Below are 57,671 nucleotides of genomic sequence, written 5' to 3'. Positions count from 1 at the left end.
AGTCGGTCAGATTGCCGTCCTGATCCAGACGCATCAGGCAGGAGAACGCCAGGCGCAGCTCCTTCTCGTTCAGGGAGCAGATGCCGTTGGAAAGGCTCTTGGGCAGCATGGGCACGACCTGATCCGCATAGTAGACCGAAGTGGCGCGGTTGAAGGCTTCCTCGTTCAGCTCACTGCCGGGCTTGACGTAGTGGGAGACATCGGCAATGTGAACACCCAGCTCATAGCCGCCACCGGGGAGCCGGGTCAGGCTGACGGCATCGTCGATATCCTTGGTCTCGGCGCTGTCGATGGTGAAGATGGGCAGAGCGCGCAGATCCATGCGGCCCTTGCAGTCCTCCTCAGACACGGTCATGTCCTCGAACTTCTTAGCCTCGTCCCGCACCTTCTCGGGGAAACGGGTGTGGATGTCCTTGGCATAGAGCAGGGCCTTGGCGCAGCGCTTGGCTTCCTCGCAGCTGCCAAAGCGCATGGAAACGCCCACGCGGTGATCCTCCTGCCGGGTCCCGCGCTGCAGGATCTCCACAGCCACCTTGTCGCCGTCCTTCGCGCCGCCCTCGCAGTCGCGCTGGATGGTCATGGAGATGGCCGGGCAGTCATCGGGCACGAACTTCAGGCGGCCCTCGATGCGGCGGACAGTGCCCACCATGTCGTTCTTCTGCTCGAGCACGGCAAGGATCTCGCCCTCATCGCTGCCTTCCACCCGGGGGTGGGCAAACTTTTCCACCAGAACGGAATCGCCGGGCATGGCACCGCGGGTAAAGCGGCCCGGGATGAAGATATCGCCGGATTCATCCTCCAGCATCACAAAGGCAAAATTCTTGCCCAGCTTGACCACCTTGCAGGGCAGGGCCTTTTCGGCACGGCCGGAGCGGGCAGTGAAGAACACGCCGGACTTCTGGCAGACCACAGCATCGTGCACCAGCTCGTCCAGAGCCTCCATCACCTTGCGGTCCGCGGCACGGTCGCCGCCAAACTTTGCCTTGAGGTCCTTGACCATGCAGGGCTGGTTCTGGATGGCATGTTCAATTTTATCGCGTAATGACATATTTTTCTCCTTAACACTTTTCCGGCATTCTCCAATGGAACCCGGACAACTTCTTTCCCACGAGAGGTTTAGACAGAAAAACAGCCCCGCCTTACACGGGGCTGTACACGAGTGCTCAGGCCAGACGGCTGGCGAACACACAGGCCAGGATAGCCACCACAAAGAACACGATGCCTGCAATGCGGGTCACCTTGGCCAGCATCTGATCCGCAGGGGTCAGGCGTGCATTGTTGGCACCGCCCACACCACCGTTGATGGCACCGGCCAGACCCTGACCGTGGGTGTGCTGCATCAGGGTGAGGAGGATGATGACGGCCGAGACGACCAGCAGGATGGCACCGCCGACGATTTCAATGACAGACATGGATGGAACGCTCCTTTTATCTTTAGTTTCATAGAGACTGCATACAAATACAAGTGTATGATAGCACAAAAACCCGGGAAATGCAAGAAAAACCGTGGGCTACGGGGCCAGAATTTCCAGCCCTGCCGCCACCCGGGCAAAGATGGCCGCGCTGGAAAAGGCAGGCTCGGCCTGCGTGTCCTGCAGCACCACGATGGTATAGCGGGGCTGCTCTGCCGGGACAAAACCCGCAAACCAGTAATTTTTCAGCTCTGTACCGCCGGAAAACTGACCGGTCTGGGCCGTGCCGGTCTTGCCTGCCGCAGTCTGGCCGGGCAGGGCGGCCTCATGGCCGGTACCCCCGGCCACTACACCCGCCAATAGGGCCTGCAGAGCGGCGGCGGTGCGCTTTGTAAGCATCCGCCTGCTCCGGACATGGGAAAGCGCCGTGAGGGGCGCGCCGGTGGTCTCGTCCAGAGTGGTCTCCAGCAGCAGCGGGGTGCGGCAGATCCCCCCGCAGGCAATGGTGTTCATCATGGCGGCGACCTGCAGGGGGGATGCCAGCAGCTCCCCCTGCCCGAAGCAGAAATTGGCGTAGGCCCCGCTGGACGCAAGAGCCTCCCGCTCCGGCAGGACCCCAGCCGCCGTGTGCAGGGCATCGGTGAGCGGGATCGCCTGCCCGAAGCCCAACTGCTCTGCCATGGCGCGGACAGCATCGGCCCCCAGCGCCTGCCCCAGCCGGATGAAGTAGCCGTTGCAGCTCTTTTCCAGCGCGCCGGCCAGATCCACCTCGCCATGGGGGATGCCGCCCGCACAGCGGAAGATCCGGCCATCCACCGTGCACCAGCCGGGGCAGGTGTAGACAAAGCCGCTCTCCCCTGCCTCCAGCGCCGCTGCCGCCACCACCGGCTTGAACACCGAGCCCACGGCATAGCACTGGAACGCCCGTTCCAGCAGGGGGCTGTCCGGGGCGTTCAGGCTGGCCGAAATGTTTTCCGGATCATAGCCGGGGCGGCTGACGCAGGCCCGCACCTTGGCGTTGGCGGTGTCCAGCACCAGGATGCAGCCGCTCTGCATCGTCTCGTTGGCCACGGCTTCGGCGGTCTGCTGGATCTCCCGGGAAAGGGTCAGCTGCACCCCCACAGCCCCGCTGTCGGCGTGGGTGAGGACGGGCTCGGCCCGCAGCTTTCCCTGGGCGTTGACGGTGCAAAGCAGGGTATCCCCCGCCCCGCTGCCGGTGAGCAGTTCGTCAAAGGCGGCTTCCAGCCCGGCAGCACCATGGCCCTCGCCATCGAGATACCCCAGCAGCTGCACTGCCAGCGGAGCGGCAGAGCTTCGCCGCGCCGCTGGCCAGCAGGAAACGTCCAGCGCGGAAACATCCCGGTCCACTTCCAACAGAAACGGGGATGCGGCGTTCCGCTTCTGGTAGAGCGTCGCCTGCCCGGCTGCATCGGTGTAGGCGAACAGGCGGGCATAGCTGCCCTCCCCGGGCACGCAGAGGGCCATCCAGCGGGTGGTCTGCCCCGTGAGGAGCTGGCCCCTGTAATCATAAAAATTGCCCCGCCGGGCGGGCAGGTGGAGGGTGACCACGCTCTGCGCCGCCGCCCGGGCCCCGTAGGCCGTGTCGGAGCAGAGCCAGTACAGGCGGCAGACCACCGCCGCAAAGCAGAACAGCAGGGCCCCATACAGGACCAGCACCCGTTTGCCGGACATGAAAACGCCCCCTCTCCCGCTTAGGATGGGCAGGAAAGGGGGCATTGATGCGTTCAGGAGCAGATTTTTCGGACGAGCTCAGCGGCGCGGGCGGCATCCTCGGCCGTGGCGGTGCCGTTGTAGCGGGCTTTGAGGTAGATCTGGCGCAGCTCGGCCTCGGCGGCAAAGTCCATACCGAAAGCGCGGCCGGTCAGGTCAAGGCTGGTATCGCCCCGCAGGATGGTCACGCCGTGGCGCTGGCAGTGGTCCAGATAGATGGCATACTCCCGCCGCACCTTGTCCACCGGGCTGAGGAAGAGCCCGGGCCAGCGGCGGGCACGCTTGTGGGTGCTATGCCGGACAGTGGTGTCCGTGCAGGCAGTGTCCGTGTGCCGGAACTTCTGGCGCAGGAAATGCCGCACCACCAGCACCGCACAGAGAACCGCCAGCAGGATACCGAGCACGGTCAGTATCGACATCCCGTTGATGAGCGGTTCTGCGTCCTCGGCGGCCTTTTGGGCGTTGGCGATGACCTCATCGGTAGAAACGATCTCGGTGCGCTCCAACGGTTTGGGCGGAAAGAGGGTGAAGAGCCAGTGGATGAACTGCAGGATGCCGTGGAACAGCCAAGTCACACCCTGCACCACAATGTTGTTCAAAAACAGCTGCAGCACCGGCACGATCCCGCCAAAGTAAACGGCAGACGCAGCCGCCTTTGCACCGGCAACCACAACACTGCGGCTGAGCAGGAACGGCCCTGCGCACACCGCCGCCAGCACACCGCCGGAAAGCAGCAGATAGCCCGGCCGGGTGGAGATCTCCGGGTCCTGCCGAGTGGTGCGGTTGAACCCCACCAGAAGCACTGCTGCCGCCGTCGCAAAGGGCAGGGCCGCCGAAAGCACCGCGTTGGCGTTCCACAGCAGCATTGCCACTGCAAAGAAGGGCCATACCCGGCAGAGCCAGCGCAGGCGCTCGGCCTGCCGCATCGGCGAAAGGGCAAAATCGCCGGTGTAGGCCAGCAGCACCGGGTAGACTGCCGCCGGGAAGTAGCAGAGCTTGTCCGCCCCTGTAGGCAGGAAGAGCAGCGCCGCCGCGCTCAGGGCCGCAAGAGTGGTGCGGAGGGGACGGCTGCCCTCAAAGCAGGAGGCCAGACCAAAGCAGAGGGCAGGCCAGACCAGCACCAGCGGCATGGGTGTCCCGCCGAAGCTGGCAGCAAAAAAGCCCGCAAAGGCATAGTAAAAGCTCAGATCACCTGCCAGGCGCAGGGTATGTAAGAACATCATGCGCCCGCCTCCCCTGTCTGGACCGTCTCTACGGCCATTTCCGGAGTGAGCACCAGCAGCGGAATGCCAGGCAGGGGCCGCACGGCAGCACGCACAGCTTCTTCCGGCTCCGTTGTCACCACGATGCAGCTGACCTGCTCCTGCGGGTGGTAGTATTCGGCGCAGAACCGCGCGCAGGAAAGGACGGTCTGCCCGGTGGCGCGGCCCAAAATTTCCAACACCTTGCGGTAGTGTTCGGGGCCGTAGCCCTGCGGGGTTTCCAGCGGCTTTCTCCACTCCTCACCGGAGAGAGCCGCATTGAGCAGCAGGTCAAAGGCAGCGTTTGCCGCAAAGCGGTAGGACACCGCCTTTTCTTCCAGCCTCCGGCAGATTGTGCGGGCCATGGAGTAGCAGAGCTCCGCCGGTTCCGGGTGGTCGTAATCCTTGGTATCCGCATGGACTAGCACCACTGCCCGGGGCTCAGTGGTGTAATCCCACTTTTTGACCATAAGCCCCTGCCCCCGGACGCTCTGCTTCCAGGCGATGGAGCGCATGGGGTCACCACTGGTGTAGGGGCGGTAACCCGCCGTGAGAATAGGATCCTCGTAGAGATAGCGGTTCACCGAAAGCTCGCCCAGAAAACCGCCCAGCATCTCTTCCAGTTCCGGCAGAGCGCACTCCCTGGGTGGAACAATGAGCTCGTGGAAGCCCCGCTCGGTGCGGGACTGTTCCACAAGACCCAGAAAATCGCCGCCGATGACCTGCATCGGTTCCAGCACATAGCGGCCCCGGCGTTCCAGCCTGAGGGCGGTGGAGAAATCCGCCTCCTGCCCCGGGCGCAGCCAGGTGGTGAACCGCACCGTGTGGCCCAAACCTGCCTGATCCTGCGTAATGTGGTGCTCCGCGCAGGGAAGAAACTCCTTGTTCAGGTGGAGCTTTGCCGCCAGGAACATCTTCCAACGGGGGCCGCTGTTCCGTACAACAAGGTGGATCACGGCGGGCTCCCCGGCTTCCACAAGGTGATCCTCCACTTCCAGCCGCCCCTGCACATCGTCCAGGCTGTGGACTGTGCTGTAACGCTCCAGCCCAAGGGCTGTGGCCACCAATAGCAGCGCGAAGATGACGGCGCTCATTCCGCACTCTCCAACGGCACAGTGATCTCGGCCAACAGCTTGCGCATCCGCAGAGCGGCGGCTTCGGCGTTCATGCTGCTGCCCAGAGAAATGCGGTGAGAAAGCACCGCCGGGGCCAGCCCTTTGATGTCCTCGGGGATGACGTATTCCCTGCCCTGCAAGGAGGCATACGCCTGCGCAGCCTGATAGAGCGCCAGCGCACCGCGGGTGGATACGCCGCTGACAAAGCCGCTCTGTGTACGGGTGGCTTCCACGATGTCCATAAGGTAGTGCTTGACTTCCTCGGAGACCTTGACCTCCCGGTAAGCCGTGCGGACGTATGCGGTCTCCTCGGGAGTAACGACGGCCTGCAGCTCGTTCAGCACGGTCTGGGCCGAGGGGCGGGAGAGCACCTCCAGCTCCTGCTCCCGGGTCATATAGCCCAGCGACAGCCGCATGAAAAAACGGTCCATTTGGGCATCTGGCAACGGGAAGGTGCCAAAGGATTCCAGCGGATTCTGGGTGGCCAGCACCATAAAGGGCTCAGCCAGGCGGCTGGTCACGCCGTCCACGGTAATCTGCCTTTCCTCCATGGCTTCCAGCAGGGCCGACTGGGTACGGGGCGTGGCGCGGTTGATCTCGTCCGCCAGCACAAAGTTGGTGAAGAGCGGGCCGGGCCGGAACTCGAACTCACCAGACTTCTGGTTGTAGAAATTGATGCCGGTCAGATCGGAGGGCAGCAGGTCGGGCGTGAACTGCACCCGTTTGAAGTCCCCGCCCACCGTGCGCGCAAATGCACGCAGGAGCATGGTTTTGCCGGTGCCGGGCTTATCTTCCAGCAATACATGGCCTCCGCAGAGGAAGCTGACCAGAATTTTCTCGGTAGCATCCTCCTTGCCCACAATGACACGGGCACAGTTGGACACAACTTTTTCGCGGTAGGCGGTAAAAGCGGCAGTGTTCATTGGTGTTTCCTTTCCCAAAAACAATTTTTCTAAGTGTACTCTTGTTTGGAAAGGGTGTCAACAAAAAAGAAGGCAGAGCCTCCCGGGTGGGAAGTTCTGCCTTCTGCGGCGTATTGAATTGGTACGGGGAGCCGGTGCGGCTTAGTACATGCCGCCCTTCCAAACCACACTTTTGGAGCCGAATCACGAATATCGGGAAACGTAGACTTTTGTAGAATTATCAAGGCCACAAGCCGATTTTTCCAGATTCTCCGTTTTTGCACGATCCACGCTTTTCTACGCAAATCTACGCCACTTACCGGGTGATTGGCGTAAGTTTTGGCGTAAGTTTCGGCGTAAGTTTCGGCGTAAGCAATTCCGCTTCATGCGTCGAAAATCACAGGTTGCCGGCAATCTGTTCAAAGGCTCTTTCAACCGATTCAAAGCTGCTGTGCGTGTAGACATCCAACGTCACACTGGCATTGGAGTGTCCCATCAGGTATTGCAGGCTTTTTACATCCAGCCCGGCCTGCTGAACATTGGTGCAGAAGGTGTGTCGCAGCACATGAGGTGTAATGCGCGGAACAGGTTTGCCGTACGCCTTCTCAAACTTTCCCTGCACGCCACGCATATAGTTTTCCAAGTGCATTGCCACCTTCGGCATTCCGGACTTGTCCAGAAAGAGAAATCCGCTGCAACCATCCACCAGCGCTTCCACTTTCGTGGACGCTCTGGCTTTTACTACACGCCGCAACGCTGCACAAACTGTATCTGTCATGGGGACATTGCGGATACCGCTTTTTGTTTTCGGCGGTGTGACAAAGTAGGGCTTTTCAGCCGTCCGGCAAAGCTGCCGCCGGACATGGATACAGTGCCGTTCAAAGTCGATATCTGCTCGTGTCAGGCCATACAACTCACTCACACGCAAGCCGGTTCCCATAAGAATGACGATATCATCATAATAGTTGCCGCCATAGCCTTGAACGAATTGCAGATATTTCTCCTGCTGTTCTCTGGTCAGGGCATTGCGCACATAAGCGTCCTTCGGCACAACGTCCGACAGCTTGAACTTAAATGGATTCTTGCGGATGATGTCATCCTCTACCGCCATCTCAAACGCCGGTCTGACAACGCTTTGCAGGATTCCTATGGTGTTTTGCTTGAAACCGCTGTCATGCAGAAACACGAACCAGCCTTTCGCATCGGACAATTTTACCGTTTTGATGGCTTTTTGCCCGAAAGGGTCAGCATGAATCCGCTTGACCGCTGTGTTGTACGACCGAAGTGAATTGGGTTTCAACCCACGTTTCAGGTTCATATAGCGGTCAACCAGATCAGCCACCGTCATCTCTCCGGCGGCGTAGTCGATGCCGTCTGCCAGATCGCGCCACAGTTCTTCCTCTTTTTTCCGCAGCTCTGTCAGGGATTTAGCGTAAATACAACGCCGTTTCTTGTGGATATCGGTATAACGATAGTCGTAGGTGCCGTTTGCTCTTTGGCTTTCGCCATCCTTCAAAACACGGCCCTTGCTATCTTTGCGCTTTTCAGACATTTAGAAACTCCTTTCTGTGAAAAGCGCATATAGGGGTTAATTTTAGTATACCATACCGACCATGCGATTTCCACCGATATCGAATAGAAAAGACGTTGCATCATTCTCAAATAGAATACGCCTGCTCGATAAAGCAATCAAACAGACGGCGCTTGATCAAACGCTTGTTGCCCACCCAAAGGACAAATTTGCACTTATCCTCGTTGGTAATCTCGCGCAGTTTATTGATGCCAATGCCGGAATAAGCCGCAGCTTCCTCCAGCGTTAAATTGCTCTTTTCCCAGATCGGAACTTGTCGGGACTTGGTCCCTCCATCTTGCTGATGCAAGACCGTTCCGTCGCTTGAAGTCTCCACCGGGGACTTCATTGCTTCGCAAACGCGAACTTCCTTCATAGGCAGACCTCCACTTCCTTGTAACCGAACGCCTGTAACCGGGCAGGAAAACTCTCTTTTTCTGTACGCAGGGCATTCGGTGGGCTTTATACTTTTTCTTATTCTTTTAAGGTTACATGGTTACAGAAAGCGGAAAACGCAGCAATCATGCGGTTTTTGCGCTGTAACTGCAGCGTAACCAAACCTGTAACTGACCGTGTAACCGCTGTCCATCAGAAGGGAAATCCCAGTTGCTGGGCTTCCGCATCCGTTATTTCGGAGAAATCTTCAGCCCCGGTTTCGGGGCTGGTTACGCGCTCCCAGCCTTTCTGAACGCCGTACTTCGGGTAACGCTTGGCGGTCTTGTGCGCCTGCCAGCCTTGAATATCGCCGCGCGAAATTCCCGTGTTCATGATCTCACAGATAGCACGGGTCTCCCACTCAGCCGGGATGTTCGTGCTGCCCAGCGCTTCCGCATAAAGCTGCTTGGAACACACCCGGTCACCCGTGTAGTCCTCCAGAAAGGCGTAGATCATGCCTGCCTGTGCATCCTCCTGCATGAAGTCCTGCTGATGGGCTTGCAGGTTTTCCTGCATAGCAGGGTTGAACGCCAGCTTGTAATTACCGCTGTTGTAGATGGTCATGGCTTCTGCCCAAAGCTGGTCGATATAAGCGCGGGATTCCTCCTCGTTGTCCAGAATGTGGACTTCGGCCAGTTCCGCATCCACCGGGATGGGGATGAAGCGGCGATTACCCGTGCGGTCACGGGGCAAAAAATCCTGCCGGTTGGTCGTGCCAGCAAAGACGCACTGGCGCAGACGGTCGGCAGGATGGGTCTCGTAGGGGACTTTATAGGTTTCCTTCTGCTTGCTGAGAAAACTCTTGATCTCCTCGATGCTCTTGGCGTTGGCGGTGGCAATCATCTCCGACATTTCGATGATCCAGTGACCTTGCAGCTTGCGGTACACATTGTCATCGTCCAGCCGCCGCAGGTCATCCGAGAACCACTCGTCCTTGACTGCCAGCAGCCGGAAGAAGGTGGACTTTCCTGCACCTTGCCCGCCCACCAGACAGAGCATGGTTTCAAATTTACATCCCGGCTGGAACACCCGTTTGATGGCTCCCAGCAGGAAAATTTTCATAGCTTCGCAAGTGTACTCGTCCTCCGCAGCACCGAGGAAATGGTGCAGGACGTGGGCTATCCGTTCCGTACCGTCCCACTTTAGGCCATTCAGGTAATCCCGGATGGGGTGGTAGCGGTTCTCGTTGGCAATGATGCGGATGGCGGATTCAATCTTCTTTTCGCTGAAAATGCCGTACTTCTCCATTCGCCGCAGGATATACTTCATATCGGTGTCGTTCAGTGTCTTGCCGGAGCGGGGCCAGCCCACAGGCTTTACGATGTCGATGCGCTCACTCAACAGGTTCAGCCGGATGGCATCGGCCAGCACATGGTCGTTCTGCAAAATCGTGATGCAGTTTTGGATCGTCCGCTGGATCTCGCCGTTGGAGTGCTTGGTCAGCATTTCTTTTACGTCCGCAACGGTTCTGGGAGTACGTTCTTCGTTGACTTCTTTGCTCAATAAACATCACCTCGTACTATTATTGAAAACGATTTTCTGATTTTTCCGCAGCGGGTATATCTCCGGGTTTCCGTTGCATCTGCTCTGCCTGCAATCGGCTTAGCAGTTGCAGAACGGAATCCCGTGCTTTCTCCTTGACCTGTTCCTTGCCTTTCTGCCGGACCTCCGGCTTCAGGAGCTTCTCCTGCAGGCGGGCAGCGGTGGTCTGCATGGTCTTGAGAAACTTGTCCAACACGGTATCCAACCGATGGGCTGCATATTCTCTCGTGGGTTGCGGAGCCTTGCGTTCAGGGGACAGCACCCACTTCTTCGTGTCCTCGATCATCCGCATATCTTCCTTGCGGGTCTCGGTGCGCACCACGTCAGTCACGACCTCCACCGCCTTGTCATAGGCCGCAGCCGAAACATCTTCCAGCAGAGTCTCCATGTCCGAAACTTTCAGGGTCAGCTTGTCCAGCTTGTTCTGCTGGGCGGCAAGCTGCTCCTTCTGCTTTGCAAGGATGAAGTCCTGCTTTTCCAGATATTTGCGGTTGCCGTACTCCGCTTCCTCCTCCAATTCCAGTCCATGCCGCTTGGCAATCTCGAACAGCATCTTCCGACAGGCGGCATCAAAGGTGATTTTGCGGTTGTTGCGGCGGCTGAGAGGTTTGTCCGGGTCGGGCAAGTTGAAGCCCAACGCTTCCAGTGCCTTTTCCTGCTGAGGAGCGATCTCGCCGTACTTGTTTTCGCAGTCGAACACATGACGCTCATGGATGTGGGGAGTGCTTTCATCCAGATGCAGTGCCCAGTCCAGCAGGTGCACATGAGCGCCAAACCGTTCATGAAATTCAGCAATGAACTCCGTTACCACCAGAACCAGACCTTCCACCGATGCGTGTTCGTCCAACGTTCCGAACTGGTAGATGGTTTCTTCCGGGCAGGTTTTCTTTCCGGCAAGCAAGTCCTCTATGGTTCGGTTGCGCTCGGTATGACGAATCTTTGCATTGCGAGCATTCTGGTTTTCCACAAAGTGAGAGTAGTGAATTTCATAGAACATCTTCTCCACATCGCTGAACGCAGCAGTCTGTCTATCCTTGTCGGATGCAGAACGGATGCCATGATAGCAGTCCCAGTAGATATTGCTCTTGGCGCGCTCTTGGTCAATGTGCTCACTGTTGGCAAGGTTGAAACTGCGGTCATTGTGCTTGGGGTTATAGGTGCCGTGGGTTCCGGCTCGTCCATTGTGTCGTGTTAATTTCAGATAGACATCCCTCTTTTCCTGTATTTTTTGTGTACGGCCACTCGTGCGATCAAATCACAGGAGTGATGCAATTCTTCTAAGCAACGGGTCTCGCATTTCAAGACCGTGTCTTGAAATCTTCTCTCGGAATCGAGAGGTAATCCTTTCGGAAAAGGATTTATGTGTTTGTTATACTGCAAAGAAAGTGACCTATCGCTCCTTCCCTCAGTGGGAGATCATGGCGTTTGTCGCTTTCCGCTTAGAAGAGTTTGCTTTCGCTCTGCAAGAAAAGTATAACAGAGAAACTTGGAATCGAACAGGAACTGAGAGTTCCTAATTTTCGGTGAAAGTAGGAAGCATCGTTCCCATTTCTTGTTGCATCGCTATTCTTTCTTTGCGGGGAATCATTAAGATGCTGCATCTCTGTAATTATCATAGCACCTGAAATTGCAAAAGTCGTGGGCTTCGTAGGCCTATTATTGGCCCCCTAAGTGAACCTGTTTTGATTACTTTTCCCCGATTTTGGTATAAAGTTTAACAGAGGCTTCTTTCATTTCAACAGCTTGCCGGGAGAGTGCGCAGCAGCGGAGCTGCTGGATCTGCCGCCATTTTGCGCCAGATAATACCCAGTAGGATATGACGCACAGCATCATATCACTGGGCAAGGCGTTCCCCCTTGACTCCCTTCAAAGGGCTGCGGTCTCGCCTGTCGGCTCGGTCGGTGCTTCAAAATACCTGCGGCCTTTTGAGGTCGCCACTGGCGACCCGCACCTCTGCACTCTTGCTCCGGGCAAACTGTCCTGAACGGACAGCTCGTCCGGCTCCGATGTAACGAGAACTGACAAATTCGTCCGTTTTCGTAATCGTATAGCACAAAAAGGCGGCCATCTGCACCCATGCAGACAGCCGTCTTTGGTTTTATGCCGTATTCTATTGGTCAATCTCTGAAGATCTTATCCAGTTCCCTTTCCATGGTGCCCGCCTTGGCAAATTCCAGCGTATCTGCCTGACGGATATGGTGAGCGGTGATGCCGTGATCCTTTGCAAAGCCCAGAATGTAGCTGATGGCAATGCGGTAGATGATCTCGGTAGGGGCAAGCCCATAGACCTGCTTGGCAAAGATATGTTCCAGCCGGGCATTATCGTCCGGGAAGGCTTGCCGCATCTTCTCGCTGCGGTAAAGGCGCTTGACAATTTCCGTTATGTACAGGCCGGACTTCATGTAGGGGTCCAGAAAGGTCTTGCCGGGGTCATCGAAGCAGCCGGGGTTTTCCTGCTCCAGCAAGTCCACCATCTTTTTCACCACCCACTTGGGGGTGAAGATCTGGTTGGTTTTCTGGGGTGGGATGTAATCGAAGATATCCTCGGTGCGGCTCTCGTCAAAGTAATCCGCCAGTTTGACCTTCAGGCTCAGGAACTCCTTCACCGAATCGTCAAACACCACCGGGTCGAACAGGTGGCCTGCAAAGTGCTCCTTCTGTCCGGTAGTCTGGTTGATGTACGGCCCGCCGTCCCGCAAAAATCGGAACTGTTCCAGCGTAATGCTGGTGACCTCCTGAAAGACCTTGTCCGGGATGATCCGGTCAAAATTCGCCAGCGTCACGGTCTCGTCGCCGTAGGCCATGAGGAAGGACGGGATGGTGCGGGAGAAGCCCCGGAGGTGGTCACGGACGGTGTCCTCGTAGCCCTTTTTCTCCTGCTCCTTCTGATTGGTCTCCACAGTGCGCACGATGGTCTGCTGCATCTCCTGCGCCGTCTGCTGGATGGTGGATTGCAGTTTTTCCATCAGGGCGGCGGTGCTCCGCTGCTGCTTTGCGTTAAACTCCCGGTTCACCTGCTGGCGCTGCTGGGCGGTGGTGCAGCTTTGCAGCTGCTGGGTGCGCTGAGTCTCCAGCTGGCTCTGGTCGATGCGGTAGTTGTCCACCACCTTGTTCACCGCCACGTCCATTTTTGCCTTGGCGGTGCTCTCAAAGCGCTTCTGATCGGACAGCTTCAGGTCGCGGCCATACTCCTGCTTTGCCTGCTCCACCATAGGGGTGATGATCTCCTTGGTGATGCTCTTTTTCAGGGGTTCCAGATGCTCTTCTTTGGCAGGAGCCGGAGCATCTGTCAGGTCTTGCAAGGCGGTGTCCAGCGCCGGGGTGCTTTCGTAGATCTTTGACCCGAACACATCCGCTGCCTTGCCGATGACGTAGCCCTCATCCAAGTCCACCTCGCCCTTGTCGTTCAGGGAGAGGTCTGCGCCGGTGTCCGGGGTGATCTGGATGGGCTTTGCCTTTGCCTCGCTGATGGGCTGGAAGTTTTGCAGAATGTCCAGCACCTCCTGCGGGGCACTGAATACGTTGGAAATGTTCTGGAACAGGAAGTTGCTCTGGAAACCCATCCGCACTACTTCTTTGGACTTGATCTTCCGGGGGATGCTGAGGACTTTTTCTGCATCCAGCGGAATCATCTCCCCTTCCTCGTCCTCGCCGATGACCGGGAAGAAGTTGAGCAGATTCTGAATGTGCGCCTTGCGTTCCTCGGTGTCGCCCTTGCCGCTGACGGTGTCCTGTGAAAGGTCGTTGGCGAACTGCTCATAGATCAGCAGGGTGCGGGCAGGGTCAAAATCGAACACATAGGCGTTCTCTTTGCGGCGGAAGGTGCCGTTTTCGTGGAAAAGGCAGGGGTTCTGGGCACGGAACGCTGCCTGCATATACAGCGCCGGGCTTTTCAGGTTGGAGAGCATCAGCACCGCCGACCACTCCGGGATGGTGACACCGGTAGTCAGCTGCCCCACCGACAGGGTAATGGTCTTTTCGTGGTGGGCGATGGCGGCTTTTACCCGGTCAAAGCTCTTCTGGTTCTCGTCCGTGTCGTCCAGCTTGCCGTCACCGGCGGCTAGAATCACCTCATAGTCCCGGAATACCGGGTGCGCCTGCAACTTTTTTGCCAGCGCTCTGGCACTATCCACCCGGTTCAGCAGCCAGAAGGTGTGCTTCAGCTCGGCACGCAGCTCCGGGGTGGAAAACGGAAATTTGTTCTGGGTGGTCATGGCATCCAGAAAGCGGTCCACATCGGCCTCATGCTCAAAGCTGCCGCTGGGCTTCACCTTAAAGAACTCGTTCAGGTCAAAGGCAAATTCCTGCGTTTCGCCGTCGATCTCCACGCCCTGCTGAATTTCGTCCCGGATGATCTCGGACATCTGGTAGGTGTAGAGGTTGAGCATGGGGAGGTTTGCGTAGGGGTTCTGCTGCCCCGGTGCGCCCTGCCAGTTCCGCTTGGCGGCCTGCTCGTCGGCGTAGGTCCAGTTGAAGATGGCATCCCCGGCAAACTTGTCGTTTGCCAGTGCCTTGAAGGGCGTGCCGGACAGGTGCAGCGTGAACTTGCGGCGGATGCGGTCAAAGGCAAGGTCGGTCTTGTAGGTGTCCACGCCCTCGTGGGCTTCGTCGATGACCAGCACATCCCAGTTCAGCTCGGTCAGGTGGCGCAGTTTGTCGTACTCGCCGCCGAAATATTTCGAGCCTTTCATGTCCTGCAAGCTGACGAACTCAATGCGCTTATACAGTTCCTCGCCCTGTGCGGCGGCATCCAGATAGCCCTGCTCGTCCAGCACATGGGGCTGCCCGGCAAGGGCATCCACATGGCTGACGAACAGATAGCCGGACTCCCTGCCCAGAAAGCGCACATAGTCGCTGTACCAGCTATTGGCGATGGCCGGGCGGTTGGTGACGATGAGCACCGTCTGTGCATCGACCTGCTTGCAGAAATCGTAGACGGAAAGAGTCTTGCCAAAGCGGGGCTTGGCGTTCCAGAGGTATTCCCCGCCGGGGTGGCTCTGGTAATAGATTTTAGTGTCGCGGACAGCCCTTGCCTGTTCTTCCCGCAGGGTGTAGGCGATGGCGGCATCCAGCTGCACCCGGCCCCGGTTCATGCGGAAATCCTGAAAATACCGCCGGGACTGCTGCCCATCCAGATGGAACCACTCGTTTTTGCGGTCGTTCTCCACGTTCAGTTTGCGGAGGTAGGCGTGGAAATCGTGGTCGGTGAACACCTCACCGCTGCCGTCATCGTAGACGGCATTGCCCCGCCACTCCTCATGGTACAGCACATCGGCGGTGTGGGTCTGCTGTTTCAGGCGTTTGTCCACCGACTGCTCGGTGTAGCCGATCTTCGTCCAGCCGTTGTGCCGGGCAATTTCCGGGGTGGTATAGGCGTAGATCATGGGCACCACCTGCCGGGCAGTGCGCAGGGTTATGCCAGCCATTATGCCATCTCCTTTACATGGGTCTCGATAAATTCGATCTCGTCAGCGGTCAGGTCATACTTGCGGTAAAGCTGCTGGTCGATCTCCGCCACCGACTTGCTCCAATCAATGTCGGAATGGGCGGTAAAGTCTTGAAGGGGAACGTATTTCCATTTTGGTGCCGGACAGTCCTGCGTAATTTTTAGTACCCCAAGCATTGCCCTTGCAAATTTTGTTTTTACATACTTTGTTATTGCGATAGCTTCTTGTTCACTTTCGCATTTTCCAATAGACATAAACGTCTGCGTATGTCCTATGCCCGGTTCAGCAATTATCGGTGCTGAGAGAGTTTCGCCAAAAGCACCACTACCGTTTGCTTTGGAGATAAAAACCTTATAACTCCCAAAATTTTCAGGGACACGAACGTAAGCTTTTCTAATCCATTTCTCTGTGCGCTTGCTTCCGTCCAGACCCAAAATCTTTATATAAGAACTTCCGTCCTTCGGCATTTCAGAGAAGAACACAATATTATCGAGTTTACTTAAAACATTCGACTTGAAGTCGTATTTATGACCTTTACTTAGCAGAGACTCCACGCTTGAGTTCTCTTTGTGCATCGTTTCTGTGAAACGATACGATTCTGCTGCATAAATCACCTTACTTAACGGTACATAGTCTGTTTTTCCAATTTTACGAGCAATACTTCTTAGTTCATCGAACACAATAAAATGCTCAATCGCACCGTAATTCTTCACTTTGTCGCGGTATGTAATTACAACACCGCCCTTAATATCTGTGTTTGCAAAGATTTTTGAACTATCAGATTCATAATGCAAGACTGTCAAGTGCGGATCACTCAGCATCTTCTCATTCCATGCTTTCGGTGTAGAGCCAGCATTGAACAAAAACCGTGCAGGATGAATCATTTCCACCTTATCTGCAATTTCATAAGACGCATCCAGAAATTTGTTATATACTGGCGGTGCAAACCCTTTGTTATCGCCAAGGGTTTCATCCTGATACGGCGGGTTTCCGATGACATAATCAAACTTCATGCTGGTACTCCCTTCCTGAATGGTTTCAAAGTTCTGGGCGGTTCCATGGCTGCCCTTGCGCCAGTTTTTCACTTTACAGGATACCGTAGGCGGCTGCAGCTCTGCCGCCCCGAACATGGAAAAGAGGTCAAGCTGTTCTGCCTCCGGCTGAGGCTTGCCGCCGGGCACAGAGAGGTGCAAGCCGTCCATCTGCCACAGGTTCCAGCTGATGATGTTGGCAATAGGCTGTAACTCTTCTTTTGTGGGTTTGCGCTGCCAGCGGGCTTGCAGATGCTCTGCATAGGTCAGCAGAAGGTTGACCCGCGCCAACAAAAGATTATCTCCCTGATACTCATAGCCGTAGGTAGACTGCACCGCATGGGTGGCATATTTGCGCCACTCGTCCTCTGTGGCGGCGTTCTCGCTTACCACCCGCAGCTTGCGGTCCAGAATGCCAATGCGCCGGGCTACCGGAATCATCTCGCCGGTGGCGGCATCGTACCGGGACGCCAGAAAGGGGGCTTCGCCGCAGGTCACCTCCAAGCGGCGGCTCTGCACATACTGCACCCATGCTGGAGTCCTGCCCTTGCAAACCGGGAACTGCACTGGCGTTTCCACCGTCTGCCAGCCTTGGGGCAGCTCCACCGTGAACTGCCCGGCGCTCTCCTCTGCCCCCAGCCCACGGAACCAGTCAGCATCCAGTGCGTTGTTCATCTTGTTGCAGACCCATGCGGGGCTGAACACCTCGCCTTTTTTGCGGGTGCGCTGCTGCTGGGTGTCGGTCTGCTTCATCATCCGGGGCAGCACCACCTCGTAGTGGGTCAGCCCGAGCTGCTGGGTGGTGATCTGGGATCTATCCGTCACCGGCTCGTACATCACCGTTTGCAGTTCTTCCGGCGGGTCGGTGGCCCAGATGATATTTTTACCGGTGGAGCGGTCTTTTAGAAGTGTATCCAGCACCGCCTGCACTTCCGGTGCGTGAAAGTCGATCAGTTGTTCCAACGGGGATTCCCTCGCTTTGCCTTAGCGTTGCGGCGGAAGTAGTATTTTTATACTAGTTCTGCCTTATACTAGTATTATACAGCTACTTTTTGCCTTGTCTAGTATTGTACAGCCACTTTTCATCAAAAGTAGGAATGATTCATATACTAGTGGTAAGGAAAGGTGGTCAAGCTATGCTTGGGGAACGATTGGCAGAACTCCGCAAACTGAATGATGACACACAGCAGACCCTTGCGGACAAACTTGGTATCTCCGTTTGGTCTATCCGTGCGTGGGAACAGGGAAAGAGCTACCCCTTCAGCAATGTGCTGCTTGCCATCTGCAAGCTCTACGGTACCTCCGCCGACTACCTGCTGGGTCTGACCGACATCGACCCCTCGGACGAAGCCCGCAAACAGCGCCAGCGCCTGACCGAAGAAGAACAGAACGAGATGCACCGCTACGAAGAATATTTGCTCTGGAAACGCAAAAAATAAGCCGCCCAGCGAGACCGTAAGGTCGCTGGGCGGCTTATTTGCCCTCTTGACAAATACGTAAAATACGTATACAATAAAACTGTAATCCTGAAAGAAAGGAGGGGCACCCGCCATGCCGATGACTCCCAAGCAAATGATTCGCTTGCTGGAGCAGAACGGCTTTGTTTTAGTCAGTGCAAATGGGTCACACTACAAGTATCATAACCCAACTACCAACAAAACCACTGTCGTTCCATTTCACGCAAAGGATCTGAAACCCGGTACCGAGAAAAATATTCTCAAATTAGCCGGACTCAAAAAGTAAGAATATGATGATTGTAGACTTCATATTCTGAAACTGCAAAGCACTGCATAGACTATTCTACAATTTCCAACCAATAATGTAGGCCTGTTAAGTGAAGGTACATTGATTGTTTGTTGAATTATAAAAGGTGAGGTCACATTATGAACGCTATTTTCTATCCCGCAATTTTTCACCCGGAAGAAAGCGGGTACTCTGTTGAGATTCCCGATATTGAGGGCTGCTTCACCCAAGGCGATACCATGGACGAAGCCGTCCGCATGGCACAGGATGCCATCGGCCTTATGCTGGAAGATTGCAAAGTCTGCCCGGAGCCTTCTGTCCCTTCTGCACTCCATGTTGACCCGGAAGATTTTGTGGTGATGGTGCCTTTCGATATGGAAGAGTACGAAAAGCGGTACAGACCCGTAAAGAAAACCCTTTCCATTCCCGGCTGGCTCAACGATGCCGCCGAATCGGCACATATCAACTTTTCCGGCGTCCTTCAGGATGCGCTGAAAGAGAAACTCCATCTGGCGTAAGTATAGGCATAAGTACAACAACAGCCGCCCAGCGAGACCGTGAGGTCGCTGGGCGGCTGTTTGTTTATAATTGCATATCAGTAAAATGGTTTTGCTTTCATTTCCGAATAAAAGATTGGCTTATTCAACCCATACTTTTCTGTAATATCACGCACTACATCTTCAAACCATTTAGGTGCATACGGCGAAATATAGACTCCTGCAATCAATTTCTCAATATCGACATCTTTTTCAACACCACAGCAAGCAGCTTTTCTCATATGTGTAACTGCCCTTACTTCTTGTTCATACTCAAACGATTTTCGTTTACACCAATACGAGCCATTTATAGGTGCAAACTGCTTTGTAAAATCAATATAGCGTACTTTTCCTATTTCTACTGATGGGTCTTTTCCAAGTGCTTCATATAATTGTTGGCTAGTTGTCTGAATTGCAATCGCATTTTCCACGTTTGTAGAATATAATTTCCACATAGCCTCTGATTCATATTGATTACAATGCCAACAACTTACGAAGATATCTTTTCTTTCGCTTACGCCCGCTCTTTCAAGGTTTGACAAAATCATCGCCGCGTTCTTTTCCACATATTCATCCGTCAAATCTCTCGTATTTCCCTCCGGTGGCGTTCGTATAGCCCACTCAAGAAACTCCGTGTAAAATTCGTTCCATATTCCCTTACGTTCTATAATTCCCTTTGCACCTTCAAATATATCCTCAAACGATTCCAATGACGCAAAGTACAACTTTTTCTTTCCAATCAAAGAAATGAACTTAGCCAAATCCATGTAACGCCAAAGTTTGGCCGTTGGTGAAACTTCTTCATACCGAATAATTTCTTCTGACATATTATCAGCCTCTTTTTGATTATTTCTATTCTTATCCACCAATGTTGTCACTGGCCTTGCGATACTGCTCGTCGATTTCCTTCATGTTGTAGTCCATCAGGCCAGGGATTCCCATTTCGCCGCCGCATTTGTTGCAGAAAGCAGCCGTGATTTCAAAAGTATACTCCTTTTCCCGGATGGTCCGGTTGATTTTGATTTTCTTCAAGGTGTAGTTTGTTTCTCTGCGGCATTCTGTGCAGAAATCCCTCTGATTTTCCATGGCGGCACACTCCCTTCCGGTTTTACGTTCTTTTTTATTTATTGTATCCCTACCTTTGTTTTTCGTCAACAATAAAGCCGCTGACAGTCTGCCGCTCGCAGAATCCATCAGTGGGTTCATGAGTCTTCAAATCCCCTAGACAAAAAAATCGGCACCCGCTTTTCAGCGAGTGCCGATTTTGTTACCCTATAGTGCGCTTTGATTTTTGGCGTAAGTGGCGTAAGTTTGGCGTAAATCCGCTTTTGCGCACTCCAAAAATCAAGGATTCATGCGGTTTTTAGGCAGTTATTAGTACATGCCGCCCATGCCGCCCATGTCACCACCGGCTGCAGGAGCAGCGGGGGGTTCGGGCAGGTCAGCGACCAGGCTCTCGGTGGTCAGCACCATCTCAGCGACGGATGCTGCGTTCTCCAGAGCGGAACGGGTGACCTTGGTGGGGTCAACGATGCCGGCGGCGATCATATCCTCAACAAAGACCTCGTTCTGAGCGTCGAAGCCGTAGTTGGGCTTGTTGGCAGAGACGATCTTGTCGATGATGACGCTGCCTTCCAGACCGGCGTTCTTTGCGATCTGGCGCAGAGGTGCCTCCAGAGCCTTCAGGACGATCTTGGCACCGGTGCGCTCGTCGCCTTCCAGCGTGTCGCACAGGGCGCGCACAGCGGGGATGGCGTTGATGGGAGCGGTGCCGCCGCCAGCGACAACGCCTTCCTGAACAGCAGCCTTGGTTGCGTTCAGAGCGTCCTCGATGCGCAGCTTCTTATCCTTCATCTCGACCTCAGTAGCAGCACCGACCTTGATGACTGCAACGCCACCGGCCAGCTTTGCCAGGCGCTCCTGCAGCTTCTCACGGTCGAAATCGCTGGTGGAAGCCTCGATCTGGTTGCGGATCTGTGCAATGCGGGCTGCAATGGCATCCTTATCGCCTGCGCCGCCCACGATGGTGGTGTTCTCCTTGGTCACCTTGACCTGACGGGCATGGCCCAGCATCTGGACGGTAGCGTCCTTCAGCTCATAGCCCAGATCAGCGGACACAACGGTGCCGCCGGTCAGGATAGCGATATCCTGCAGCATCTCCTTGCGGCGGTCGCCAAAGCCAGGAGCCTTGACAGCGCAGACGTTCAGGGTGCCGCGCAGGCGGTTGACGATCAGGGTGGACAGAGCCTCGCCCTCGATGTCCTCAGCCACGATCAGCAGCTTCATGCCATTCTGCATGACCTGCTCCAGCAGGGGAACCAGATCCTGGATGACGCTGATCTTCTTATCGGTGATCAGGATGGCGGCGTTGTCCAGAACAGCCTCCATCTTGTCGGTATCGGTGACCATATAGGGGGTCAGGTAGCCGCGGTCAAACTGCATACCTTCCACGATCTCGTTGTAGGTCTCGGCGGTGGTCTTGTTCTCCTCGATGGTGATGACACCGTCGGAGGTGACCTTCTCCATAGCCTCGGCGATCAGGCGGCCGATCTCGGGGTCACCGGCAGAAATGGTGCCGACGCGGGCGATATCGTTGCTGTCCTTGACCTTCTGGCTGTGGGCCTTGATGGTCTCAACGGCCTTGGCAACAGCCTTGCTCATGCCGCGGCGGATATCCATGGGGTTGGCACCGGCGGTAACGTTCTTCATGCCCTCGGTGACCATGGCCTGTGCCAGAACGGTTGCGGTGGTGGTGCCGTCGCCTGCGGCATCGTTGGTCTTGGTTGCGACCTCACGCACCAGCTGTGCGCCCATGTTCTCGAACTCATCCTTCAGCTCGATTTCCTTGGCAATGGTCACGCCGTCGTTGGTGATGACGGGTGCGCCGAACTTCTTGCCCAGCACCACATTGCGGCCCTTGGGGCCCAGGGTGATCTTCACGGTATTTGCCAGGGTATCAATACCGGCACACAGTGCCTTGCGGGCATCCTCGCCCTGCTTGATCTGTTTTGCCATAATCAAATCGCTCCTTCAAAGCTCAAATTTCAATTTCAGAGGGGAAACTTACTCCACGATGGCCAGGATATCGCCCTGACGCACGATGGTGCACTCCTCGCCGTCCACCTTGACCTCAGTACCGGAGTACTTGCTGGTCAGGACCTTATCGCCAACCTTCACGGTCATCTTGACTTCGTTGCCGTCCACGATGCCGCCGGGGCCAACAGCCACAACCTCAGCCACCTGGGGCTTCTCCTTGGCGCTGCCGGTCAGGATGAGGCCGCCCTTGGTGGTCTCCTCGACTTCAACGGCCTTGATAACAACACGGTCTGCAAGAGGAATGATCTTCATAGTTCTTGCCCTCCTATAATAAAAATATAATGAAAACTTTTTGGCACCTTCGGCCCGTTTCTGCTGGGCCTCCGGTTGTTTAGCACTCCTTTTCTCTGAGTGCTAAGTGTATTGTACTCATCTTGAACTGAAAAATCAAGACCTTTTTGATTTTTCTTTTTGAACAATTTGTGACCACCCGAAAAAGTATCCTTACATCGAAAAAAGAGCAGTTCTCTTTTCCGGAGAGACTGCTCTTTTTCATCCAAACATCTTCTTATTTTACGTCCACGCTGCTCCTTTTCGCCACAAACCGCTCATACGCCGGGGCGGGCAGGAGGATGCGGCCGCTCAGGGGGCGCAGAACAGCCTCCACCGCATCACAGGGGGCGCACTCGCCGTCGGCGGTGGCAACGATGGGGCCGCGGCCATCGGCGGGACGAAGCGCCACCCGCCGGGCACGGCGGTAGAGGAAGTAGGGCTTTGCCTCCTCGGTGAGCTGGCCGTTCACAAAATGCCGGCCGCTCTTGTACATCCCCAGCAGCTTGGCAATGGTCAGCCGCCCCACCCTGCGGACGATCATCACGTCCAGCCAGCCGTCGGCGGGGTCGGCCTCGGGGGCGGCAAGGAAGCCGCCGCCATAGGCCCGGCCATTACAGATGGCGCACATCAGGCAGTCCACGGTCAGCTCCTCATCATCAATGGTAAAGGTGACCCTGCGGCCGATGTGCCCGCAGAGCTGCTCCACGATGGAGAGCAGGTAGGACACCTCGCCGCCGCACAGGGGGATGCGCCGGAACTTGGGGATGCCGTAGGCCACCTGCGCGTCCAGACCCGCCGCGCAGATGGTGGCGGACAGGCCCAGACTGGTCTCCAGCAGGTCAATGGTCACTTCCCCGCCCGCCAGCTGGGCATCGAGGTCAGTGAACTCTGCCCGGGTACCATAGGTGCGCAGGAAGTCGTTGCCGCTGCCGTAGGGCAGGCAGCCCACGGCGGCGTTGGCAAAGCCCTGCACGCCGGTCATGGCTTCCATGAAGGTTCCGTCGCCGCCCGCTGTCCAGATGCGCAGACTGTCCCCGGCCTGCGCTGCCTCCTGGGCTGCGGCACGGGCCAGCTCCCGGGCGTGGCCCGCATATTCAGTGGTGTGGATGGTATAATCCGCCTCACTCCACCCGGCCCGGGCGGCAGCGGCTCTGATCTGCGGGATGAGCTGGACGGTGCAGTCCTGCTTGCCCGCAGCGGGATTCAGTAAAAACAAATAGCGCATGGTTTCCTCCTTGGGGCGTTTCGCTTTCTCTATGATAAACGAAAATGCCGGAGGATGCAAGGGGGACGCGTGCTCACCCTCTCAGTCTCGCTTCGCTCGCCAGCTCCCCCGAAGGGGGAGCCAATGCATCTACGAGGGAAGAGACGGCTTGCGGCTAAACCTCTCAGGCGCTCCGCGCCAGCTCCCCTAGTAGGGGAGCCCTTGGCAGGCCGTCGCGTTTTCGTGGTCTGGCGCTTCGCTCCTGTTTGCCCTGCTGGCGCAAAGTCTTATCCTTGCGGCAGGTGCCATTTTTGGAGCCGATAGGCGATCATTGCGAAAAATGAACCTTATGCCAAGGCCTCCCCTACTAGGGGAGGTGGCAAAACCGTCAGGTTTTGACGGAGAGGTTTAATACCGCCAGCACCCCCTAAAGGTCATGCCGCAATAGCCTCTCCCTTTGGGAGAGGTGGCATCCCGCAGGGATGACGGAGAGGGCGCAGCTCCGGTGAAAACCAACCCTCTCAGTCTCTCTTCGCCCCCGTCATGCTTTAACAGAGAGGGTCGATTCCTCCATCAAGGTCACCTCCCCATCCACCGTGCAGTCGGCGGTCCAGTGCTGGCCGGTGTGGGCCGTGCCGGAGGCGATCTGGTTGGCGAGGGCCTGTTCCACGGCGCGGTCCACCTGCCGCCGCAGCTCCCGGGCCCCATAGGGCGAGCGCGCCCTTGCAGCCAGCACTGCCCCCACCCGGGGCGTATGGGTCAGCTGATACCCATTGCGGGCGGCACGGGCTTCCAGCTGGCCCAGCAGCTTCTCGGCGATGGCGCACAGGCTATCCTCTGCAAGGGGACGGAACACGATGAGCTCATCCAGCCGCCCCACCAGCTCGGGGCGGAACCACTTCTTGGCTTCCTCAATGGCCTGGGCCGACTGCTTCTCGAACACGGCCTCGCTGCCCGCTGCAAAGCCCAGCGGGGCGCTCTGCCCGGCCAGAAAGCGTGCCCCTAAGTTAGAGGTGAGCAGGACGATGGTATTGCGGAAATCGGCCTTGCGGCCCATGGCATCGGTGAGCTGGCCGTCCTCCAGGATCTGCAGCAGGATATTCTGGATGTCCGGGTGGGCCTTTTCGATCTCGTCAAAGAGCACCACGCTGTACGGGCGGCGGCGGACGGCTTCGGTGAGCTGACCGCCCTCATCGTGGCCAAGGTAGCCCGGAGGCGCGCCCAGCAGGCGGGCCGTGGTGTGCTGCTCCTGATACTCCGACATATCGAACTTGAGCAGAGCCTTCTCGCTGCCGAACCAGCTGGCGGCAAGGGCCTTGGCAAGGGCGGTCTTGCCCACGCCGGTGGGCCCCAGAAAGAGCATGGCCCCCATGGGGCGGCCCGGCTCCCCCAGCCCGGTGCGGCTGCGCCGGATGGCCCCGGCCACCGCCGCCACGGCCTTCTGCTGGCCCACGATCTCGGCGTTGAGGCGGGATTCCAGCTTGTCCAGCCGTTCCCGTTCCTTCTCCCCCACCCGCTCCACGGGCACGCCGCTGGCCTGCGCCACCACCCGGGCAATGTCCTCCCGGGTGAGGGTGGGATCTGCTTTCCCCTCCCGCTCGGCGCGGATGCGGGCAGCGGCACAGGCCTCGTCCACAAGGTCGATGGCCTTATCGGGCAGGAAGCGCCCCGGCAGGTACCGCACCGAGAGCTCCACGGCCTCCCGCAGTGTCTCGGGCGGCAGATGCACGCTGTGATAGCGCTCGTAGCGGGGGGCAAGCCCCTCCAGGATCGCCGCGGCCTGTGCCGGGGTTGGCTCCTCGATCTGCACCCGGCCAAAGCGGCGCTCCAGTGCGGCATCTTTCTGGATATGGGTGCGGAACTCCTGATCGGTGGTTGCCCCGATGAGCTGCAGCTCCCCCCGGGCCAGCACGGGCTTCAGGATGCTGGCGGCATCAATGGCTCCCTCTGCCGCGCCGGCTCCCACGATGGTATGGAACTCGTCCACAAACAAAATGGCGCTGCCGTCCCGCACAAGCTCCTCCAGAAGGGTCTTGAACCGCTCCTCAAAGTCGCCCCGGTACTTGGTGCCCGCCACAAGGCTGGCCATATCCAGCGCCAGCAGCCGCCGCCCCTGCAGCATCCGGGGCACGTTCCGGCTGGCGATGCGCTGGGCAAGGCCCTCGGCAAGGGCCGTTTTGCCCACGCCCGGCTCCCCCACCAGACAGGGGTTGTTCTTCTGGCGGCGGCACAGGATCTCCACCATCCGGTCCAGCTCCGCATCCCGGCAGAACACCGGGTCCAGCTCGCCGTCCACCGCGCGGCGGGTCAGGTCGCGGCAATACTTATCGCTGGCACGGCTGCCCCGGGGCATGGCGCTGGCCCGGGGCGTGCCGGGCAGGATGAACTGCCCCGAGATCTGGCGGCACTCCCGCACGGCCTCGGCCAGCTGCACCCCCATGGAGGCCAGCAGCACCCCCGCCGCGCAGTCGGTATCCTCCAGCATGGCGCAGAGCAGGTGCTCCGGCTCCGCCTTGGGCAGGTGGGCGTTCTGTGCCCCGATGAGGGCATAATCCATAGCCCGGCGCAGGTCTGGGGCCAGCGCCTTTCTATCCAGCTGGCGGGCCGGGCTGGTGCGGCCCTCGGCCAGCTGACGGCGCACGGCGGGCTCGGTGATGTTCTTGCCCGCCAGAAACCGCCCCGCCGGGCCGCGGTCGGTCTGCAGCATGGCAAGCAGCAGGTGCCCGGTATCCGCCCGGGCACAGCCCATGCTGCCCGCAAGCTCCACGGCTTCGTCCAGCAGCAGCCCTGCCTCCCGCGAAAACCCCTTGTGTCTGCCCATGCCGAATGCTTCCCAAATGCTCATGCTCTGCTCCTTGCTGTATTGTTTCATACACAGCAAAGTATAGGCCCGGTGAATGGAAAAAAATCAGCGGTTTGTGTCAACCCTCTCAGTCAAAGCCTATCGGCTTTGCCAGCTCCCCCGAGGGGGGAGCCAATTGCGACCTGGCCTTTAGGGGCTGCTGAATCAAAACGATGCGTTGGCTCTCCCTTTGGGAGAGCTGTCGAGCAAAGCGAGACTGAGAGGGCGCTGCACAGCAAAAAAGCGCCGTGCAATGCACGACGCTTTCTCTGCGTTGATGGTTACATCTCTGCCAGAGCCTTTTTCAGGTTCCTGGCGATCTGGTCGGGGCAGCTGGTGGGGCGGGGGCCGCAGGTGGTACCCTCCATGCGGGCGATGGCATCCTCAGCCTTCATGCCCTTGAGCAGGCGGCTGATGCCCTTGAGGTTGCCGTTGCAGCCGCCGATGACCTCAACGGACTCGATGGTGTGGTCATCGCTCAGCACGATGTTGGTCTGCTTGGAACAGGTGCCCACATTGGGGAAACTGAAAGATTTGCTCATGGAAAACATCCTCTCTTTTTGACTTGCCTGCATTATACTACAAAAACAACGTTCCTGCAAGAGGCGGAACCTGCCCTCTTTGCCAAGGGCTCCCCCTTCGGGGGAGCTGTCGAGCAAAGCGAGACTGAGAGGGTGAGGATGCTCACGGACTTTACCGAACTCACCCTCTCCGTCATTGCTGACGCAATGCCACCTCTCCCGAAGGGCGAGGCCTTGGCAGTTCTCATAAGAATGCTCAAATCGGTTTACTTTTTTCTCTTCCGGGCCAGCTCCTCGATCCGCGCGATCTGGTCATCGGGGGTGGTGCAGGTACCCACGGGGTAGACCTTTTTGTGGTTGGCCCCGTGGAAGTCGGTGCCGCCGGTGTGGATGAGGTGATACTGCCCACAGAGGGCGGCACACTCGGCCTTGTCCTCGGGGCTGTTGCTGGGGTGGTCGATCTCGATGCCGTCCACCATCCCCTCCCTGACCAGTTCCCGGAGCAGGGGCATACTCTTGTACACGGTGGGGTGGGCGAACACCACCACGGCACCGGCGGCTCTGGCTGTGGCCAGAACCTCCCGCACCGGGATGTACTCGGGCGAGTGGAGCACCCTGCCCCGCGGGTTCCAGCCGAACAGCTCATGGTAGCGCTCGCCGTAGATGCTGTCGGCAAGGCCCAGCTCCCGCAGCGCCTGCATGATGCCGCTCTTATAGAGCACGCCGCTGTCTCTGGCGTATTCCAGCGCCTGCTCTGTGCGGAACTGGGGGAAGATGGCTTCCAGCTCCCGGGCGCTCTGCAAACAGCACTCGTTGCGGCGCTGGCGCATGATATCGCAGTGGCGGCGCAGGGCCTCGCTCTCGGGGTCGGGCCAGTAGGCCAGCAGGTGGACCCGGTGCTGGCGCTCGTAATCGTAGCCGGTGAGCTCGGTGGCCGGGATGAGCTTTACCCCATCCTGCACCGGGTGGTCGTAGGCATACTGCACGCTGCGCAGTGTATCGTGGTCAGAGATGGCCATGGCATCCAGCCCCACCCGGGCTGCCATCAGGGGCAGCCGGGCCACGGGCACGGAACCGTCGGAATAGGTGGTGTGGTTGTGTAGATCGCCGGGCATGGAATGGAACCTCCTCGCCCTCTCCGTCAAAGCCTGAGGCTTTGCCACCTCTCCCAGAGGGAGAGGCAATTGCAGCATCAAGGCAGGGCGCTGCAAACTTGCAGTCGTTCACCGGTCAGATGCGTTGGCTCTCCCTTTGGGAGAGCTGTCGAGCAAAGCGAGACTGAGAGGGCTTTATCTTTTATAATAATTGATCAAACACCCATCTGCCAAAATCTCCCGCTCATCGGAGGTCAGCGGTGCCATATAGAGGGCAAAGGGCTTCACTTCCTCCCCCAGCACATAGGCAGGGATGTTCTGCAGATCGCCCTTGAGGGCTTCCCGGACATGGGGGATGAGGATGTAATCCCCCAGGCCGAAGGGAGCCGCACCGTTGAGCTGGAAGGGCAGCATGCCCCAGTTGATGAGGTTGGAGCGGTAACGCTTGGTGGCGTACTCGTTGACGATGTTGGCCCCGGCCCCCAGCACGCGCTGGCAACTGGCGGCCTGCTCACGGGCGGAGCCGTCGCCGGGTTTGACGGCAAAAATGGTGGAGGCCAGCTGCACATCGTCCCAGGTCAGGGCCTCGCAGCCGGGCACGGCACGGATCTTTGCCAGCAGGGCGGCATCCCCCTGCCCGGCCCGGCGGGCGGCTTCCTCGGCCTGCACGGCCTTGGCGCGCCCCACATAGGCGGGGTCCTTGCGGCTGAGGGTGAACTCGGCCAGACCCAGGGGGTTGGAGCGGTAGGAAGAGGTCTCACCCGAGGGGATGAGCTCGTCCGTGGTGGTGACGGGGTCGGTGATGTAGGAGGCCACCTTCAGCAGCAGGTTGTCGCCCAGTGGGGCGATCTCGGGCCAGTCCTTGATGTTGGGGCCCAGCTTGAGCAGGGCATCATAATCGCCGTGGCCAAAGCCCTGATACACCCGGGCCTCGTAGCTGGAGGGATCGTAGTGGTATTCGGGCACGGTGGGGTCGTAATCCACCTCCGTTGCGGGGGTCAGGATGCCGCCGTTGGCCGTGGTGGCGGCAATGCTGCGGGCATCCATCAGGGCCACGCCTGCCAGCTGGCCGCTGCCGGGCTTGGAGCCCTCGCGGCTGGGGAAGTTGCGGGTGGTGTGGCGGATGGACAATGCCCCGTTGGCGGGCACATCGCCCGCGCCGAAGCAGGGGCCGCAGAAGGCCGTGCGGATGGTGGCACCGCTGGCCATCAGGTCGGTGAGCGCGCCGGTGCGGTTCAGCTCCATCATAATGGGCTGGCTGCCGGGGTAAACGCTGAGGGCGTAATCCCCGCAGCCGCCGGTATGGCCTTTGAGGATGGAAGCGGCCTCGTAGATGCTGTCGAACAGGCCGCCCGCGCAGCCTGCGATGACTCCCTGATCGACCCGGAGCCTGCCGTTTTCGATCTTGCTGCACAGATCCAGCTTCACGTCAGAACGGCCCACCAGCTGCTGGACGTTCTCCTCGCATTCGTGGAGGATGTCCTTGAGGTTGGCGTTCAGCTCCTCGATGGGAAAGGCGTTGGAGGGGTGCATGGGCAGGGCGATCATGGGCCGGATCCTGGAAAGGTCCACGCTCACCACGCCGTCGTAATAGGCCAGCTCTGCCGGGTGCAGGGGCTTGTAGTCCCCTGCCCTGCCATGGACCGTGAGGAACTGCCGGGTCTTTTCATCGGTCTCCCAGATGGAGGAAAGGCAGGTGGTCTCGGTGGTCATGGCATCAATGGCGTTGCGGGTGTCCTGCCGCAGGGAGGCAATGCCGGGGCCCACGAACTCCATGACCTTGTTCTTGACATAGCCGCTCTTGAACAGCTCACCCACCAGTGCAATGGCCACATCGTGGGGGCCGCAGCCTGCGGGCAGAGCGCCGGTCAGGCAGATGGCCACCACGCCGGGGCGGGCCACATCGTAGGTGCGGCCCAGCAGCTGCTTTGCCAGCTCGCCGCCGCCCTCGCCGATGGCCATGGTGCCCAGTGCGCCGTAGCGGGTGTGGGAATCAGAGCCAAGGATCATTTTGCCGCAGCCCGCAAAGCGCTCGCGCATGTACTGGTGGATGACCGCCATGTGGGGCGGCACAAAGATGCCGCCGTACTTTTTGGCAGCGGACAGGCCGAAGCGGTGGTCATCCTCGTTGATGGTGCCGCCCACGGCGCACAGGCTGTTGTGGCAGTTGGTCAGCACATAGGGGATGGGGAACTTTTCCAGCCCCGAGGCACGGGCCGTCTGGATGATGCCCACAAAGGTGATGTCGTGGCTTGCCATGGCATCAAATTTGATCCGGAGATCCCGGTCGTTGCCGCTGGTGTTGTGGGCGGTGAGGATGCCGTAGGCCATGGTGCCCTTGTAGGCCTGGTCGGCCTGCTCCGCAGTCACGCCCGCGGCTGCCAGTGCCGCAGGAGCCTGCGCGTCGGCGGGCACCCACTGCCCCCGCAGGTAGTATGCACCCGAGGTGCTGCATTTGATCGATTCCAACATAATACTTTCCCCTCGCTTTTGCAAAAAAGGACTGCGGCGCTCCGGGGGCAACCCCCCAGTCTCGCTTTGCTCGACAGCCCCCCTAGTAGTGGGGCCCTTGGCATGGCGTAAAGCTTTGCCATTTTGCCAAGGCCGCCCCTATCAGGGGCGGTGGCATTGCGAAGCAATGACGGTGGGGTTTTCCAGAGCACCAGCAGTCCTGTCAATCAGTCAAACAGCATATCGTGGATGGCGCTGACCGCCTTGTCAGCATCGTCACGGTCAATGATGCAGGAGATCTTGATCTCACTGGTGTAGATCATCTTGATGTTGATGTTGTTGTTGGAGAGGGCCTCGAACATCTTGGAGGCAACGCCGCTGTGGCTCTGCATACCGGCACCCACGATGGAGACCTTTGCGCAGGTCTCGTCGCAGGTGGCATCCTTGAACTTGCCGCTCTCCTTGAGCACGCGCATGGCGGTCTCAGCCTCGCCCTCGGCGCAGGTGAAGGAGATATCCTTCTTGCCGTCGCGGCCGGTGGACTGCAGGATGATATCCACGTTGATGTTCTTCTGGGCCAGCAGGCCAAAGATCTTGAAGCTGGTGCCCGGCTCATCGGGAACGTTCAGGATCGTGATAACGGCAACATCGGTGTCCTTTGCAACACCCTTGATCAGCATACCTTCCATGTCTTTTGTAACCTCCTTGACCACCGTACCGGGCACGGGATTCAGGCTGGACAGCACTTCCAGCTCCACATTATACTTCTTTGCCAGCTCCACGCTGCGGTTGTTCAGCACCTGCGCACCCAGAGAGGCCAGCTCCAGCATCTCGTCAAAGGTGATCTCTTCCAGCTTGCGGGTGTTGCGCACCTTGCGGGGGTCTGCGGTGTAAACGCCTTCCACATCGGTGTAGATCTGGCAGCGGTCTGCGTGCAGGGCCGCTGCAATGGCCACGGCGCTGGTATCAGAGCCGCCGCGGCCCAGGGTGGTGATATCATCCAGCTTGTTCAGGCCCTGGAAGCCTGCCACGACCACCACGCGGTTGCGCTCCAGCTCGGAGGAAATGCGCTCGGTCTCCATGCGGGTGATGCGTGCCTTGGTGTAGGCACGGTCGGTGCGGAAGCCCGCCTGCCAGCCCGTCAGGCTGGTGGCGTGGCAGCCCAGCTCGTTCAGGGCCATGGCCAGCAGCGCGATGCTGATCTCCTCACCGGCGGCCAGCAGCATATCCATCTCACGGGCCGAAGGGTTGTGGGTGATCTCAGCAGCCTTTGCGATCAGGTCGTCGGTGGTGTCGCCCTGTGCAGACACCACCACCACCACGTCATTGCCCGCCTTGTGGGTGTTGGCCACGATGCGGGCCACGTTGAAGATACGGTTCCGGTCCTTCACCGAAGAACCGCCGAACTTCTGTACGATCAACGCCATAGTTTGTCACTCTCCTCTAGTTTCTCCCAATTTATATCATTCCACAGTTGCGCCGGTATTATCTGCATCCAGCTCTAACAGTGTAAATGCTTCACATCCGTCCAGGCCTTCCAGCGTTTCCAGCCCGGCACGCAGCCCGGCATAAAAGCGCTCAGCCTCCGCGCGCTCGGCCACCGCCATCACGGTGGAACCGGCACCCGATACATACACGGCCTTTGCCCCGCACTGCTTTGCCAGCGCGAACACCTCCCGGGAACCGGGCATCAGGGGCATCCGGTAGGGCTGGTGGAGCTTATCCTCGGTGGCAATGCCCAGCAGGTCATGCCGGCCCTCACAGAAGGCGGCAGGCACCAGCGCGGCCCGGGACAGGTTATACACGGCATCCTTGTGGGCCACCTGCTTGGGCAGGGCCGCGCGGGCGGCCTCCGTCAGCAGCTTGTAGTCCGGCACGATGGCCGCAAAGCAGAGGCTCTGGTCCACATCCCGCTTGACGGAGTAGACCACGCCGTCCTCAAAGACGCTGCTGGTCAAACCGCCCAGCAGGGCCGGGGCCACGTTGTCGGGGTGGCCCTCAATGGCCGTGGCCAGCGTCAGCAGCTCCTGGGTGTTGAGCACATCGCCCAGCATCCGGTTCGCGCCCAGCAGGCCCGCGATGATGCAGGCCGAGGAGGAACCCAGGCCCCGGGCCATGGGGATGGGGTTGGTCTGCACGATCTTCAGGGGCGGGATCTTCTTGCCCACCTTGTCGAACAGGCCCTTGGCCGAGCGGTACACCAGATTGCTCTCGTTGCGGGGGATGCGGGTGCCGTCCGCCGCCGAGATGTCCAGCCTGTCGCTCTCCTCAAAGGTCACGGTGTTGTACAGGGTCACGGCCAGACCCAGCGCGTCGAAGCCGGAGCCTACATTGGCGCTGGTGGCCGGAACAGAAACTTTGATCTTCATCGTCCGTCCCCTTTTCTCATGCTTCCTCGGGCAGCTTTTTCAGCACCAGCTTCACGCTGCCGCCCACGGTCTCCACCTTGCGGGCTGCCTCGGCCATGGCCTTTGCATCGGCCTGCTCCACCAGATAGGAGCAGCCGTCAAAGTGCTCATCCACCACACGGCCCTTACCGTAGATGGCTTCCACCACGGCGGGAGCAACGCCCGCTGCACGCACATAATATGCGGCGGGAGCCGGGTCGGTGAGCATCCCCTCCACCGGCTCCGCAGGCTGCCAGAACAGGCTGTCGTGGACCTTGGAGCCATTCTTGAGGGCATCCACCACATCGGCCACCACGGCGCTGGCGGTGGGCAGCTTGCCCGCGCCCTTGCCGTAGAACACCACGTCACCCAGCATATCGCCCTTGACCAGCACGGCGTTGAACACATCATCCACACCGGCCAGCTGGTGGCTCTTGGGCACCAGACAGGGCTCCACACCGGCAGCCACGCTGCCGTCGTCGCCCCGCTTCATCCATGCGATGAGCTTGATGACGCAGTTCAGGCGCTCCGCCGCAGCCACATCGGCCACGGTGATGTCCCGGATGCCCCGGGTGGGGATGTTCTGGGGGTAGATCTGGTGGCCGCAGACCAGCGAGGACAGAATGGCGATCTTGCGGCAGGCATCCCGGCCGTCCACATCGTCGCCGGGGTCCTTGGTCTCGGCATAGCCCAGCTCCTGCGCGATCTTCAGGGCCTCGTCAAAGCCCAGGTTCTCCCGCACCATCTTGGTCAGCATGAAGTTGGTGGTGCCGTTCACGATGCCCTCCACCTCGGTGATGACGTTGGCGGCCAGGCACTGGTGCATGGGGGTGATGATGGGGGTGCCGCCGCCCACGGAGGCCTCGAACAGGAAGGCACAGTTGTGTGCCTTGGCCAGTGCCAGCAGCTCCGCGCCGTAGGTGGCCACCATCTCCTTGTTGGAGGTGCACACGCTGCGGCCGCTCTCGAGGCAGGCCTTGACATAGGGGTATGCAAAGCGGGTGCCGCCGATGGTCTCCACCACCACCCGGATCTCCGGGTCTTCCAGAATGGTATCGAAGTTCTTGATAAAGAGGTTTGCCGCCGGATGAGCGGAGAAATCCTTGGGGTCAAGGATGTACTTGACCTCCACCGGCTCACCGGCCCGGCGGGAAACACCGGCGGCGTTGCGGCACAGCACCTCGTACACGCCGCTGCCCACCGTGCCAAAGCCTAAAATCGCGATCTTTGCCATAGTTCAACCCTCGTTCCTATTTCCTGACTGTTCTGGTGCTCTTACAGCTTATACCCGCAGTGCACGCCCACCACCATGCGCTGGCGGCTCAGCCGCTCCGTCAGCTCCTCAGGGGTCATCTGCATGGTATCGGTGCGGATGGTAACGGCAACCAGCGCTGCGCCATTTTCCGGCGTGGACTGGTTGATGGTAACAATGCTTGCCCCGGCGGCGCTGATGCCCGCCAGCAGGCTTTGCAGCGCGCCTGTTTCATCCCGGAGCGTTGCCATTACGGTCACGACCTCGCGGCCATTTTCGGAATCAAAGATGCAGTCCTTATATTTATAAAAAGCACTGCGCGAAAGATCCACGCTGCGGGTGGCAGCCGAGATGCTGCGCACTTCCCCGCTTGCCAGAAGCTCCTTGGCCTTGACCACTTTCAGGAAGACCTCGGGCAGGACCTCCGCGTCCACCAGATAAAAACGGCGTTCCAACTTGTTCACCTCACAAACACAAGTGTTCTTACAGGGAATATAATAGCATCCGGCCCCCTGCATTGCAAGAGACCGGATGCTTTTTTGTCAGATTATCCAGTTTTGGAGCGTGAAGTGGCAAGCTGTCGCACCGGAATTGAGAAAGTGTGACTTTTAACAAAGGCTGGCCTTGTGCCCTCTCCGTCAATCCGTATCCAGCCCGGTGGTATCCTGACCCACAACGGGGGCGGTGTCCGCGCTCTGTGCTGCGGCCACGCCGCTGCTGTGGGAGTAGTTGCAGGTATCGGGCAGGTCATCGGCACGGTAGTAGCCGGTGGCGCGGCTGGGGCAGTTGGCCCCGGCCAGCAGGCCGCTCTGGGTGCAGTAGGCGCGCTCCACCACGCCGTCGCTGGTGGGGAATGCCTTATAGGGCAGGTTTGCCTGCACCTGCTCCATATAAGCCTTCCACGCCGTGACACAGGTGCGGGTCTTGGCCTGATTCTTGCCCAGGGTGTTGGTCATATCGTAAGGCGCGTCGTAGCCCCACCAGACAGCGGTGACGTAGTAGGGCGTGCCGCCCACGAACCACAGATCCTTTTCATCGCTGGCGGTACCGGTCTTACCAAAGGACTCCATGCCGTTGGAGTTGGGGTAGCGGCCGCTGGCGGTGCCCACGTTGGAGTAGAGCACGTTCTTGAGCAGACGGTTCATAATATAGGCTGTCTGCGGGGTCAGGGCCTGATAGCTGGTGGCGTTGTTTTCCAGGTAGATGTTGCCGTCCCGGTCCAGCACACGGGTGTACAGGTGCGGGGTGGTGTACTCGCCGTCATAGAAGATCTGGAAGGCAGCGGCCAGCGCCGTGGGGGTCACGCCGTGGGTCTGGCTGCCCATGACCATCTGGGCAAGGCCCACGTCGTTGGCGGGGTCCAGGGTGGTCAGCTGCAGGGTGTTGTAGACAAAGTTGAAGATGTTGCTTGCGCCCACCAGGTCGCCCACCCGGATGGCGATGGTGTTCAGGGAGCGGGCCAGACCGTTCCACAGGGGCAGGTCGCTGCCGTCGCCATAATTGCCGCCGTAGTTGCGGGGCCAGCTGCGCCATGCGTTGGGGTAGGCCTTGAGCTGACTGTCGGAAAGACCCATCAGGCCGTTTTTGCGGCAGTAGTCCTCATCCCGGATGACCATGTCCTGCTTCTGGTACAGGGGCGAGTTGTTGAGCATGGTGGACCAGTTCACCAGCCCGTACTCCACGCCCAGCGCGTACGCGCCGATGGGCTTGATGGTGGAGCCGGTCTGCCGGGTCACACTGTAAGCACGGTTCAGGGAAAGGCTCTTGGTCTTTTCGCCCAGACCGCCCACCATGGCCAGCACGTTGCCGTCATAGTCCAGCGTGACCATGGCCGCCTGGGTGCGGACATTGCGGTAGTAGTACACGGTGCCGTCGTCGCCGGTGCGGGTCTTGGGGGTGCCATCGGCGTTCATCACCTGCACGTCATCGTCCGAGATGCTGGTCACCTCTTCCTCATGCCAGCCGGCCGGGAAGTAAGCGTCGCCCTCGTTGAGCATCAGGTTCTCCATGGCCGTCTGCATCTTGGGGTTGACGGTGGCCTCGATGGTATAGCCGCCGGTGTAGAGCATGGACTGGGCCGTGGATTCGTCCACGCCCTCCTTGTCCATGATGTCGTGGACCACCTCGGTGAAGAGGGCATCGGTGAAGTAGCTGGTCACGGAGGAGGTCTTCTTGTTGGTGTCCTCCTCGGCCAGCACAAGGGGCTGGGCCGCGCCGTTGCGGTAATCCTCCTCCGAGATGATGCCCTGCTGCCACATATTATACATGATGAAGTTGCGGCGGTGGATCAGGTTCTCGGGGTTGGTGTAGGGGTTGTAGTTGGTGGGGTTCTTGGTGATGGACGCGATGGTGGCGCACTCCCAGAGGGTGAGCTGGCTCACGTCCTTGTTGAAATACTCGTTGGCCGCCGTCTGAACGCCCTGAATGGTGCCGGTGAAGCTGATGGTGTTCAGGTAGGCCTCCAGAATGGTCTCCTTGGAGTAAGCGCGGCTCAGGCAGAGGGCGCGGTAGATCTCGCGCAGCTTGCGCAGCGCACCCTCCACGCCGCTGGCGCTCTTGTCGCTGGTCAGGTTCTTGATGAGCTGCTGCTCCAGCGTGGAAGCGCCCTGCTTGGAGCTGTAAATGGGCAGCAGATACTCGTTGACCATGGCACCGATGGTGCGCTTGAAGTTCACGCCCGGCTCGTTGTAGAAATCCTTGTCCTCGGTGCAGATGAACGCATACTGCAGGTTGGTGGGGATCTGTTCCAGGTCTGCCCAGACGCGGTGACTGTTGGAGGAGCGCAGGGTGGCATACTCCACCTGCGCGCCGGTGTCGGGGTCGGTGGCCACCACAGTGCTGGACTGGCTCAGCTCGATGTTGTCCAGGTCCAGCAGGTTGCCATCGTTGGCCGTGGCCTGCACGGCGTAGTACACCGCCGCCACTGCCGCCAGGCTGCACACCATGATGCCCAGGCAGATGAGGGTGGCCAGCGTGCGGCCCAGCGCCCTGAGGATGGGGTGCTTCGCCTTTTCCCGGGGTTCCTTTGGCTCCCTGGGGGCACGCCCGCGCTTGGGCGGCTCTTCCCTGCGGCTGTTGCTCACATTCACTTTACGTCCCCCCGTGGGCTGCACGTCCGTGCGTGCAGCGCCGCGGTGGATCTTTCTCGATTCGTTTGAGATAAGGATCGCCTCCTACCTGCTTAAACGGTTATTCCTGACAAGTTCATCCTCTCTTCCATCCTCACCCTCTCAGTCTCGCTTCGCTCGACAGCTCCCCCAAAGTGGGAGCTTCTGACGAAACCGGGAACTTTGCCGGGTACTGCCAAGGCCTCTCCCTTTGGGAGAGGTGGCAATGCGCCAGCATTGACGGAGAGGGCGCAGCTCCGGTGAGAACCGGCCCTCTCAGTCTCGCTTCGCTCGACAGCTCCCCCAAAGTGGGAGCTTCTGACGAAATCGGAAACTTTGCCGGGTGCTGCCAAGGCCTCTCCCTTTGGGAGAGGTGGCAATGCGCCAGCATTGACGGAGAGGGCGAGCCCGCTGTCGGGGCTGAACCCTATTTCTAATCAGATACTGCTAGTATAGCACACTTCCCCCCGTAAAGTACAGCATTCCGGTGTGAAAATTGTGCACTTCTGTCTCAGGGGCGGCATTTTTGCGCATACTACCGCTGGAAAGACCCGCTGGAAAGGAGTGATTTTCTCCATGCGGAAAGTAGTTCTCTGCCTGTTTTACGCCCTGTGCGCCTTTGCCATCGCCTTCAGCCTGTTCTGGATGGCCCTGCCCCGGCTGGCGCTTCCCTCCCCTGCACCGGGAGCGGACAGCGCCGCCGAAACGCCGGTGCCCTCCGAGCCGAGCCTTGCGGCCCAGACTCTGCCCGACACCGGCCAGCCCACCCAATACCTGCTCCGGGACGAGGGCGGCATGGTGGCCGTCTACACCTGCGGGCCGGACGGCTCCCCCATCCGCCTTGCCCGGCAGACGGATATTTACGTCAACCTTCTGCCAGAGAATGACGCACTGCGTGTCAAGCAGGGCATGGCAGTGACGGGAGATGCCGCCCTGCAGGAGGTGCTGGAGGACCTGGGAGGGTAAACCCCACCGTCATCCCTGCGGGATGCCACCGCCCCTAGTAGGGGCGGCCTTGGCAAAACTGTAAAGCTTTTACGAAATGCCAAGGGCCCCACTATTAGGGGGGCTGTCGCCGTAGGCGACTGGGGGGTTCCGTCTCCACACAAAACAAACCCCCTGTGCCATGGTCTGGTACAGGGGGTTTGTTTTGCGGTTCTGTTTCAGCCGGAGTGCAATTTTACTCCACGCTGATCATATAATAGTATACGGGCTGGCCGCCGCGGATGTGGCTGACCTCAACGTGGTTGGGGCACTTTGCCTTGACGATCTCGGTCAGCTTCTCGGCCTCCTCGTCGGAGACATCGCAGCCGGAGATGATGGTGACAAAGCTGGAGTCCTTCTTGCACATGCTGCGGGCCAGGCGGTAGGTGGCCTTGGTCAGGTCGGTGGAGGTGGCAACGATCTTGCCGTTCTCCAGAGCCATGATCTCGCCCTTCCGGATCCGCTTGCCGTCAAACTCGCTGTCGCGGGCGGCGTAGGTGATGAGGCCGGTGCTGACCTTGTCGGCGGCGGCCATCATGTTGATGGTGTTGGTCTCAGCGTTGGCGGAGGGGTCGAAGTTGAGCAGCGCGGTGATGCCCATGGGCACGGTGCGGGTGGGCAGAACGATCACCTGACGGTCAGCCAGCTTCTGGGCCTGCTCCGCTGCCATGATGATGTTCTTGTTGTTGGGCAGCACGAACACGGTCTTGGCGGGCACGCTCTGGATGGCGGCAAGGATGTCCTCGGTGGCGGGGTTCATGGTCTGGCCGCCGGAGACGACAGCGTCTGCAGCCAGGTCGGTGAACACGGCCTTCAGGCCCTCACCGGCGGCAACAGCCACAAAGCCGTAGTCACGGCTGGGGTCCACTGCGGCGTAAACGAACTCGCTGGCCTGTGCGGGAGCCTTTTCAGCGGAGGCCTGCTTTTCCAGGCTCTTGCCCTGCTTCTGGCGGGCCAGGAACTGCTCGTGCATGTTCTCGATCTTGAAGTTGGTCAGGTAGCCGTACTTGATGGCCTCGCTCAGGATCTTGCCGGGGTCAGCGGTGTGGACATGCAGGTTGATGACATCGTCATCCTCGATGCAGACCACGCTGTCGCCGTTGGATTCGGCAAAGGCGCGCATCTTTGCGGCGCTTGCGCCCTCGTACTTGTTGATGAGGAACTGGGTGCAGTAGCCGTTCTTGATGTCCTCCACCTTCATCAGGTCGTCGGTAAACACGCCCTTGCCTGCGTTCTCGGTGGAGAGCTTAGCCTTGTTGGGGGCACCCTCGCCGCCGGCCACCATGGGTTCGCCGTGGAACACCTTGCCCATGCCCTCAAAGATGATCATAATGCCCTGGCCGCCTGCGTCCACAACGCCGGCCTTTTTCAGCACGGGCAGCAGGTTGGGGGTATCCTCCAGCGCCTTCTGGCCTGCGGTCATCACCACGTCCCACAGGGCGGGGATCTCCTCGGCACCGCAGGCGGCAGCTTCCTCGCTGGCCACCCGGGCAACGGTCAGGATGGTGCCCTCGGTGGGCTTCATCACGGCCTTGTAGGCACCCTCCACGCCCTTTTTCAGGGCGGCGATGATGTCGGCGGTGTCGGCTTCCTTCTTGCCTTCCAGCGCCTTGGAGAAGCCGCGGAACAGCAGGCTGGTGATCACGCCGGAGTTACCGCGCGCACCGCGCAGCATGGCGGAGGCAGCGGTCTTAGCGGCCTCACCCACGGTGCAGCCGTCGTCCAGCGCGTTCAGCTCTGCCACGGAGGCCCCCACCGTCATGCCCATGTTGGTGCCGGTGTCGCCATCGGGCACAGGGAAAACGTTCAGCTCGTCCACACGGGAGCGCTGGTTGTTGATGTTGTTCGCGCCGGAGATGATCGCGTCGCGCAGGATCTTACCAGAAATCATTGTCCTTACTCCTTAATAAAAAGTTCCATCAGGCGATCACGTCGTCCACCGACACGATCACGCGGGCAACCTTCAGGCCGGTGGCCTGCTCCACTTCGTCCTTGACGCGGTGCGAGATGCTGCGCGCGGCGGTGGAGATGTTGAGCCCGTAGCTGACGGCAATGTGCAGCTCGATCACGAGACGGCCCTCTTCCTGTGTGACACGAACGCCCTTTTCAGAGTAATCGTTGCCGCGCACCACGCTCTTGACCACGTCGGTCAGGTCGCGGGGGGTCATTGCGGCCACGCCGTAGCATTGTTTGGTTGCTTCGCCTACCAGCGTAGAGAAGTACTCGGCGGAAAAGCTGACATCTCCCAGCGGGAAACGGGAAGTGATCATAGTCGCTCTGCTCCTTTATTTGAAATCTTGTTGGGGTGGCCCGGCTTGCTGCGGCAAACCCGCCGCATACCGGGAAAGGAATCGGTATCCTTATTATACAACTTCCCACGCCCTGTGTACAGCACAATTTCCAAAGGGCGGGCAATGTGAGCCGATTCGTGTTCCTATTATACCACAAAACCCTGCCCTGTGCACGGTTTTCCTGCATGTTTTGCAAAAAGGCCGGGCGCGACTGTGAATAAATTCTAAAAAGTATGAGTTTTGACTTTATCCGCCTGTGGAAAAGTGCTAAAATCAAAGCAGAGGAACGGGAGCTGCGCCCTTACGGCAGAACCACTGTTTACGATAGGATAACGATTGGAGAGCTGTTTGATGAACATTTTGTTTTTCCTTTCCCCCAAGCAGGACCTGATGTATGTCTACGATGACTTCACCCTGCGGCAGACGCTGGAAAAATGGGAGAACAACCGCTACGCATCCATCCCGGTGCTCAACCGCAAGGGCGAGTATGTGGGCACCCTGACCGAGGGGGATATCCTCTGGGGGCTGAAACAGCAGCACGGGCTGGACATTGAAGCCGCCGAGGATGTGCCCATCTCGAGCTTTGCCCACAAGCGGGATTACAAGGCCGTGACCGTCACCACCAGCATGGACCAGCTGATCGAAGCGGCCATGAACCAGAACTTTGTGCCCGTGGTGGACGACCGGGGCATCTTTATCGGCATCGTGCGGCGGCAGGCCATCATCCGCTACTGCTACGACAAGGCCCGCACCGAGGCCCGGAAGGCCCAGAGCGCCCCGGATGCCTGCCCCAAGGGCAGCCTTGCGGCGGGAGGGTAAGGCTTTGCGGGCCTGCGCCCTCTCCGTCATCCCTGCGGGATGCCACCTCTCCCAAAGGGAGAGGCAATTGCGGCCCGGCCTTTAGGGGGTGCTGACGGGGTTAAACCTCTCAGCCGTCGCTGACGCTCGGCAGCTCCCCTAGTAGGGGAGCCCTTGGCAGGCCGTTGCGTTTTTGTGGTCTGACGCTTCGCTCCTGTTTGCCCTGCTGGCGCAAAGTCTTACCTTGCGGCAGGAGTGCGTTTTGGAGCCGATAGGCGATCATTGCGAAAAATGAACCCTATGCCAAGGCCTCCCCTACTAGGGGAGGTGGCATCGAGCGAAGCGATGATGACGGAGAGGTTTAACCTTCAGCATCCTCTCCCCTTGCAGATGCGTTGGCTCTCCCTTCGGGAGAGCTGTCGAGCGCAGCGAGACTGAGAGGGCACGCCATCCAACCCCAACGAACCCCCTTCGGTATACACCATACCGGAGGGGGTTCTCGTTATACTCTCTATTTTTGTTGGATTTGTTGATTCTGTTGCAAGCACCAACAAAAACAACAAAATCAACAATACTTATGTCTTAACGATAACTGTGCAGATGATGAATCTGCAACTGTGTTATCGATACGCTGTTGTCTGAAGCAATGGCGTTTTGCAGAACTACCATTGTCCTGCATCCAGTGCTTCACCGCATCCCTCTCCCACAGCATCGGCTCAAGCTCGGTGATGCGCTTGGCCAATGCCTGCGAGGTAGGTGCCAGCTCGGTATGGGCGTACCGCTGGCCCATCTCCATCAGGTTCTTGGAGTAGCCGCTCCATGTTCCATCCCCCTGCTGCAGGAGCACCCGCAGGGTCTTGACGATAGGCTCTGCCTCATACTCGGCCACCCGGCGCTGAGCGGCCAGCTGGGCCGCCGTGCCCTGCATGACCCAGCGGCAGCGGGCCTTATCAAAGCGGATGACCCGCTCACACTGCTCGATGTCGCGGCCGGTGAGCAGAAAGCCTGCTTCATCGTCCATCCGGCTCTGCTTGTCCAGCACGATGGTGAAATCCGCCGCGCCCAGGATGCCGGTGGAGCCGTTGATGTTGTCGAAGCTGTCCTCGGGGTTCTTGCTCTTGCGGGTGTGGTGCACCAGCAGCACGCAGATGCCCCGGCTGTCGGCAAAGGCCTTCAGCCTGCCCATGTAGTCGTAGTCGGCATCGTAGGCATTTTCAAAGGGCTTTGCCTTGGGCTTGATCTTGGATAAGGTATCGATGCAGACCAGATGGATGTCCGGGTTGGCATCCAGATACTCCCCCAGCATTTCCAGCAGGCCCTCGCCCAGCCGCTGGGCCTGAAACATAACGTGCATGTTGGCCGGGGCGGGCCTGCCCTCCAGCAAGCGGCGCAGGCGGGTCTGCATCCGGCTCTTGCCGTCCTCCAGGGCGAGGTAGAGCGTGCCGTGCTGCCGGGTGGGGAACCCCAGAAACGGCTCCCCCTGTGCCACGGCAAGGCAGAGGTCCAGCACCATCCAGCTCTTGCCCAGCTTGGGCTTTGCCACCAGCACCCCCATGCCCATGGGCAGCAGGCCCTCCACCACATGGCGGATGGGCGGCAGCACCATCTCAGACAGCTCCCGGGCCGACCACGCCTGCACCCCGGCAGACTTTGCGGTCTCCGGCTCCGGGGCAGCCTGCTGCGGGGCGGCCTCCGGGTCGGTCAGGCTGTTGATGTAATCGGCGTAGTCCTCGCCGATGCGGGCCGCGAACGCCTCCTTTCCGATCTGCTCGTACTCGTCGGCCACGCGGTCCTGCCAGCGCCGGAGCTTGAGCTCCAGCCCGTTCCAGAGCCGCAGTTCCCGGGCCCGCTCCTGCACCAAATGATACCGCTGGTTCTGGTCCGCAGGCAGGCCCCGGAAGGTAAACCAGAAGGTCAGCCGGGAAAAGAGCTTTTCCTCGGTGTCGGCCTTGTCCAGCCACCGCAGGAAGTCGTTCTCGTCCGCCGGGCTGAACTGCTTTGCCTCCCGCCAGTTCCCCACTGCTTCCTTCATTTCGTTCATGGAAACACCTCTTTCTTTTGCATTACACAGCGTTGTTTTGTTACCCAAAGTGTAACACCTTTTGGTTGTGTCGTCAACGAGTATGTTCCGGCGATTTTTCGCGCGAAAAATGCGAAAAAAGAAGGAGAAAATAAGAAAAGCCCCCGCTCACCAGAGCGAAGGGCCGGAAAGCTTTCCTTTTACCCTGCGTGCAGGGCATCATTTTTTGCCAGCAGGTAAACGCAGTACTGATTCATGCTGATGCCTTCCCGCTGGGAGTGCTCCGCCAGAGCGCGGTGCAGGCTGCGGGGCAGACGGAGCTTGAACTGCCCGGAGTAATTCTCCAGACTGTCCGGCATCGGAATGGATACGCCCTCTTCCAGTGCGGCCTCCAGCCAGACCCTCTTAGCATCCCGGGCATTCTCCACAGCGCTTTCAATGGTCTCGCCGCAGGTCAGGCACCCCGGCAGGTCGGGATAGGAGACAACATAGCCGCCCTCTTCCCTGTCCTCTACAATCTCCATCCGATACGGAAGAGCCAGATATTCATTCAGCGTTTTCATCGTTTTTCGCCTCACTCTCTACGATCTGACGCACCATTTCCACATATACTTTCTTGATTGGTTCGTGCTTGGGTATCGTAATGGGCATACAGCCCGCTTTGCGGAAGGTATAGTGGCTGCTCCCGCTCCGGGGGGCAGTCATCTGATAGCCGTAGCTTTCCAGCACCTTGCGCAGCTCATCAAACCGCAGGTCTTTGGAAAGCGCACAAATGCGTGCCAGCAGCTTATCCCATTGAGACATCTTTTATTCCCTCGTCTTTGTGGTGTCGTATGTGGTGTCACATTCATTATATGCTGGCTTATGAAAAAAGTCAAGCGGGCCGTTTGAAAGTCCCCCTTATCGTACCCTGTATCTGATATACTCCTCTTGTCGAACAAAACAGGAGCGGCCCGGAGGCGGGCTGCAGGAACAGGAGGGAACACCATGAGTGAGTACGAGATCCGATCTGTAGGCGGCCATGTGGAGGTTTATACCCGGGGCGGGGTGTTCCTCTTCTCGGCGGACACGGTGCGGGAGGCCATGGAGGAGCTGGACGAAGCCGCATGACATATTCCCGGCAGTTCCCGGAAGCATGTCAGGAGCGCGCAGGGAAAGTCCAAATGTAAAATACCTGTAAAATATAAGAAAAGAACAGTTGACAAAAGGACAAAACGGCGCGGAAATGCAGTAAAAATGCAAAAAACATGTAAAATAACGCTTGTTGTCCGGGGGAGTTCAATGCTATAATAAAAAGGACGGCGTTCAGGGCAGGAAGCCCCGGGCGGCCGTCCTTGGTTTGTTTTAAGAGCAAAAGGAAGTTTTTAGGAGTATCGAGATGGATATCACACACATCACCTCATTGTTGGGCGGTATTGCGCTGTTCCTCTATGGTATGTCGATCATGGGTGCCGGCCTGGAAAAGCTGGCGGGCGGCAAGATGCAGGGCGTGCTGCAAAAGCTGACCTCCTCCACCATCAAGGGTGTCATTTTCGGCACCCTCATCACCGGCGTGATCCAGTCCTCCGCAGGCACAGTCGTCATCTGTGTCGGCCTTGTCAACTCTGGCATTATGACCCTGACGCAGTCGGTGGGTGTCATCATGGGTGCAAACATTGGTACCACGGTCACCGGTCAGCTCATCCGCATGGCGGATATCTCGGGTGAAAGCCTTCTGCTGACCCTCATCCAGCCCAAGACGTTTGCGCCGGTGGTGGCATTTGTCGGCTGCATTTTTTATGTGTTCCTGCGCAACGCCAAAAAGAAGAACGTCGGCCAGATCATGCTGGGCTTCGGCATCCTGTTCACGGGCATGAGCCTGATGGACACCGGCGTGTCCCCCCTGCGGGAGAGCGCAGCCTTTCAGGAGCTGTTCGTCAGCATGACCAACCCCGTGCTGGGCGTGCTGGTGGGCATGGTCGTCACCGTCATCATCCAGTCCTCCTCGGCCTCGGTGGGTATCCTGCAGGCCTTGTCCAGCACCGGCCTTGTCACCTTTGGCAGCGCCATCCCCATCATTCTGGGTGCCCACATCGGCACCGCCTTTACCCCGCTGCTGACCATCGGCGGCTCCTCCAAGGACGGCAAGCGCGCCGCCCTGATCCACCTGTATTTCAACATCATCGGCAGCTTTGTGCTGCTGGGTGCCATTTACGCCGTGCGGTACACCATCGGCATCCCGGTGTGGGGCGACGTGATGAACAAGAGCACCATTGCAAACATCCACACCCTTTCCAGTGTGGCGGCCATGCTGCTGTTCCTGCCTTTCAGCAGTGTGCTCTCCAAGCTGGCCATGCTCACCGTGCCCAACAGCGCCGAGGAAGCACAGGAGATGAGTATGCCCGTGCTGGATGAGCGTCTGTTCAAGAGCCCGGCCGTGGCCCTGCAGCAGGCCAAGAGCGCCGTGGTCAAGATGTCCCGCCGTGCCGCCCGCAACGTCAGCCTCTCCACTCCCCTGCTGCTCAAGATGGATGAGGACGTGGTGAGCGCCATCAATGTGCGGGAGAACCTTATCGACCGGATGGAGGTGGAGATCTCCAACTACCTCATCAAGATGACTGACCAGGAGCTGGGCGACGACGAGAGCCACGCCGTGACCGAGCTGCTGAACTTTGTCACCGAGTTCGAGCGCATCGGCGACTACGCCGTGAACATTCAGGAAAAGGCTGTGGAGCTCTACGAGAAAGAGGCCTCCTTCAGCGACATTGCCAAGAACGAGCTGAAGCTGCTGGATTCCGCGCTGGAGCAGATCCTGACCCGCACCAATGATGCCTTTGAGAACGATGACATCGCGCTGGCCCGTCAGGTGGAGCCGCTGGAAGAGGTCATCGACATTCTGGTGGAGAAGCTCCGCGACGGCCACATCAAGCGCCTGAAGGATGGCATCTGCTCCATTGATACCGGCGTGGTGTTCCTGGATGTGCTGAACAATGTGGAGCGCATCTCCGACCACTGCTCCAATGTGGCGGCCCGTCTGGTGGGCACCAGCGAGGGCGATGACTACGATTCCCACACCCTCAAGAGCCTGATGCACCACAACCCCAGCAAGGAATACTCCCTCATGTACGAGGAATGCTGCAAGGAGTACCTGACCCCGCTGCTTGCGATGGAAAAGGAAGCGTAAAGGGGCCAATGCATCTGCAAGGGAAGCAGCTGCTGCACCACACAACTCAAAAATCCCCTGCCGGATATTGGCAGGGGATTTTTTTGTTGCACTTGATGAACGATTCGGAGCCTGAGCCTGCCTTCCCCAAAAAGTCAAGGGGTCAGAAGAAGCTCACCTGGCTGCTTTCGGGCAGGTCTGCCAGCACACCGGCGGTGCGCAGGCTTTCCAGCACGGCGCTGGTCACGCCGGTGGCCTGCTGGAGCTCCTCCACGGAGATATACTCCTGCCCGTCGATGGTGGCACGCTCCAGCGAGGCGGCGGCAGTGCCGCCCACGCCTTTCAGGGCACAGAAGGGCAGGCGCACCTTGCCATCCTCCACGATATACTTGTTGCCGCGGCTCTTGCCCAGCTCGATGGGCAGGAACTCATATCCGCGGGACAGCATTTCGTTGACCAGCTGCAGGCTGACCAGCACGTCCTCGTCCTTGGCGTTCTTCTCCTCTTTCAGGCGGCGCTTCACCGCCTCCATGTGGGCGCGGGCCACAGCCGCACCGCCCACAGCGGCCTCATAGTCGATATCATCGCCGCGCACGGTGAAGTAAACGGCGTAGAACTCTGCCGGGCGGTAGAGCTTGAACCACATCAGCCGGATGGCGCTCATCAGGTAGGCCACAGCGTGGGCCTTGGGGAACATATACTTGATCTTGCGGCAGGACTCGATGTACCAGTCCGGCACCTCGTGCTCCCGCATGGCTTCTTCCCAGCCGGGCTTGAAGCCGCCCTTGGCCACCTTGCCCTTACGGACAGCCTCCATGATATCAAAGGCCATCTTGGGCTCCAGCCCCTTGCGCAGCAGGTAAAGCATGATGCTGTCACGGCAGCCGATGACCTCCGCGATGGTGCAGGTGCCGCTGCGGATCAGCTCGTCGGCGTTGCCGGTCCAGACATCGGTGCCGTGGGACAGGCCCGAGATCTGGATCAGCTCCGAAAAGTTCCGGGGCCGGGCCTCCACCAGCATTCCGCGCACGAAGTTGGTGCCCATTTCCGGGATGCCGAAGGTGCCGGTCTGGCTGTCGATCTGCTCCGGGGTCACGCCCAGCTCCTCCGGGCTGGTGAGCAGGCTGTACACCCGGGGGTCGTTCATGGGGATGCTGTCCACGGGGATGCCGGTGTACTCCTCAAAATACTTGTAGAAGGTGGGCATATCGTGGCCCAGCTCGTCCAGCTTGAGCAGGGTGTCGTGGAGGTACTTGAACTCGAAATGCGTTGTGAGCAGGCCGCCCGCCACATCATCCGCCGGGTGCTGGATGGGGCAGAAATCGTAGATCTCGTAGGTATCGGGCACAACCACCATGCCGCCGGGGTGCTGGCCGGTGGTGCGCTTGACACCGGTGCAGCCCAGGGTCAGGCGGTTCTCCTCGGCGTGGTTGACGGTTTTGCCGCGGGCTTCCAGATACTTTTTGACGTAGCCGTAGGCGGTCTTGTCCTGAATGCCGGACACCGTGCCCGCCTTGAACACATTGGCCTTGCCGAACAGCTCCTCGGTGTAGCGGTGGACGTTGGACTGATACTCGCCCGAGAAGTTCAGGTCGATATCAGGCTCCTTGTCGCCGTAGAAGCCCAGGAAGGTCTCAAAGGGGATGTCGTGGCCGTCCACCAGCATCCGGGTGCCGCAGTGGGGGCAGTCCTTATCGGGCAGGTCAAAGCCGTCGTCCACGCTGCCGTCGGTGATGAACTCGCTGTACTTGCACTTGGGGCAGCGGTAGTGAGGCGGCAGGCTGTTGACCTCCGAAATGCCGGAGAAGTGGGCCACGGCAGAGGAGCCCACCGAGCCACGGCTGCCCACCTGATAGCCGCCCGCGTTGGAGTAGGCCACCAGCTTGACGGCAATGACGTACAGAACAGCGTAGCCGTGGCCGCAGATGGAGTCCAGCTCCTTTTTCAGGCGGTCCTCCACGATCTTGGGCAGGGGGTCGCCGTAATCCCGCTTGGCGTGTTCCCAGGTGGCATCGCGCAGCTGCTGCTCCGCGCCCTCGATGCTGGGCGGGTAGGTGCCGCGCGGAATGGCCCGCACGTTGTTGTCGATGGTGGCCGCGATCTTGCGGGGGTTGGTCACCACGATCTCGTAGGCCTTTTCCTTGGGCAGGTAGCTGAACTGCTTCAGCATATCCTCAGTGGTGCGGTAGAACAGCGGGGGCTGGGTGTCCGCATCCTTGAAGCCGTTGCCCGCCTGCAGCACCGTGCGGTAGATGGCATCCTCCGGCTCGGTAAAGTGCACGTCGCCGGTGGCGATGACCGGTTTGTGCAGGTCCTCGCCCAGCCGGATGATGGTGCGGTTGAAGTCCTTGATGACCTCCTCGCTCTCCACCTTGCCGTCCCGCACCATATACTCGTTGTTGCCCAGGGGCTGGATCTCCAGCACGTCGTAGTAGGAGGCGATCTTCTTCAGTTCCTCGTAGGAGCGCCCCTCCACAACGGCACGGTAGAGCTCGCCCGCCTCGCAGGCGCTGGTCAGGATCAGGCCGTCGCGGTACTTGTTCAGCAGGCTGCGGGGCACACGGGGCTTCTTGAAGAAGTAGTTGACGTGGGCCTCGCTCACGATCTTGTACAGGTTCTTCAGGCCCATCTGGTTCTTGACCAGAATGATGAGGTGGAAGTACTTCTTTTTCAGCACCTCCCGGTTGCCGCCCAGACCGGTGTTGATGCCCTCCACGGTGGTGACCTCTTTCTCGGCAAGGTCACTGAGCATGACGCAGAAGATGCGGCCCAGCGCGGCGGAGTCCTCGCAGGCGCGGTGGGCCTCGTAGCTGGGCAGCTCCAGATGCTTGTTGATGGTCCCCTGCTTGTAGTTGTGCAGGCCCGGGTACATGGCCTGCGCCATGGTCAGGGTGTCGATATAGGTCGGCTCAAAGGAAATGCCGCTGCGCTTGGCGGCGGCTTTCAGGAAGCGGATATCGAACGCATGGGCATTGTGGGCCACCAGGATGCGGCCATCCGCGAACCGGAGAAAGGCTTCCAGCGCTTCCTTCTCCCCGGGGGCATCGGCCACCATCTCGTTGGTGATGCCGGTCAGCTCGGTGATCTTGGGGGTGATGGGCTTGCCCGGCTTGACAAAGGTGTCGAACTCCTCCACCACTTCCCCGTTCCGCACGATCACCGCGCCGATCTCGGTCAGGTACTCCACGCCGGGGTCCAGGCCGGTGGTCTCGGTGTCGAACACGCAGAACTCGCCGTCCAGCGGCTGGTCCTTCACGCCGTAGACGCAGGGCACCATATCATCCACAAAGTAGGCCTCGCAGCCGTAGATCAGCTTGAAATCCGGGTCGCTCTTGTGGATCTCGTCGGTGGCCAGCATGGCCTCCGGGTAGCCCTGACAGACACCGTGGTCGGTGATGGCAATGGCAGGGTGGCCCATCCGGTGGGCCAGCTTGACGATGCCGCCCGGGTCGCAGAAGGCATCCATGCTGGACAGCTTGGTATGCAGGTGAAGCTCCACCCGCTTTTCCGGGGCGTTGTCCTCCCGCTTTTTCCGCTCCACGAACAGGACATCGTAGGGGTAGACGATGTAGTCGTGCTCGTACTTGTCGTAGGTGCAGTCGCCGCGCACCAGCAGGGTGGTGCCCTTGGCGATGTTCTCCCACTTGGAGCAGTCCTCCCCTTCCTGCGCACGGATCTTCAGGTTGATGGAGCCGGTGTAATCGGTGATGGACACCGTGTAGATCTTGCGGTAGTTGCCCTTGACCTCGGTAAAGAACACGTCGCCCCAGATCACGCACTTGCCGCCCTCGCCGCCCAGGTCCTTGAGGGGGGTGAGGTTCTTGGGGGTGAACATCTTGCCGTGGAAAATGGTCACGGGCTTGTCGGTCAGGTCAAGGCCCTCCACCTTGATGGAGGGGGCGGTGTTCTTTTTCTCGAACTTGACCACCGGCGGGGCGATCTTGCGCTCCAGCTTTTCCTCCATCTGGCGCTGTTCGGCCTCGCCCACCGCGCTTGTCAGGGTGACTTTGGGCCTGACACCGGTGTGGGCGGCAACGCGGTCCGCCAGCAGGCGCTCAAACTCCATCTCCTGCAAAAACTTGGTGCCGTGGCAGACCCCCACCGTGATGTTCTGGCCGGTGATGGTGATCCGGCACCGGTCCAGAAAGCCGTTGATGGGGATGCCGTCCCGCTTCATCTCCTCCATCAGCTCCCGCAGGGCGGCTTCGTCCAGCGTGGCATAGCCGAAGAGGTTGTCGATCTTCAGTTCAAAGCCCTCATAATCCGGCTGCAGGGAGGCCAGCAGCCGGGCGCACAGCCCCTTGTCCAGCGGGGCGGCACTGCGCAGGGTAAAAACGACCTGCCGCTCCTGCCGCAGCATCCGGGCATGCTCCACGATCACGCGCCCGAAACTGGCCGCGAAATCCGGGTCCGCCATGAACTGCGGCCATAGCTGAGATACAAGTGGTGTCACGATGGGTTACTCCTTTTGATGTTGTTGCTTAACCCCCCAGTCACGCTTCGCGTGCCAGCCCCCGCTAATAGGGGGGCCCTTGGCATCCCGCAGGGATGACGGTGGGGTTTCATTTACAGTTCTGCTGTCCTAAAGACGTGATAGCCCTCATAATGATAGCTTGCGTCGATGCCCTTCATATAGACCAGCCGGTCTGTGATCCGGTCTGTGAGGGCTGCACGGAGCAGGGCTTTGATCTCCACGTCCTTGACGGGGCTGCGCTCCATGGCAAGGAGATAATCGCTCTTATCCACCCGGCTCCAGTCAATGACCTGATGCAGTTCCTTTTTCAGGATGCAGTCCAGCCAGATGCGGGTGCTACGGCCATTGCCTTCCCGGAAGGGGTGGGCAACGTTCATCTCCACATACTTTTCGATGATCTCATCAAAGGTAGACTGGGGCATGGCATCGATGCTTTCCAGCGCCGGGGCCAGATACATGACGGGTGCGAACCGGAAATTGCCCTTGGCAATGTTCACGGTGCGCATCTGCCCGGCAAAGAAATAGATATCCTCAAACAGATACCGGTGGATATCCGCCAGTCCTTCAAATGTTCCCACCGGAAAGGTGTCCAGCAGACCGGTATCGTAAAGCTCCAGCGCTTTGGTCTTGCTGATCTTTTCCTCAGCCCGGGCCAGCGCGGCCTCGTCGGTCAGGTGCAGTTTATTTTCCAAAGGCATAGTGGTCTCCCTGCTTAACCCCCCAGTCACGCTTCGCGTGCCAGCCCCCGCTAGTAGGGGGGCCCTTGGCATGGCGTAAAGCTTTCCAGTTTTGCCAAGGCCGCCCCTATTAGGCAACGACGACGACCGCCGCCAGTGGCGGAAACAGGGAGGACTTGTTGGGGCAGCGGCCAGCAGGACACGAGTGCTTTGCACGATGTGGACGCTGGGTGCCGCAACCCGTACGGTGGCATTGCGAAGCAATGACGGTGGGGTTTATTTCCTTTTAAATCTTATAGATTTCCTCCATGAACTGGTCGAGGATATTATCCCCGGTCAGCTTCTTGATGGGCTGGCCGTGGATGAAGAGGACAGCCTCGCCCTTGCCGCCTGCAATGCCGATATCGGCTTCGCGGGCCTCGCCGGGGCCATTGACCACGCAGCCCATCACGGCCACCTTGATGGATTTCTTATAGCCCTGCAGGCGCTTTTCCACCTCGTTGGCGATCTCGGTGCAGGGGTATTGGGTGCGGCCGCAGGTGGGGCAGGTGATGACCTCGGGGCCAGCCACGGGGAAGCCCACGGCGCGCAGGATGTTGTAGCCTGCTTCCACTTCCTTCTCGGGCTCGGCGGCCAGCGAGACGCGGATGGTATCGCCGATGCCCTCCAGCAGCATCCCGCCGATGCCCATGCCGCTCTTGAGCAGACCCATCTGGTAAGTACCTGCCTCGGTCACGCCCACATGCAGGGGGTAATCGGTCACAGCGCTCAGCTGGCGGTAGGCCTCCATCATGCGGGGCACGTTGGAGTTTTTGATGGAGATGACGATGTTGTTGAAATCGAACTTCTCCAGCAGGCGGACATGGTACAGGGCGCTTTCCACCATGGCCTCGGGCACGGGTGCACCGTACTTTGCCAGGATGTGCTTTTCCAGGCTGCCGCCGTTCACACCGATGCGGATGGGGATGTTCTTCTGCTGGCAGGCCTGCACCACGGCCTTGACCCGGTCGTCGTCGCCGATGTTGCCGGGGTTGATGCGGATCTTGTCCACACCAACGTCGGCGCAGGCCAGCGCTGCCTTGTAGTCAAAGTGGATATCCGCCACGATGGGGATGTTCACCGCGTTCTTCACGGCCTCGATGCACTTGGCATCCGCCGCGCTGGGGCAGGTCACACGCAGGATCTGGCAGCCCGCCGCCTCACAGCGCTTTGCCTGGGCAACGTTGCCCTCAATGTCCTCCACGGGGACATTCAGCATGGTCTGCACCGCAATGGGGTTGTTGCCGCCAATGGTCACATTGCCGATCTTCACTTCTCGTTTCAGCTGCCGCATGGTCGTTTTCCTTTCCGTATCACATTGCCCCGGTAATGAGCCGGAGGATATCGTTGTAAGTTGCAAAAATCATCAGCCCGAACAGCAGCGCAAAGGCTGCCACGATCAGGCCGCTCTGGATCTTTTCGGGCACGGCATGGCCGGTCACGCCCTCAATGAGCAGGAACACCACTTTGCCGCCGTCCAGCGCCGGGAAGGGCAGCAGGTTGAAGATGCCCACATTCACGGTGATGAGCGCCAGCATCTCCAGCAGGTCCTGCCAGCCGTAGCTGGCGGCCTGCCCGATGGCCGTTACGATGCCCACCGGGCCGGAGAGGTCGTTGATGCTCTCCCGCCCCCGCAGCAGGTCGGAGAGGGAGGCAAAGATGATGCGCCCGTAGTAGAGCACACTGTTGCCCGCCTCTTTCAGCACGTTCAGCGGTGTTTTTTTGATGCCGTAGACTGTAAAGCCCAGGCTCATGTGGGTCTCGCCCTTGTCATCCTGCCAGGTGTCGAACTGCACACCGGGCAGCTCCACCTTTTTGCCGTCCCGCAGAACGGTGAAATCGGCGGTGTAGTCCTCCGTGCGCATCAGCTCATAGAGGATATCGTTTGCCACAAAGCAGCGGCGGCCGTTCACCGCAAGGATCTTATCCCCTGCCTGCAGGCCGGTCTGGCCGCAGAGGGCGTTTTCCTCCACCTGATAGAGGACCTTGCTGGTGATGGGCTCGCTCTGGGCTGTGATGAGGATGGCCATGACCACAAAGCCCAGCACAAAGTTCATCCCGGCACCCGCCAGCATGATGAGGGCCCGCTGCCACACAGGGGCCTCATTCAGAGGAATACCAGCAGGCTTTTCCTCCTCGGGGGAAGTCTCCGCTATGCCAAGGGCTCCCCTATCAGGGGAGCTGCCGCCATCGGCGGCTGAGGGGTTTGACCGTTCCTCCGCCTGTTTGCTCTCGGGGCTTTCCTCCCCTTCCAGCGCCACAAAGCCGCCCACAGGCAGGGCGCGGATGCTGTACTGGGTGCCCTTGCGCACCCGCTTGCACAGCACCGGCCCCATGCCGATGGAGAACTCGTTGACCTGCACACCGCAGAGCTTTGCCACCATGAAGTGGCCGAACTCATGGATGGCGATCACAGCGCTGAACACGAACGCCGCAGCAATAAAGGTGACAATAAAAGACATCAGTTCTCCTTACAGGTGCGCTCTCACAAAGGCGCGGGCCATCTTGTCGCACTCATACACATCGGCCAGGGTGTAATCGCCGCCAAAGCTGTCGCTGTCCACAACAGCCTCCACCAGACGGCCGATATCGAGGAAGCCGATCTTATCCTCGAGGAAGAGCTTGACTGCCTCCTCGTTGGCACCGTTGGCGGCGCAGGGGCCCAGACCGCCCTTCTTGATGGCCTTTTTGCAGGCAGCCAGGCAGCGGAAGGTCTCCTCGTCGGCCACATCGAAGGTCAGCAGCTTCAGAGTGGTAAAGTCCAGCTCGGGCACCACACCGGGCACACGGGCCGGGTAGGTCAGGGCGTACTGGATGGGGATGCGCATATCGGGCACGCCCAGCTGGGCGATGATGGAATTATCGCTGTACTGCACGGCAGAGTGGACAATGCTCTGGCGCTGCACCACGATCTGGATCTTCTCGGGGGGCAGGCCGAACAGCCAGACTGCCTCGATCAGCTCCAGGCCCTTGTTCATCAGGGTGGCGGAGTCGATGGTGATCTTGGCACCCATGTTCCAGTTGGGGTGCTTGAGGGCATCGGCCTTGGTCTTGCCCCGCAGCTCCTCAGTCTTCATGCCGAAGAAGGGGCCGCCGGAGGCCGTGAGCAGGATCTTGGTCAGGCTCTTGGCGCTCTCCTTGTCCTGCAGGCACTGGAAGATGGCGGAGTGCTCGCTGTCCACAGGCAGCAGCTTCACGCCGTGCTTTGCCACGGCCTGGGTCACCAGGTGACCGCCCGTGACAAGGCTCTCCTTGTTGGCAAGGGCCAGATCGTGGCCGCTCTCAATGGCGGTCAGGCTGGCACCCAGACCGGCGATGCCCACCACACTGTTCAGCACCACATCGGGGCCTTCCATGGCGGCCAGCTCCTTCAGGCCCTCGGGGCCGGTCAGCAGCCGGGGGGCGTTGGCACGGCCCGCCAGCGCCGCGTCCAGCCGGGCGGCGGCATCGGGGTCGGTCATGCAGACATACCGGGGGTGGAACTCCTCGATCTGCTCCAGGATCTTCTCCACATGGCTGTGGGCGGAAAGGCCGAACACCTCATACCCCTGGGCACGGATGACATCCAGGCTCTGGGTGCCGATGGAACCGGTAGAACCCAGCAGCGTGATTTTTTTAGACATAAGCTACCTCCTGCATTCAGTGATAGAAAACAGCGATGACCACCATGGTGACGAACGGCGCAATGAACATGACGCTGTCGAAGCGGTCCAGAATGCCGCCGTGGCCCGGGAAGATGGTGCCATAATCCTTGATGCCGCACTGGCGCTTGACCACGCTGGCGAACAGGTCGCCGTAGATGCCCAGCACAGCGGCCACGCAGGCCAGCAGGGCAATGATCACGTACATCGAAACGCCGATGTTGGTGCGGGTGAACGCCTCCATCCGGTTGGCCGCAATGGAGTAGATGACGGTGGCGATCACGCCGAACACCATGGTGCCCAGCACGCCGCCAATGGCTCCCTCCACGGTCTTTTTGGGGCTGACCACGGGGCAGAGTTTGTGCTTGCCAAAGGCTCTGCCTGCAAAGTAAGCGCAGGTATCGCCGCCCCAGGCAAAGCAGAGGATGAGCAGAATAAAGAACATCGCGTCATAGCCGTAGGTCTCCACCGGCAGCAGCTCCTTCAAACGGATAAAGGAGTAGAAGCAGAAGATCACGATGCCGGAAAACATCACCAGACCGCTGGCTTTTGCAAAATCCACCTGTGCGTTGCGCACCACCAGATAGATGCCGAAGAACAGCACCATCAAAAAGGAGGCCGGCATGACCAGCCGCCGCCACACCTGATAGCTGGACAGCATGATCAGCAGGGTGTAGGGCACGAACACGGCGTACATGGGCCATTCCTTTCTGCCAAAGCCCAGGGCCTTGAAGACCTCGTGGATGGCGATCAGGGTGATGGCGGCAATGACAAAATTGAACACCAGCGTGTCAAAGGTGAACAGCACCCCGATCAGGACGAGGATGCCCACAATTGCGGTTATGATACGAGTTTTCATTCAAATTTCTCCTTTTGGGAATTGCAAGGGTCAGATGCCGCCAAACCGGCGGGAGCGCTTGTTGAACTCCGTGATGGCGGCATCCAGGTCATCACGGGTGAAATCAGGCCAGAGCACATCCATCTCCACCAGTTCGGCGTAAGCGGCCTGCCAGAGCATGAAGTTGGAAAGGCGCTTCTCGCCCGAGGGACGCAGGATGAAATCCGGGTCCTTCTGGCCGGCGGTATACATGTGGTCGCTCATCATCTCTTCGGTGATGTCCTCGGGCTTGAGGGTGCCCTCTGCCACCTGCTGGGCCAGCTGCCGGGCGGCCCGCACGATCTCGGGGCGGCCGCCGTAGTTCACAGCAATGTTCAGGGTCATGCCGGTCTTGGCGGCGGAGTCCTCCTCCAGCTCGTTCATCAGCTTCTGGAGCTTTGCATCCAGCGCGGCCCGGTCGCCCAGGAACTTGATGCGGATGTTGCGGTCCTTATAATTGAAGCCCCTGAGCAGATACTCGCCGAACAGCTTCATAATGGCAGAGACCTCTTCCAGCGGGCGCTTCCAGTTCTCGGTGGAGAAGGCGTAGAAGGTCACGGACGAAACGCCCAGCTCCTCGCAGTAGTTGGCGATATCCTGAAACACGGCGGCACCCTTTTTGTGGCCCGCGGTGCGGGGCAGACCCCGCTGCTTGGCCCAGCGGCCATTGCCGTCCATGATGATGCCGATGGAAAGGCCCTCGGCAAATTCTTTGGGATGGTTCATAATCATTCTCCTGCGTTTGCGGGGCGGGGGTTCCCTGCCCCGGTTTCGGCAAAAAGTGCCGCGCACTCGTTCCAGCGCACGGCACCTCACACGTTTCGTTTCGCCGCGGCGATCAGACGGACATGATCTCCTTCTGCTTTTCCTCAACGGCTGCGTCGATGTTCTTGATATACTTATCGGTCAGCTTCTGGACCTCTTCTTCCATGGTCTTCTGGGTGTCCTCGGTCAGCTCACCGGCCTTCTTCATGGCCTTGGCCTTGTCCATAGCGTCACGGCGGACATTGCGCACGGCTACCTTGGCCTCCTCGCCCAGCTTGGCAACTTCCTTTGCCAGCTGCTTGCGGCGCTCCTCGGTGGGAGCCGGGAAGTTCAGGCGGATGGTGGAGCCGTCATCAATGGGGGTGATGCCCACATCGCTGGCCATGATGGCCTTGCTGATGGCGCGCAGCAGGGTGCGGTCCCAGGGGGTGATGGTCAGGGTGCGGGCCTCGCTCACGGCCACAGAGGCCACCTGCTGGATGGGAGTGGGGGCACCGTAGTAGTCCACGCTCACCTTGTCCAGAACGGCGGGGTTGGCGCGGCCTGCACGCACAGCGGCCAGCTCGCGGTCCAGATGCTCCACGGAGCTCTTCATCTTTTCTTCAAATGCCTTGGTGTTGCTGCTCATTGTCCTTTTCTCCTGTTATATATTGTTCTGCACAGGCGCTGTGATTGCTGCCTGTTCCATTCTATGGTACGGGGATGCGGGCTATGCTCAGCCCTCGTAGACCAGGGTGCCAACGTTCTCGCCCTGCACGGCCTTTGCAATGTTGTCCGGGTCGGCCAGGTCAAAGACCAGGATGGGGAGCTTGTTGTCGCGGCAGAGGGTGGCGGCAGTGCCGTCCATCACAGCCAGGCGATCCTCCAGCACCTTGGTAAAGGTCAGGGTGTCGTACTTTTTGGCATCGGGGTACTTGTGGGGGTCCTTGTCGTACACGCCGTCCACCATGGTGGCCTTGAACATGATGTCCGCACTCACCTCAACGGCACGCAGGGCCGTGGTGGTATCGGTGGAGAAGAAGGGGTTGCCG

The 57,671-nt window shown here is 59.3% G+C and carries 47 protein-coding genes (2 of these 47 only partly in view); 7 read left to right on the top strand and 40 right to left on the bottom strand.

Annotation, left to right across the window (positions count from 1 at the left end; translation table 11 throughout):
* From rnr to P0G09_RS02290, 12 genes are all read right to left on the bottom strand, one after another.
* On the bottom strand, nt 1–1,048 hold the start of the coding sequence (gene rnr, locus P0G09_RS02345; protein ID WP_005932603.1) for a ribonuclease R. It extends 1,070 nt beyond the left edge of the window; the window shows 1,048 of its 2,118 coding nt (coding positions 1–1,048); the start codon lies at nt 1,046–1,048; the stop codon falls past the left edge of the window.
* A 115-nt stretch (nt 1,049–1,163) separates the two neighbouring features.
* Nucleotides 1,164–1,412, bottom strand: coding sequence for a preprotein translocase subunit SecG (gene secG, locus P0G09_RS02340; protein WP_005932601.1), 249 nt, complete (start codon nt 1,410–1,412; stop codon nt 1,164–1,166).
* Between the two features lie 99 nt (nt 1,413–1,511).
* Nucleotides 1,512–3,104 carry a penicillin-binding protein 2 gene (locus tag P0G09_RS02335; protein ID WP_275251814.1) on the bottom strand — a complete coding sequence of 531 codons (1,593 nt, stop codon included), beginning with the start codon at nt 3,102–3,104 and terminating at the stop codon, nt 1,512–1,514.
* Between the two features lie 53 nt (nt 3,105–3,157).
* The gene (locus tag P0G09_RS02330) at nt 3,158–4,366 is read right to left on the bottom strand and encodes a hypothetical protein (RefSeq protein WP_275251813.1); all 1,209 of its coding nucleotides are present in this window, start codon (nt 4,364–4,366) and stop codon (nt 3,158–3,160) included.
* A complete protein-coding gene (locus P0G09_RS02325) occupies nt 4,363–5,478 on the bottom strand; it encodes a DUF58 domain-containing protein (RefSeq protein WP_275251812.1) in 1,116 nt (371 codons plus the stop codon). The genes P0G09_RS02330 and P0G09_RS02325 overlap by 4 nt, the downstream gene beginning before the upstream one ends.
* Nucleotides 5,475–6,422 carry an AAA family ATPase gene (locus P0G09_RS02320; RefSeq protein ID WP_275251811.1) on the bottom strand — a complete coding sequence of 316 codons (948 nt, stop codon included), beginning with the start codon at nt 6,420–6,422 and terminating at the stop codon, nt 5,475–5,477. Before P0G09_RS02320 ends, P0G09_RS02325 begins: the two co-directional genes overlap by 4 nt.
* 376 nt (nt 6,423–6,798) lie before the next feature.
* Complete coding sequence (locus tag P0G09_RS02315; protein ID WP_275251810.1) at nt 6,799–7,953, bottom strand: site-specific integrase; 1,155 nt, start codon at nt 7,951–7,953, stop codon at nt 6,799–6,801.
* Nucleotides 7,954–8,059: 106 nt separating this feature from the next.
* The gene (locus tag P0G09_RS02310; RefSeq protein WP_227623440.1) at nt 8,060–8,281 is read right to left on the bottom strand and encodes an excisionase; all 222 of its coding nucleotides are present in this window, start codon (nt 8,279–8,281) and stop codon (nt 8,060–8,062) included.
* Nucleotides 8,282–8,559: 278 nt separating this feature from the next.
* A complete protein-coding gene (locus P0G09_RS02305; RefSeq protein WP_275251953.1) occupies nt 8,560–9,852 on the bottom strand; it encodes a virulence-associated E family protein in 1,293 nt (430 codons plus the stop codon).
* Nucleotides 9,853–9,928: 76 nt separating this feature from the next.
* Nucleotides 9,929–10,945 (bottom strand): hypothetical protein, encoded by a 1,017-nt coding sequence (locus P0G09_RS02300; RefSeq protein ID WP_275251809.1) that lies wholly within the window; start codon nt 10,943–10,945, stop codon nt 9,929–9,931.
* 1,120 nt (nt 10,946–12,065) lie between these two features.
* Nucleotides 12,066–15,374 carry a DEAD/DEAH box helicase family protein gene (locus P0G09_RS02295; RefSeq protein ID WP_275251808.1) on the bottom strand — a complete coding sequence of 1,103 codons (3,309 nt, stop codon included), beginning with the start codon at nt 15,372–15,374 and terminating at the stop codon, nt 12,066–12,068.
* A complete protein-coding gene (locus tag P0G09_RS02290; RefSeq protein WP_275251807.1) occupies nt 15,374–17,389 on the bottom strand; it encodes an Eco57I restriction-modification methylase domain-containing protein in 2,016 nt (671 codons plus the stop codon). Before P0G09_RS02290 ends, P0G09_RS02295 begins: the two co-directional genes overlap by 1 nt.
* A 173-nt stretch (nt 17,390–17,562) precedes the next feature.
* Between P0G09_RS02290 and P0G09_RS02285 the strand changes: the two genes are divergently transcribed.
* The 3 genes from P0G09_RS02285 (at nt 17,563) to P0G09_RS02275 (ending at nt 18,687) form a co-directional block, all read left to right on the top strand.
* Nucleotides 17,563–17,865, top strand: a complete 303-nt coding sequence (locus tag P0G09_RS02285; protein ID WP_005932550.1) for a helix-turn-helix transcriptional regulator — start codon at nt 17,563–17,565, stop codon at nt 17,863–17,865.
* A 112-nt stretch (nt 17,866–17,977) separates the two neighbouring features.
* Complete coding sequence (locus P0G09_RS02280) at nt 17,978–18,169, top strand: type II toxin-antitoxin system HicA family toxin (RefSeq protein ID WP_112114942.1); 192 nt, start codon at nt 17,978–17,980, stop codon at nt 18,167–18,169.
* Nucleotides 18,170–18,309: 140 nt separating this feature from the next.
* Entirely contained in the window at nt 18,310–18,687 is a 378-nt protein-coding gene (locus P0G09_RS02275; protein WP_112114943.1) for a type II toxin-antitoxin system HicB family antitoxin, read from the top strand.
* A gap of 77 nt (nt 18,688–18,764) precedes the next feature.
* Here P0G09_RS02275 and P0G09_RS02270 read toward each other — a convergent pair whose 3' ends face one another.
* From P0G09_RS02270 to P0G09_RS02205, 14 genes are all read right to left on the bottom strand, one after another.
* Nucleotides 18,765–19,532, bottom strand: a complete 768-nt coding sequence (locus tag P0G09_RS02270; RefSeq protein WP_120079178.1) for a hypothetical protein — start codon at nt 19,530–19,532, stop codon at nt 18,765–18,767.
* A 31-nt stretch (nt 19,533–19,563) separates the two neighbouring features.
* A complete protein-coding gene (locus tag P0G09_RS02265; RefSeq protein ID WP_275251806.1) occupies nt 19,564–19,911 on the bottom strand; it encodes a hypothetical protein in 348 nt (115 codons plus the stop codon).
* 168 nt (nt 19,912–20,079) lie between these two features.
* A complete protein-coding gene (groL, locus tag P0G09_RS02260; RefSeq protein ID WP_215665834.1) occupies nt 20,080–21,720 on the bottom strand; it encodes a chaperonin GroEL in 1,641 nt (546 codons plus the stop codon).
* Nucleotides 21,721–21,768: 48 nt separating this feature from the next.
* The gene (locus tag P0G09_RS02255; protein ID WP_005932536.1) at nt 21,769–22,053 is read right to left on the bottom strand and encodes a co-chaperone GroES; all 285 of its coding nucleotides are present in this window, start codon (nt 22,051–22,053) and stop codon (nt 21,769–21,771) included.
* A gap of 256 nt (nt 22,054–22,309) precedes the next feature.
* Nucleotides 22,310–23,299: a diacylglycerol kinase family protein gene (locus tag P0G09_RS02250; RefSeq protein WP_275251805.1), complete on the bottom strand. Its 990-nt coding sequence runs from the start codon at nt 23,297–23,299 to the stop codon at nt 22,310–22,312.
* 520 nt (nt 23,300–23,819) lie between these two features.
* The gene (locus tag P0G09_RS02245) at nt 23,820–26,123 is read right to left on the bottom strand and encodes an ATP-dependent Clp protease ATP-binding subunit (RefSeq protein WP_097772259.1); all 2,304 of its coding nucleotides are present in this window, start codon (nt 26,121–26,123) and stop codon (nt 23,820–23,822) included.
* A 278-nt stretch (nt 26,124–26,401) separates the two neighbouring features.
* Nucleotides 26,402–26,662 (bottom strand): TIGR03905 family TSCPD domain-containing protein, encoded by a 261-nt coding sequence (locus P0G09_RS02240; RefSeq protein WP_215695308.1) that lies wholly within the window; start codon nt 26,660–26,662, stop codon nt 26,402–26,404.
* 245 nt (nt 26,663–26,907) lie between these two features.
* Nucleotides 26,908–27,756 (bottom strand): PHP domain-containing protein, encoded by an 849-nt coding sequence (locus tag P0G09_RS02235; RefSeq protein WP_097770749.1) that lies wholly within the window; start codon nt 27,754–27,756, stop codon nt 26,908–26,910.
* A 174-nt stretch (nt 27,757–27,930) separates the two neighbouring features.
* Complete coding sequence (locus P0G09_RS02230; RefSeq protein WP_275251804.1) at nt 27,931–30,207, bottom strand: hydratase; 2,277 nt, start codon at nt 30,205–30,207, stop codon at nt 27,931–27,933.
* Between the two features lie 206 nt (nt 30,208–30,413).
* Entirely contained in the window at nt 30,414–31,613 is a 1,200-nt protein-coding gene (locus P0G09_RS02225) for an aspartate kinase (protein ID WP_275251803.1), read from the bottom strand.
* A 36-nt stretch (nt 31,614–31,649) separates the two neighbouring features.
* The gene (gene thrB / locus P0G09_RS02220) at nt 31,650–32,555 is read right to left on the bottom strand and encodes a homoserine kinase (RefSeq protein WP_275251802.1); all 906 of its coding nucleotides are present in this window, start codon (nt 32,553–32,555) and stop codon (nt 31,650–31,652) included.
* A 16-nt stretch (nt 32,556–32,571) separates the two neighbouring features.
* Nucleotides 32,572–33,807 carry a homoserine dehydrogenase gene (locus tag P0G09_RS02215; RefSeq protein ID WP_005933838.1) on the bottom strand — a complete coding sequence of 412 codons (1,236 nt, stop codon included), beginning with the start codon at nt 33,805–33,807 and terminating at the stop codon, nt 32,572–32,574.
* Nucleotides 33,808–33,848: 41 nt separating this feature from the next.
* Complete coding sequence (locus P0G09_RS02210) at nt 33,849–34,289, bottom strand: ACT domain-containing protein (protein WP_275251801.1); 441 nt, start codon at nt 34,287–34,289, stop codon at nt 33,849–33,851.
* A gap of 174 nt (nt 34,290–34,463) precedes the next feature.
* On the bottom strand, nt 34,464–36,914 hold the full coding sequence (locus tag P0G09_RS02205; protein ID WP_156057776.1) for a transglycosylase domain-containing protein: 2,451 nt from the start codon (nt 36,912–36,914) through the stop codon (nt 34,464–34,466).
* Between the two features lie 594 nt (nt 36,915–37,508).
* Between P0G09_RS02205 and P0G09_RS02200 the strand changes: the two genes are divergently transcribed.
* Entirely contained in the window at nt 37,509–37,898 is a 390-nt protein-coding gene (locus P0G09_RS02200; protein ID WP_275251800.1) for a hypothetical protein, read from the top strand.
* A gap of 214 nt (nt 37,899–38,112) precedes the next feature.
* Here the strand turns inward: P0G09_RS02200 and P0G09_RS02195 are convergent, their stop codons facing one another.
* Together P0G09_RS02195 and P0G09_RS02190 are read right to left on the bottom strand one after the other, a co-directional pair.
* Nucleotides 38,113–39,807: a DAK2 domain-containing protein gene (locus P0G09_RS02195; protein ID WP_098922602.1), complete on the bottom strand. Its 1,695-nt coding sequence runs from the start codon at nt 39,805–39,807 to the stop codon at nt 38,113–38,115.
* 28 nt (nt 39,808–39,835) lie between these two features.
* A complete protein-coding gene (locus P0G09_RS02190) occupies nt 39,836–40,186 on the bottom strand; it encodes an Asp23/Gls24 family envelope stress response protein (RefSeq protein WP_005933848.1) in 351 nt (116 codons plus the stop codon).
* Nucleotides 40,187–40,558: 372 nt separating this feature from the next.
* Here P0G09_RS02190 and P0G09_RS02185 point away from each other — a divergent pair, with 372 nt between their 5' ends.
* Complete coding sequence (locus tag P0G09_RS02185; RefSeq protein WP_097770740.1) at nt 40,559–41,026, top strand: CBS domain-containing protein; 468 nt, start codon at nt 40,559–40,561, stop codon at nt 41,024–41,026.
* Nucleotides 41,027–41,570: 544 nt separating this feature from the next.
* Here P0G09_RS02185 and P0G09_RS02180 read toward each other — a convergent pair.
* The 3 genes from P0G09_RS02180 to P0G09_RS02170 all read right to left on the bottom strand — a co-directional run bounded on the left by P0G09_RS02180 (nt 41,571) and on the right by P0G09_RS02170 (nt 43,829).
* Nucleotides 41,571–43,046, bottom strand: coding sequence for an AAA family ATPase (locus P0G09_RS02180; RefSeq protein ID WP_275251799.1), 1,476 nt, complete (start codon nt 43,044–43,046; stop codon nt 41,571–41,573).
* 179 nt (nt 43,047–43,225) lie between these two features.
* Nucleotides 43,226–43,588 carry a type II toxin-antitoxin system HicB family antitoxin gene (locus P0G09_RS02175; RefSeq protein ID WP_275251798.1) on the bottom strand — a complete coding sequence of 121 codons (363 nt, stop codon included), beginning with the start codon at nt 43,586–43,588 and terminating at the stop codon, nt 43,226–43,228.
* A complete protein-coding gene (locus P0G09_RS02170; protein ID WP_097770738.1) occupies nt 43,572–43,829 on the bottom strand; it encodes a type II toxin-antitoxin system HicA family toxin in 258 nt (85 codons plus the stop codon). Before P0G09_RS02170 ends, P0G09_RS02175 begins: the two co-directional genes overlap by 17 nt.
* 183 nt (nt 43,830–44,012) lie before the next feature.
* Here P0G09_RS02170 and P0G09_RS02165 point away from each other — a divergent pair, with 183 nt between their 5' ends.
* Together P0G09_RS02165 and P0G09_RS02160 are read left to right on the top strand one after the other, a co-directional pair.
* A complete protein-coding gene (locus P0G09_RS02165) occupies nt 44,013–44,135 on the top strand; it encodes a hypothetical protein (RefSeq protein ID WP_255536694.1) in 123 nt (40 codons plus the stop codon).
* A gap of 268 nt (nt 44,136–44,403) precedes the next feature.
* A complete protein-coding gene (locus tag P0G09_RS02160; RefSeq protein ID WP_156069913.1) occupies nt 44,404–46,188 on the top strand; it encodes a Na/Pi cotransporter family protein in 1,785 nt (594 codons plus the stop codon).
* A 142-nt stretch (nt 46,189–46,330) separates the two neighbouring features.
* Here the strand turns inward: P0G09_RS02160 and P0G09_RS02155 are convergent, their stop codons facing one another.
* The 9 genes from P0G09_RS02155 to pyrH all read right to left on the bottom strand — a co-directional run.
* Complete coding sequence (locus P0G09_RS02155) at nt 46,331–50,620, bottom strand: PolC-type DNA polymerase III (RefSeq protein WP_275251797.1); 4,290 nt, start codon at nt 50,618–50,620, stop codon at nt 46,331–46,333.
* 113 nt (nt 50,621–50,733) lie between these two features.
* Complete coding sequence (locus P0G09_RS02150; RefSeq protein ID WP_275251796.1) at nt 50,734–51,339, bottom strand: Fic family protein; 606 nt, start codon at nt 51,337–51,339, stop codon at nt 50,734–50,736.
* A 265-nt stretch (nt 51,340–51,604) separates the two neighbouring features.
* Nucleotides 51,605–52,651 carry a flavodoxin-dependent (E)-4-hydroxy-3-methylbut-2-enyl-diphosphate synthase gene (ispG, locus tag P0G09_RS02145; RefSeq protein ID WP_005933865.1) on the bottom strand — a complete coding sequence of 349 codons (1,047 nt, stop codon included), beginning with the start codon at nt 52,649–52,651 and terminating at the stop codon, nt 51,605–51,607.
* Nucleotides 52,652–52,670: 19 nt separating this feature from the next.
* The gene (locus P0G09_RS02140) at nt 52,671–53,819 is read right to left on the bottom strand and encodes a site-2 protease family protein (protein ID WP_275251795.1); all 1,149 of its coding nucleotides are present in this window, start codon (nt 53,817–53,819) and stop codon (nt 52,671–52,673) included.
* A gap of 9 nt (nt 53,820–53,828) precedes the next feature.
* Complete coding sequence (gene dxr, locus P0G09_RS02135; protein ID WP_098922618.1) at nt 53,829–54,980, bottom strand: 1-deoxy-D-xylulose-5-phosphate reductoisomerase; 1,152 nt, start codon at nt 54,978–54,980, stop codon at nt 53,829–53,831.
* A 16-nt stretch (nt 54,981–54,996) separates the two neighbouring features.
* Nucleotides 54,997–55,857 (bottom strand): phosphatidate cytidylyltransferase, encoded by an 861-nt coding sequence (locus tag P0G09_RS02130; RefSeq protein WP_005933875.1) that lies wholly within the window; start codon nt 55,855–55,857, stop codon nt 54,997–54,999.
* A 30-nt stretch (nt 55,858–55,887) separates the two neighbouring features.
* The gene (gene uppS / locus P0G09_RS02125; RefSeq protein ID WP_156061363.1) at nt 55,888–56,601 is read right to left on the bottom strand and encodes a polyprenyl diphosphate synthase; all 714 of its coding nucleotides are present in this window, start codon (nt 56,599–56,601) and stop codon (nt 55,888–55,890) included.
* A 112-nt stretch (nt 56,602–56,713) separates the two neighbouring features.
* Nucleotides 56,714–57,268 (bottom strand): ribosome recycling factor, encoded by a 555-nt coding sequence (frr, locus tag P0G09_RS02120; RefSeq protein WP_005933879.1) that lies wholly within the window; start codon nt 57,266–57,268, stop codon nt 56,714–56,716.
* An 87-nt stretch (nt 57,269–57,355) separates the two neighbouring features.
* A protein-coding gene (gene pyrH / locus P0G09_RS02115; RefSeq protein ID WP_005933880.1) for a UMP kinase crosses the window boundary here: on the bottom strand, nt 57,356–57,671 show its final stretch. 395 nt of this gene lie beyond the right edge of the window; the window shows 316 of its 711 coding nt (coding positions 396–711); the start codon falls outside the window, past its right edge — the gene reads right to left on this strand; the stop codon is at nt 57,356–57,358.

The organism is Faecalibacterium sp. DFI.5.82 (assembly GCF_029076575.1).
Lineage (GTDB): Bacteria > Bacillota > Clostridia > Oscillospirales > Ruminococcaceae > Faecalibacterium > Faecalibacterium duncaniae.
Note: the sequence above shows the minus strand (reverse complement) of the source record. Positions and strands in the feature narration are given on the sequence as shown.

Bases quoted from the DNA above. Each gene is read 5' to 3' on its own strand.
- secG (WP_005932601.1), bottom strand. From the start codon at position 1,412: ATGTCTGTCATTGAAATCGTCGGCGGTGCCATCCTGCTGGTCGTCTCG.
- P0G09_RS02335 (WP_275251814.1), bottom strand. From the start codon at position 3,104: ATGTCCGGCAAACGGGTGCTGGTCCTGTATGGGGCCCTGCTGTTCTGC.
- P0G09_RS02330 (WP_275251813.1), bottom strand. From the start codon at position 4,366: ATGATGTTCTTACATACCCTGCGCCTGGCAGGTGATCTGAGCTTTTAC.
- P0G09_RS02325 (WP_275251812.1), bottom strand. From the start codon at position 5,478: ATGAGCGCCGTCATCTTCGCGCTGCTATTGGTGGCCACAGCCCTTGGG.
- P0G09_RS02320 (WP_275251811.1), bottom strand. From the start codon at position 6,422: ATGAACACTGCCGCTTTTACCGCCTACCGCGAAAAAGTTGTGTCCAAC.
- P0G09_RS02315 (WP_275251810.1), bottom strand. From the start codon at position 7,953: ATGTCTGAAAAGCGCAAAGATAGCAAGGGCCGTGTTTTGAAGGATGGC.
- P0G09_RS02305 (WP_275251953.1), bottom strand. From the start codon at position 9,852: ATGCTGACCAAGCACTCCAACGGCGAGATCCAGCGGACGATCCAAAAC.
- P0G09_RS02300 (WP_275251809.1), bottom strand. From the start codon at position 10,945: ATGTTCTATGAAATTCACTACTCTCACTTTGTGGAAAACCAGAATGCT.
- P0G09_RS02295 (WP_275251808.1), bottom strand. From the start codon at position 15,374: ATGGCTGGCATAACCCTGCGCACTGCCCGGCAGGTGGTGCCCATGATC.
- P0G09_RS02285 (WP_005932550.1), top strand. From the start codon at position 17,563: ATGCTTGGGGAACGATTGGCAGAACTCCGCAAACTGAATGATGACACA.
- P0G09_RS02280 (WP_112114942.1), top strand. From the start codon at position 17,978: ATGCCGATGACTCCCAAGCAAATGATTCGCTTGCTGGAGCAGAACGGC.
- P0G09_RS02275 (WP_112114943.1), top strand. From the start codon at position 18,310: ATGAACGCTATTTTCTATCCCGCAATTTTTCACCCGGAAGAAAGCGGG.
- P0G09_RS02270 (WP_120079178.1), bottom strand. From the start codon at position 19,532: ATGTCAGAAGAAATTATTCGGTATGAAGAAGTTTCACCAACGGCCAAA.
- P0G09_RS02265 (WP_275251806.1), bottom strand. From the start codon at position 19,911: ATGAACCCACTGATGGATTCTGCGAGCGGCAGACTGTCAGCGGCTTTA.
- groL (WP_215665834.1), bottom strand. From the start codon at position 21,720: ATGGCAAAACAGATCAAGCAGGGCGAGGATGCCCGCAAGGCACTGTGT.
- P0G09_RS02255 (WP_005932536.1), bottom strand. From the start codon at position 22,053: ATGAAGATCATTCCTCTTGCAGACCGTGTTGTTATCAAGGCCGTTGAA.
- P0G09_RS02250 (WP_275251805.1), bottom strand. From the start codon at position 23,299: ATGCGCTATTTGTTTTTACTGAATCCCGCTGCGGGCAAGCAGGACTGC.
- P0G09_RS02245 (WP_097772259.1), bottom strand. From the start codon at position 26,123: ATGAGCATTTGGGAAGCATTCGGCATGGGCAGACACAAGGGGTTTTCG.
- P0G09_RS02240 (WP_215695308.1), bottom strand. From the start codon at position 26,662: ATGAGCAAATCTTTCAGTTTCCCCAATGTGGGCACCTGTTCCAAGCAG.
- P0G09_RS02235 (WP_097770749.1), bottom strand. From the start codon at position 27,756: ATGCCCGGCGATCTACACAACCACACCACCTATTCCGACGGTTCCGTG.
- P0G09_RS02230 (WP_275251804.1), bottom strand. From the start codon at position 30,207: ATGTTGGAATCGATCAAATGCAGCACCTCGGGTGCATACTACCTGCGG.
- P0G09_RS02225 (WP_275251803.1), bottom strand. From the start codon at position 31,613: ATGGCGTTGATCGTACAGAAGTTCGGCGGTTCTTCGGTGAAGGACCGG.
- thrB (WP_275251802.1), bottom strand. From the start codon at position 32,555: ATGAAGATCAAAGTTTCTGTTCCGGCCACCAGCGCCAATGTAGGCTCC.
- P0G09_RS02215 (WP_005933838.1), bottom strand. From the start codon at position 33,807: ATGGCAAAGATCGCGATTTTAGGCTTTGGCACGGTGGGCAGCGGCGTG.
- P0G09_RS02200 (WP_275251800.1), top strand. From the start codon at position 37,509: ATGCGGAAAGTAGTTCTCTGCCTGTTTTACGCCCTGTGCGCCTTTGCC.
- P0G09_RS02195 (WP_098922602.1), bottom strand. From the start codon at position 39,807: ATGATTTCTGGTAAGATCCTGCGCGACGCGATCATCTCCGGCGCGAAC.
- P0G09_RS02190 (WP_005933848.1), bottom strand. From the start codon at position 40,186: ATGATCACTTCCCGTTTCCCGCTGGGAGATGTCAGCTTTTCCGCCGAG.
- P0G09_RS02185 (WP_097770740.1), top strand. From the start codon at position 40,559: ATGAACATTTTGTTTTTCCTTTCCCCCAAGCAGGACCTGATGTATGTC.
- P0G09_RS02180 (WP_275251799.1), bottom strand. From the start codon at position 43,046: ATGAACGAAATGAAGGAAGCAGTGGGGAACTGGCGGGAGGCAAAGCAG.
- P0G09_RS02175 (WP_275251798.1), bottom strand. From the start codon at position 43,588: ATGAAAACGCTGAATGAATATCTGGCTCTTCCGTATCGGATGGAGATT.
- P0G09_RS02170 (WP_097770738.1), bottom strand. From the start codon at position 43,829: ATGTCTCAATGGGATAAGCTGCTGGCACGCATTTGTGCGCTTTCCAAA.
- P0G09_RS02165 (WP_255536694.1), top strand. From the start codon at position 44,013: ATGAGTGAGTACGAGATCCGATCTGTAGGCGGCCATGTGGAGGTTTAT.
- P0G09_RS02160 (WP_156069913.1), top strand. From the start codon at position 44,404: ATGGATATCACACACATCACCTCATTGTTGGGCGGTATTGCGCTGTTC.
- P0G09_RS02150 (WP_275251796.1), bottom strand. From the start codon at position 51,339: ATGCCTTTGGAAAATAAACTGCACCTGACCGACGAGGCCGCGCTGGCC.
- ispG (WP_005933865.1), bottom strand. From the start codon at position 52,651: ATGCGGCAGCTGAAACGAGAAGTGAAGATCGGCAATGTGACCATTGGC.
- P0G09_RS02140 (WP_275251795.1), bottom strand. From the start codon at position 53,819: ATGTCTTTTATTGTCACCTTTATTGCTGCGGCGTTCGTGTTCAGCGCT.
- dxr (WP_098922618.1), bottom strand. From the start codon at position 54,980: ATGTCTAAAAAAATCACGCTGCTGGGTTCTACCGGTTCCATCGGCACC.
- P0G09_RS02130 (WP_005933875.1), bottom strand. From the start codon at position 55,857: ATGAAAACTCGTATCATAACCGCAATTGTGGGCATCCTCGTCCTGATC.
- uppS (WP_156061363.1), bottom strand. From the start codon at position 56,601: ATGAACCATCCCAAAGAATTTGCCGAGGGCCTTTCCATCGGCATCATC.
- frr (WP_005933879.1), bottom strand. From the start codon at position 57,268: ATGAGCAGCAACACCAAGGCATTTGAAGAAAAGATGAAGAGCTCCGTG.